General features: G+C 58.1%; 60 protein-coding genes and 1 pseudogene (1 of these 61 only partly in view). 30 read left to right on the top strand and 31 right to left on the bottom strand.

What is annotated here, in order from left to right; all coding sequences use genetic code 11:
* The 8 genes from ACXAD0_RS10060 to ffh all read right to left on the bottom strand — a co-directional run.
* Nucleotides 1–97, bottom strand: partial view of a homoserine dehydrogenase gene (locus ACXAD0_RS10060; RefSeq protein ID WP_475090354.1) — the 5' end (the start) only. 1208 nt of this gene lie to the left of the window's left edge; the window shows 97 of its 1305 coding nt (coding positions 1–97); it begins with the start codon at nt 95–97; its stop codon lies beyond the left edge, outside the window.
* Nucleotides 98–396: 299 nt separating this feature from the next.
* The gene (locus ACXAD0_RS10055) at nt 397–1143 is read right to left on the bottom strand and encodes a DsbC family protein (RefSeq protein ID WP_475088276.1); all 747 of its coding nucleotides are present in this window, start codon (nt 1141–1143) and stop codon (nt 397–399) included.
* A 150-nt stretch (nt 1144–1293) separates the two neighbouring features.
* A complete protein-coding gene (gene xerD, locus ACXAD0_RS10050) occupies nt 1294–2187 on the bottom strand; it encodes a site-specific tyrosine recombinase XerD (RefSeq protein ID WP_475088275.1) in 894 nt (297 codons plus the stop codon).
* A 107-nt stretch (nt 2188–2294) separates the two neighbouring features.
* The gene (gene rplS / locus ACXAD0_RS10045) at nt 2295–2651 is read right to left on the bottom strand and encodes a 50S ribosomal protein L19 (RefSeq protein ID WP_475090352.1); all 357 of its coding nucleotides are present in this window, start codon (nt 2649–2651) and stop codon (nt 2295–2297) included.
* A 115-nt stretch (nt 2652–2766) separates the two neighbouring features.
* Nucleotides 2767–3531: a tRNA (guanosine(37)-N1)-methyltransferase TrmD gene (trmD, locus tag ACXAD0_RS10040; RefSeq protein WP_475088274.1), complete on the bottom strand. Its 765-nt coding sequence runs from the start codon at nt 3529–3531 to the stop codon at nt 2767–2769.
* A gap of 10 nt (nt 3532–3541) precedes the next feature.
* Entirely contained in the window at nt 3542–4075 is a 534-nt protein-coding gene (gene rimM / locus ACXAD0_RS10035; RefSeq protein WP_475088273.1) for a ribosome maturation factor RimM, read from the bottom strand.
* A 29-nt stretch (nt 4076–4104) separates the two neighbouring features.
* Entirely contained in the window at nt 4105–4344 is a 240-nt protein-coding gene (rpsP, locus tag ACXAD0_RS10030) for a 30S ribosomal protein S16 (protein ID WP_475088272.1), read from the bottom strand.
* 168 nt (nt 4345–4512) lie between these two features.
* A complete protein-coding gene (gene ffh / locus ACXAD0_RS10025; protein WP_475088271.1) occupies nt 4513–5940 on the bottom strand; it encodes a signal recognition particle protein in 1428 nt (475 codons plus the stop codon).
* A gap of 224 nt (nt 5941–6164) precedes the next feature.
* Between ffh and ACXAD0_RS10020 the strand changes: the two genes are divergently transcribed.
* Both ACXAD0_RS10020 and ACXAD0_RS10015 read left to right on the top strand, forming a co-directional pair.
* Nucleotides 6165–6977: a cytochrome C assembly family protein gene (locus ACXAD0_RS10020; protein ID WP_475088270.1), complete on the top strand. Its 813-nt coding sequence runs from the start codon at nt 6165–6167 to the stop codon at nt 6975–6977.
* A gap of 109 nt (nt 6978–7086) precedes the next feature.
* The gene (locus ACXAD0_RS10015; protein ID WP_475088269.1) at nt 7087–8355 is read left to right on the top strand and encodes an HlyC/CorC family transporter; all 1269 of its coding nucleotides are present in this window, start codon (nt 7087–7089) and stop codon (nt 8353–8355) included.
* 40 nt (nt 8356–8395) lie between these two features.
* Here the strand turns inward: ACXAD0_RS10015 and rnhB are convergent, their stop codons facing one another.
* The 15 genes from rnhB to rpsB form a co-directional block, all read right to left on the bottom strand.
* Nucleotides 8396–9007, bottom strand: coding sequence for a ribonuclease HII (rnhB, locus tag ACXAD0_RS10010; RefSeq protein WP_475088268.1), 612 nt, complete (start codon nt 9005–9007; stop codon nt 8396–8398).
* Nucleotides 9000–10217, bottom strand: a complete 1218-nt coding sequence (lpxB, locus tag ACXAD0_RS10005) for a lipid-A-disaccharide synthase (RefSeq protein ID WP_475088267.1) — start codon at nt 10215–10217, stop codon at nt 9000–9002. Before lpxB ends, rnhB begins: the two co-directional genes overlap by 8 nt.
* Before the next feature lie 5 nt (nt 10218–10222).
* Nucleotides 10223–11002, bottom strand: a complete 780-nt coding sequence (lpxA, locus tag ACXAD0_RS10000; protein WP_475088266.1) for an acyl-ACP--UDP-N-acetylglucosamine O-acyltransferase — start codon at nt 11000–11002, stop codon at nt 10223–10225.
* A gap of 114 nt (nt 11003–11116) precedes the next feature.
* Nucleotides 11117–11554, bottom strand: coding sequence for a 3-hydroxyacyl-ACP dehydratase FabZ (gene fabZ / locus ACXAD0_RS09995; RefSeq protein WP_475088265.1), 438 nt, complete (start codon nt 11552–11554; stop codon nt 11117–11119).
* Nucleotides 11555–11635: 81 nt separating this feature from the next.
* The gene (gene lpxD / locus ACXAD0_RS09990; protein ID WP_475088264.1) at nt 11636–12715 is read right to left on the bottom strand and encodes a UDP-3-O-(3-hydroxymyristoyl)glucosamine N-acyltransferase; all 1080 of its coding nucleotides are present in this window, start codon (nt 12713–12715) and stop codon (nt 11636–11638) included.
* Between the two features lie 19 nt (nt 12716–12734).
* Complete coding sequence (locus ACXAD0_RS09985) at nt 12735–13250, bottom strand: OmpH/Skp family outer membrane protein (RefSeq protein ID WP_475088263.1); 516 nt, start codon at nt 13248–13250, stop codon at nt 12735–12737.
* 94 nt (nt 13251–13344) lie between these two features.
* A complete protein-coding gene (gene bamA, locus ACXAD0_RS09980; RefSeq protein ID WP_475088262.1) occupies nt 13345–15954 on the bottom strand; it encodes an outer membrane protein assembly factor BamA in 2610 nt (869 codons plus the stop codon).
* A gap of 119 nt (nt 15955–16073) precedes the next feature.
* Nucleotides 16074–17429: an RIP metalloprotease RseP gene (rseP, locus tag ACXAD0_RS09975; protein WP_475088261.1), complete on the bottom strand. Its 1356-nt coding sequence runs from the start codon at nt 17427–17429 to the stop codon at nt 16074–16076.
* Between the two features lie 54 nt (nt 17430–17483).
* Entirely contained in the window at nt 17484–18677 is a 1194-nt protein-coding gene (gene ispC / locus ACXAD0_RS09970) for a 1-deoxy-D-xylulose-5-phosphate reductoisomerase (RefSeq protein WP_475088260.1), read from the bottom strand.
* A 96-nt stretch (nt 18678–18773) separates the two neighbouring features.
* The gene (locus tag ACXAD0_RS09965; RefSeq protein ID WP_475088259.1) at nt 18774–19619 is read right to left on the bottom strand and encodes a phosphatidate cytidylyltransferase; all 846 of its coding nucleotides are present in this window, start codon (nt 19617–19619) and stop codon (nt 18774–18776) included.
* Nucleotides 19620–19657: 38 nt separating this feature from the next.
* On the bottom strand, nt 19658–20416 hold the full coding sequence (uppS, locus tag ACXAD0_RS09960; protein ID WP_475088258.1) for a polyprenyl diphosphate synthase: 759 nt from the start codon (nt 20414–20416) through the stop codon (nt 19658–19660).
* Nucleotides 20416–20973 carry a ribosome recycling factor gene (frr, locus tag ACXAD0_RS09955; RefSeq protein ID WP_475088257.1) on the bottom strand — a complete coding sequence of 186 codons (558 nt, stop codon included), beginning with the start codon at nt 20971–20973 and terminating at the stop codon, nt 20416–20418. Before frr ends, uppS begins: the two co-directional genes overlap by 1 nt.
* On the bottom strand, nt 20973–21707 hold the full coding sequence (gene pyrH, locus ACXAD0_RS09950; protein WP_475088256.1) for a UMP kinase: 735 nt from the start codon (nt 21705–21707) through the stop codon (nt 20973–20975). The genes frr and pyrH overlap by 1 nt, the downstream gene beginning before the upstream one ends.
* 176 nt (nt 21708–21883) lie before the next feature.
* The gene (tsf, locus tag ACXAD0_RS09945; protein ID WP_475088255.1) at nt 21884–22747 is read right to left on the bottom strand and encodes a translation elongation factor Ts; all 864 of its coding nucleotides are present in this window, start codon (nt 22745–22747) and stop codon (nt 21884–21886) included.
* 120 nt (nt 22748–22867) lie between these two features.
* The gene (gene rpsB / locus ACXAD0_RS09940) at nt 22868–23614 is read right to left on the bottom strand and encodes a 30S ribosomal protein S2 (RefSeq protein WP_475088254.1); all 747 of its coding nucleotides are present in this window, start codon (nt 23612–23614) and stop codon (nt 22868–22870) included.
* 328 nt (nt 23615–23942) lie between these two features.
* Here rpsB and map point away from each other — a divergent pair, with 328 nt between their 5' ends.
* The 17 genes from map to ACXAD0_RS09855 all read left to right on the top strand — a co-directional run bounded on the left by map (nt 23943) and on the right by ACXAD0_RS09855 (nt 41214).
* Nucleotides 23943–24713 carry a type I methionyl aminopeptidase gene (gene map / locus ACXAD0_RS09935; protein WP_475088253.1) on the top strand — a complete coding sequence of 257 codons (771 nt, stop codon included), beginning with the start codon at nt 23943–23945 and terminating at the stop codon, nt 24711–24713.
* 93 nt (nt 24714–24806) lie between these two features.
* Nucleotides 24807–27527, top strand: coding sequence for a [protein-PII] uridylyltransferase (locus ACXAD0_RS09930; protein ID WP_475088252.1), 2721 nt, complete (start codon nt 24807–24809; stop codon nt 27525–27527).
* 54 nt (nt 27528–27581) lie between these two features.
* On the top strand, nt 27582–28754 hold the full coding sequence (gene dapC / locus ACXAD0_RS09925; protein WP_475088251.1) for a succinyldiaminopimelate transaminase: 1173 nt from the start codon (nt 27582–27584) through the stop codon (nt 28752–28754).
* Nucleotides 28755–28777: 23 nt separating this feature from the next.
* Nucleotides 28778–29431, top strand: coding sequence for an endonuclease III (nth, locus tag ACXAD0_RS09920; protein ID WP_475090350.1), 654 nt, complete (start codon nt 28778–28780; stop codon nt 29429–29431).
* Complete coding sequence (locus ACXAD0_RS09915) at nt 29428–29772, top strand: ArsC family reductase (RefSeq protein WP_475088250.1); 345 nt, start codon at nt 29428–29430, stop codon at nt 29770–29772. The genes nth and ACXAD0_RS09915 overlap by 4 nt, the downstream gene beginning before the upstream one ends.
* 12 nt (nt 29773–29784) lie before the next feature.
* On the top strand, nt 29785–30816 hold the full coding sequence (gene dapD / locus ACXAD0_RS09910; protein WP_475088248.1) for a 2,3,4,5-tetrahydropyridine-2,6-dicarboxylate N-succinyltransferase: 1032 nt from the start codon (nt 29785–29787) through the stop codon (nt 30814–30816).
* 82 nt (nt 30817–30898) lie between these two features.
* Nucleotides 30899–32029: a succinyl-diaminopimelate desuccinylase gene (gene dapE, locus ACXAD0_RS09905; protein ID WP_475088246.1), complete on the top strand. Its 1131-nt coding sequence runs from the start codon at nt 30899–30901 to the stop codon at nt 32027–32029.
* Between the two features lie 826 nt (nt 32030–32855).
* A complete protein-coding gene (locus tag ACXAD0_RS09900; RefSeq protein WP_475088244.1) occupies nt 32856–33308 on the top strand; it encodes a Rap1a/Tai family immunity protein in 453 nt (150 codons plus the stop codon).
* A gap of 75 nt (nt 33309–33383) precedes the next feature.
* The gene (locus ACXAD0_RS09895; protein ID WP_475088242.1) at nt 33384–33905 is read left to right on the top strand and encodes a Na+/H+ antiporter subunit E; all 522 of its coding nucleotides are present in this window, start codon (nt 33384–33386) and stop codon (nt 33903–33905) included.
* Nucleotides 33905–34189 (top strand): MrpF/PhaF family protein, encoded by a 285-nt coding sequence (locus ACXAD0_RS09890; protein ID WP_475088240.1) that lies wholly within the window; start codon nt 33905–33907, stop codon nt 34187–34189. Before ACXAD0_RS09895 ends, ACXAD0_RS09890 begins: the two co-directional genes overlap by 1 nt.
* Nucleotides 34182–34574, top strand: a complete 393-nt coding sequence (gene mnhG, locus ACXAD0_RS09885; RefSeq protein ID WP_475088239.1) for a monovalent cation/H(+) antiporter subunit G — start codon at nt 34182–34184, stop codon at nt 34572–34574. Before ACXAD0_RS09890 ends, mnhG begins: the two co-directional genes overlap by 8 nt.
* Nucleotides 34575–34702: 128 nt before the next feature.
* Complete coding sequence (locus tag ACXAD0_RS09880) at nt 34703–35794, top strand: DUF4040 domain-containing protein (RefSeq protein ID WP_475088237.1); 1092 nt, start codon at nt 34703–34705, stop codon at nt 35792–35794.
* A gap of 1 nt (nt 35795) precedes the next feature.
* Nucleotides 35796–36206 (top strand): cation:proton antiporter subunit C, encoded by a 411-nt coding sequence (locus ACXAD0_RS09875; RefSeq protein WP_475088235.1) that lies wholly within the window; start codon nt 35796–35798, stop codon nt 36204–36206.
* Nucleotides 36207–36209: 3 nt separating this feature from the next.
* Nucleotides 36210–37697 carry a monovalent cation/H+ antiporter subunit D family protein gene (locus ACXAD0_RS09870; protein ID WP_475088233.1) on the top strand — a complete coding sequence of 496 codons (1488 nt, stop codon included), beginning with the start codon at nt 36210–36212 and terminating at the stop codon, nt 37695–37697.
* On the top strand, nt 37694–39178 hold the full coding sequence (locus ACXAD0_RS09865; RefSeq protein ID WP_475088232.1) for a proton-conducting transporter transmembrane domain-containing protein: 1485 nt from the start codon (nt 37694–37696) through the stop codon (nt 39176–39178). The genes ACXAD0_RS09870 and ACXAD0_RS09865 overlap by 4 nt, the downstream gene beginning before the upstream one ends.
* A gap of 1 nt (nt 39179) precedes the next feature.
* Nucleotides 39180–39518: a hypothetical protein gene (locus tag ACXAD0_RS09860; RefSeq protein WP_475088230.1), complete on the top strand. Its 339-nt coding sequence runs from the start codon at nt 39180–39182 to the stop codon at nt 39516–39518.
* Nucleotides 39511–41214, top strand: a complete 1704-nt coding sequence (locus ACXAD0_RS09855; RefSeq protein ID WP_475088228.1) for a Na(+)/H(+) antiporter subunit D — start codon at nt 39511–39513, stop codon at nt 41212–41214. The genes ACXAD0_RS09860 and ACXAD0_RS09855 overlap by 8 nt, the downstream gene beginning before the upstream one ends.
* A 62-nt stretch (nt 41215–41276) precedes the next feature.
* Here the strand turns inward: ACXAD0_RS09855 and ACXAD0_RS09850 are convergent, their stop codons facing one another.
* The 3 genes from ACXAD0_RS09850 to ACXAD0_RS09840 form a co-directional block, all read right to left on the bottom strand.
* Nucleotides 41277–41663 (bottom strand): hypothetical protein, encoded by a 387-nt coding sequence (locus tag ACXAD0_RS09850; protein WP_475088226.1) that lies wholly within the window; start codon nt 41661–41663, stop codon nt 41277–41279.
* The gene (locus tag ACXAD0_RS09845; protein WP_475088224.1) at nt 41656–42207 is read right to left on the bottom strand and encodes a flavodoxin; all 552 of its coding nucleotides are present in this window, start codon (nt 42205–42207) and stop codon (nt 41656–41658) included. The genes ACXAD0_RS09850 and ACXAD0_RS09845 overlap by 8 nt, the downstream gene beginning before the upstream one ends.
* A gap of 201 nt (nt 42208–42408) precedes the next feature.
* On the bottom strand, nt 42409–42957 hold the full coding sequence (locus tag ACXAD0_RS09840) for a Spy/CpxP family protein refolding chaperone (RefSeq protein WP_475088222.1): 549 nt from the start codon (nt 42955–42957) through the stop codon (nt 42409–42411).
* A 168-nt stretch (nt 42958–43125) separates the two neighbouring features.
* Between ACXAD0_RS09840 and ACXAD0_RS09835 the strand changes: the two genes are divergently transcribed.
* From ACXAD0_RS09835 to ACXAD0_RS09820, 4 genes are all read left to right on the top strand, one after another.
* A complete protein-coding gene (locus tag ACXAD0_RS09835) occupies nt 43126–43830 on the top strand; it encodes a response regulator (RefSeq protein ID WP_475088220.1) in 705 nt (234 codons plus the stop codon).
* Nucleotides 43830–45236, top strand: coding sequence for an ATP-binding protein (locus ACXAD0_RS09830; RefSeq protein WP_475088218.1), 1407 nt, complete (start codon nt 43830–43832; stop codon nt 45234–45236). The genes ACXAD0_RS09835 and ACXAD0_RS09830 overlap by 1 nt, the downstream gene beginning before the upstream one ends.
* Nucleotides 45237–45412: 176 nt before the next feature.
* Nucleotides 45413–45970 (top strand): SRPBCC family protein, encoded by a 558-nt coding sequence (locus ACXAD0_RS09825; protein WP_475088217.1) that lies wholly within the window; start codon nt 45413–45415, stop codon nt 45968–45970.
* 139 nt (nt 45971–46109) lie between these two features.
* Nucleotides 46110–46532, top strand: a complete 423-nt coding sequence (locus tag ACXAD0_RS09820; protein ID WP_475088216.1) for a hypothetical protein — start codon at nt 46110–46112, stop codon at nt 46530–46532.
* Nucleotides 46533–46577: 45 nt separating this feature from the next.
* Here the strand turns inward: ACXAD0_RS09820 and rluB are convergent, their stop codons facing one another.
* The 5 genes and pseudogenes from rluB to ACXAD0_RS09795 all read right to left on the bottom strand — a co-directional run bounded on the left by rluB (nt 46578) and on the right by ACXAD0_RS09795 (nt 51672).
* Nucleotides 46578–47432 carry a 23S rRNA pseudouridine(2605) synthase RluB gene (rluB, locus tag ACXAD0_RS09815; protein ID WP_475088215.1) on the bottom strand — a complete coding sequence of 285 codons (855 nt, stop codon included), beginning with the start codon at nt 47430–47432 and terminating at the stop codon, nt 46578–46580.
* Nucleotides 47429–48730 carry an SMC-Scp complex subunit ScpB gene (gene scpB / locus ACXAD0_RS09810; protein WP_475088214.1) on the bottom strand — a complete coding sequence of 434 codons (1302 nt, stop codon included), beginning with the start codon at nt 48728–48730 and terminating at the stop codon, nt 47429–47431. Before scpB ends, rluB begins: the two co-directional genes overlap by 4 nt.
* A gap of 349 nt (nt 48731–49079) precedes the next feature.
* Nucleotides 49080–49982 (bottom strand): annotated as a pseudogene (locus ACXAD0_RS09805) (segregation and condensation protein A); the annotation flags it as partial.
* Nucleotides 49983–50095: 113 nt separating this feature from the next.
* The gene (locus ACXAD0_RS09800; RefSeq protein WP_475088213.1) at nt 50096–50719 is read right to left on the bottom strand and encodes an L-threonylcarbamoyladenylate synthase; all 624 of its coding nucleotides are present in this window, start codon (nt 50717–50719) and stop codon (nt 50096–50098) included.
* Nucleotides 50720–50766: 47 nt separating this feature from the next.
* Complete coding sequence (locus ACXAD0_RS09795; RefSeq protein ID WP_475088212.1) at nt 50767–51672, bottom strand: PHP domain-containing protein; 906 nt, start codon at nt 51670–51672, stop codon at nt 50767–50769.
* Nucleotides 51673–51877: 205 nt separating this feature from the next.
* On the opposite strand from ACXAD0_RS09795, the gene ACXAD0_RS09790 reads away from it, so the two are divergent.
* The 7 genes from ACXAD0_RS09790 to rlmB all read left to right on the top strand — a co-directional run bounded on the left by ACXAD0_RS09790 (nt 51878) and on the right by rlmB (nt 56891).
* Nucleotides 51878–52612 carry a VC0807 family protein gene (locus ACXAD0_RS09790; RefSeq protein WP_475088211.1) on the top strand — a complete coding sequence of 245 codons (735 nt, stop codon included), beginning with the start codon at nt 51878–51880 and terminating at the stop codon, nt 52610–52612.
* Between the two features lie 38 nt (nt 52613–52650).
* On the top strand, nt 52651–52950 hold the full coding sequence (locus ACXAD0_RS09785) for a YciI family protein (RefSeq protein WP_475088210.1): 300 nt from the start codon (nt 52651–52653) through the stop codon (nt 52948–52950).
* An 84-nt stretch (nt 52951–53034) separates the two neighbouring features.
* Complete coding sequence (locus ACXAD0_RS09780) at nt 53035–53718, top strand: TIGR04211 family SH3 domain-containing protein (RefSeq protein ID WP_475088209.1); 684 nt, start codon at nt 53035–53037, stop codon at nt 53716–53718.
* Between the two features lie 108 nt (nt 53719–53826).
* Nucleotides 53827–54465, top strand: coding sequence for a peptidylprolyl isomerase (locus ACXAD0_RS09775; protein WP_475088208.1), 639 nt, complete (start codon nt 53827–53829; stop codon nt 54463–54465).
* Nucleotides 54462–55220 (top strand): pyridoxine 5'-phosphate synthase, encoded by a 759-nt coding sequence (locus ACXAD0_RS09770; RefSeq protein ID WP_475088207.1) that lies wholly within the window; start codon nt 54462–54464, stop codon nt 55218–55220. The genes ACXAD0_RS09775 and ACXAD0_RS09770 overlap by 4 nt, the downstream gene beginning before the upstream one ends.
* Nucleotides 55220–56098, top strand: a complete 879-nt coding sequence (locus tag ACXAD0_RS09765; RefSeq protein ID WP_475088206.1) for a Rossmann-like and DUF2520 domain-containing protein — start codon at nt 55220–55222, stop codon at nt 56096–56098. Before ACXAD0_RS09770 ends, ACXAD0_RS09765 begins: the two co-directional genes overlap by 1 nt.
* A gap of 25 nt (nt 56099–56123) precedes the next feature.
* A complete protein-coding gene (gene rlmB, locus ACXAD0_RS09760) occupies nt 56124–56891 on the top strand; it encodes a 23S rRNA (guanosine(2251)-2'-O)-methyltransferase RlmB (protein WP_475088205.1) in 768 nt (255 codons plus the stop codon).
* Nucleotides 56892–56944: the final 53 nt, after the last annotated feature.

The raw sequence follows: 56944 nt of genomic DNA, 5'->3' as shown, positions 1-56944 counted from the left end.
AACGGGCAGCTACCTGCTCACAGTTACGCAGCAACACATTGACGGTGCCGCTGCCCACCGTTCCCAGCCCGCAAATGCCTATGCGCGCCGGGCGCAGGTCCTGAGCAGACGTCGACGAGGTTTCGGGTTGGGACGGTACTTCTACGGTTGCGCTCACAAACTCCCTCCGCGCAAACTGCTCTGCCGGCCCAGCGGGAGGACCGCGTCCCGATTGCGCCGAACGGCACAAATCGGGCATGAGCCAGATAACAGCGCAATAAATATAATCAGAAACGAAAAAACGACGACAACTTTACTGATTTTCTAGTGAAAATGTCAATAAAGTTGCGCGCTTTGGAGACGATCCCGGGCGCCCCGGTCATGTGGGGCACCTGGTTCGCAGGGACTCAAGGCAGATTAGATTCCGAGGGCCTTCGCCATGGTCTCGGGCGGCACATAGCCAGGCACCACCGTGCCATCTTCCATGACAATAGTGGGCGTACCGCGCACATCGATCACATCGTTACCCAGCTGGTACTGAGCGGCAACGGGATTGTCACTGCAGACCTTCAGCGGTACGTTCTCGCGATTCTTCAGCGAGGTCAGGGTCTTGTTGGGATCCTTCGCACACCAGGCAGTCGCCAGTTTGCGATACCCGAGCGAGTTCAGGCCGCCACGCGGAAACGACAGGTAACGCACTTCAATACCGCGACGGTTCAACTCCGGCACGTCGTTGTGCAATTTGCGGCAATAACCGCAATCCACATCGGTAAACACGTAAATATGTGCCTTGGGCTTGTCCTTGGGCGAGAACACGATCATTTCCCCAACATCCTGAGCCGCCATGACTCTGGCCCGCTGGCCCGTGCGTCGCTGCTCAGAAACGTTAACGAACCCCTGCGGGCTGATCTGAAACAGGTCACCGTAGATGAAGTGACCGCCGTCCGACGACACAAACAGGGTTTGCGCGCCATCTACTTCGACTTCATACAGTCCCGGGATCGGGCTTTCACGGACATCGCCATAAGTAGACTTCGGATTGCCAGCCTTCAGGCGCTCCTTGATGGTCTTCACGACGGCCGGGTCCACTTCCGCAGCGACAGGGCCGGCAGCCAGGGCCAACAGAGCACCCAGCAGCACCAGCGGTTTTTTGATCGACATCATGATCGGGGATTCCTTGATCTGTTTATGCTTCGACTTCCGCACTAAATCACGGTTCCCGCCAGTATGGCACCAACGGGCGACAAATGTTATCTACGCACGCCAGGAAATGACCAGATGAATCGATTCTGGCCCGCGGGCGAGGAACAGCGACTAGCCCCTGGGATGGTGCTCCTGATGAAGGCTCTTTAAACGCGCGCGCGCCACCTGGGTATAGATCTGGGTGGTAGAGAGGTCCGAATGCCCCAGCAGCAACTGCACGACACGTAAATCTGCGCCGTGGTTCAGCAGGTGGGTGGCGAACGCGTGACGCAGGGTGTGCGGCGAGAGCGGCTTGTCGATGCCCGCTACCGTCGCCCAATGCTTGACGCGATACCAGAAGGTCTGCCGGGTCATCGCCCGGCCGCCACGGCCGGGAAAGCACACATCGCTCTCTCCGGGGGGTACCAGCTCCGGGCGGACGTCGGCCAGGTAGCGCTGCATCCACTGCGCGGCCTCCTCACCCATGGGCACCAGCCGCTCCTTGCTGCCCTTGCCGTACACCCGCACAACGCCCTGGCGCAGGTTAACCTGGGAAACACACAATTCAGTCAACTCGGTTACCCGCAGGCCACACGCGTACAGCAACTCCAGCATCGTGCGATCACGCTGCCCGATCGACGTCTCCAGGTCAGGGGCTGCCAACAACCCTTCAACATCCGCCTCCGACAGGGCCTTCGGCAGCGGCTTGGGCAAGCGGGGATTCTCGACCTGCGCAACGGGATCCACCTCGATCATGCCGTGGCGCAGGCAATGACGGTAGAAACTGCGCAGCGCCGCCAGCGCACGGGCACTGCTGCGCGCCGATTGCCCGGCCGCGTGTTTTCCCTGCAGGAAATCCAGCACATCGGCGCGCTCACATCGCAACAGACTCGGCTGGCTCGCGACCGCGAAGGCGCGCAAGTCGCGCCCATAAGCGGCACGGGTATGCTCACTGGCACCGCGCTCAGCCCAAAGAATATCCAGCCAGCTGTCGATCAGCTGCTGCTCGTCAGTGCTTATATCCATCGCTGCATTAAATCACAGTTTTTCCCGACCCGGCCTTGGCGCCCACATTTCTCGCAGACATAAAAAAACCGGGACAAGTCCCGGTTTTTTTAGCGGATGAGCGCAGCTTAGCTGAGCTTTTCCTTAATACGAGCAGCCTTACCAGTCAGGTTGCGCAGGTAGTACAGCTTGGCCTGACGAACGTCACCACGACGCTTGACGGTGATGCTGTCAACCAGCTTACTGTGGGTCTGGAAGGTACGCTCTACGCCGACACCGTGAGAAATTTTGCGCACGGTGAAGGAGGAGTTCAGGCCGCGGTTACGCTTGCCAATTACAACACCTTCGAACGCCTGCAGACGCTCACGGTTACCTTCTTTTACCTTTACCTGAACAACAACGGTGTCGCCCGGTGCAAAAGCTGGCACTTCGCTTTTCAGCTGTTCTTGTTCCAGCTGCTGGATAATTTTGTTGGTCATTTGGATTCTCCCAAACTGATTTTGTGTAGCTTCTCAGCTAGATGGCCGAACCTCTAACGCCTCCCGGCGAACCCGGCATATTCAACGGCAACCGGCAAAGCCAACCACCCGTATTCTTTCACTAGTCCGAACGACCGTCCGGATGTCGCTGGATCTCCTCCAGCAACGCTTTTTGCTCGGTATCCAACTCAAGTGACTCGAGTAGATCCGGGCGCCGCTCCAAGGTGCGCTGTAGCGACTGCTGCAAGCGCCAGCGGCGAATGCGCTCGTGGTTTCCGGATAGCAATACTTCCGGCACCACCCTGCCCCGATATTCCTCAGGGCGCGTATAGTGAGGGCAATCCAGAAGACCTTGTGCGAAGGAGTCCTCCACCGCCGACTGATCATGACCGAGCGCTCCCGGAATCAGTCGCGTAACGGCATCCACCATCACCATGGCAGCCAACTCGCCACCACTTAAAACATAGTCTCCGATCGACCACTCTTCGTCGATCAGGGTTTCGACGATACGCTCATCGACACCCTCATAACGACCGGCCAGCAGGACCAGATTCCCAGCACCAGCCAGGGTCTCCACACCGGACTGATCCAGTGGCCGCCCCTGCGGCGACAGGTAAATGCTGCGACAAGGCGCCTGTTCGCTCGCCCAGTGACGGGCGGCTTCGAGTGCCTGGTACAGCGGTTCCGCCAGCATGACCATGCCGGGACCACCACCATAAGGGCGATCGTCCACGGTACGGTGCCTATCCTGGGTAAAATCCCGAGGATTCCAGCAACGTACTTCGAGCAAGCCATCTTTCACAGCTCGACCGGTAATACCGTAGTCCGTCAGGGCGGAGAACATCTCCGGAAAGATGCTGACCAGCGCAATCCGCTTCGAGGCCATCAATCCGCCCTTAGAATTCGGGATCCCAGTCGACGGTGATCAAACCGGCTTCCAGGTCGATATCTGTGATGAAGTCGCCGGGCAAGTAGGGAATCAGGCGCTCTCGCCCGCTTTCCTCACGTACCACCATGACATCATTGGCACCGGTTTCCATCATGCGAACCACGGCGCCAAATACGTACTCTCCGCCTTCAAACCGACTGACCACCTCGAGACCCTCGAGCTGGTGCCAGTAAAACTCACCTTCGGCAAGCTTTGGCAGCTGTCCTGCAGATACCGCGATATCCCGCTGACAGAATCTGGCGGCTTCATCCCGATCATCCACACCCTTGATATGGACGATCAGACCTTTGCCATGGCGCTTCCCGCCATCAATCTCGAGGGATTCCCACCCTTTATCACCCTTCAGCTGCCAGGAATGGAGCTGGAGGATGTTTTCCATCGGTTCGGTATAGGAATGGACCTTTACCCAACCGCGGACGCCGTACACTGCAGTGAGACGCCCTACTGTGACCAGTTCACCGGTATTGCCAGTCGATGTCACAGCGGTACTTCCTGCAGTCTCGGGAGTAATTAAGCAGCTTCTTTCAGCAGCTTGCTAACGCGATCAGACAGCTGTGCGCCCTGGCCTACCCAGTACTCAACACGCTCGCGATCAACGCGCAGACGCTCTTCCTGGCCGCGAGCGACCGGGTTGAAGAAACCAACACGCTCGATAAAACGACCGTCACGGGATTTACGGCTGTCAGTCACAGTCAGGTGATAGAACGGGCGCTTCTTTGCACCGCCACGAGCCAAACGAATGGTTACCATGTAGCTTTCCTGTAGTTTCAAACACTGGGTGGTCACGAAATCAGACCCCCATAACAACGAGCCGGCAGCTCACCCGGCTGAAAGGCGGCGTATTCTAATGTACCGCCCCAAATTTGTATAGCGCTTAAATCAGTTTCAAAAAGACCGTGTATCGCGCGCTAAAATCGGTCACTTTTTCTTGAAGCCTGGCGGCAGGCCACCGGGCATTCCGCCCATGCCACCCATACCGCCGCCGGCACCTGGCATGCCGCCCATTCCGGGAAGGCCGCCCATGCCGCGCATCAGTTTGCCCATGCCGCCGCCCTTGAGCTTCTTCATCATCTTGCCCATCTGTTTGTGCTGCTTCAGGAGGCGATTCAGATCCTGCACCTGGGTACCGGAACCCGCTGTAATACGACGCTTGCGCGAGCCATTGAGCAGCTCCGGGTTACGGCGCTCTGCAGGGGTCATTGAGCTGATAATGGCATCCATGCGCTTGAACTCTTTGCCCATATCCGCTTTTTCGGCCATCTGGGCCATATTGCCCATACCCGGCATTTTCTCCAGCAGAGAGCCGAACCCGCCCATATTCTGCATCTGCTGCAGCTGATCGCGCAGGTCCTCCAGGTCAAACCCTTTGCCCTTCTGAACCTTCTTGACCAGCTTTTCAGCCTTGGCCTTGTCGATCTTCTGCTCGGCCTCTTCGATGAGAGACAGGATGTCACCCATGCCCAGGATGCGCGAAGCAATACGATCTGGATGAAAGGTCTCCAGCGCGTCCGTTTTCTCACCTACACCGATGAACTTGATGGGCTTACCGGTCACATGGCGGACAGACAGTGCCGCACCACCGCGGGCATCGCCATCCGCCTTGGTAAGAATGACACCAGTGAGGGGCAATGCGTCATTAAACGCACTGGCCGTGTTGACCGCGTCCTGGCCGATCATCGCGTCGATAACGAACAGCGTTTCGGCCGGGTTCAATTCTTCGTGCAGTTCGCGAATCTCGTCCATCAGCTCCGCATCGACATGCAGACGGCCCGCAGTATCGACCAGCAGCACATCGGCAAATTGCTTGCGCGCCGCATCGACGGCACCGCGCGCAATATCGATCGGCTTCTGGTCACTGCTGGACGGATAGAACAGCGCGCCCACCTCACCAGCCAGGGTTTCGAGCTGCTTGATGGCCGCGGGTCGATAGACATCCGCACTCACCACCATGACCTTCTTTTTCTCGCGTTCCTGCAGGTAACGGGCGAGCTTGGCCACACTGGTGGTCTTACCCGCACCCTGCAGGCCGGCCATAAGAATGATCGCGGGCGGCTGAACCGCCAGATTCAGCGGCTGCGCCGCCTCACCCATGACATTGACCAGCTCATCCTGGACGATTTTGACGAACTGTTGCCCCGGATTCAGGGCCTTGCTGACTTTCTGGCCCACCGCAGCAGCGCGCACCTGCTGGACAAAGGCTTTCACCACCGGCAGCGCGACATCTGCCTCAAGCAACGCCTTGCGCACTTCTCGCAAGGTGTCGCGAATATTGTCGTCCGTCAGGCGCGCCTTACCAGTGACTTTCTTTAAAGCCGCCGACAGGCGATCGCTCAGGTTGTCGAACATAGCTGTACTCGATTTCTCAGGGTTTCTGATAATTCTATCGGGCTCGAGCGGGTTTCGCGCCCGGCCTTGAGGCGCGGCAGTATAGCTCAGTCATCGCCGCAGCCGAAATCCCCTCGAAATACAGGGATTTGACCCCACCCACGTCCCACCGTTCGACGCGACCGGGAGGCTTTCCTCGCACGGCGCCCTGTGCCACACTGCCGCCCTGTTACCGGAAAACAACAATGGACCACCCCATGGCGGCTATCGCCCACTGGACGGCAATCGGACTCTACCTGGCGGCGACCCTTCTGGCCGCACTGATGGTGACGCGCCCCGCGGTGCGCGGCAAAACCCTGTTACTCACCCTGCTCGCGGGTGCACTGGTCGCCCACGGCATGTCGCTGATGCTCACCCTCGTATCACCCGAGGGCTACCGCTTCGACCTGCTGGCCATGTTCTCCCTGGTTGTCTGGGTGACCAACCTCCTCATCCTTATTCTGGCTATCCGGCACCCTTTGACACTGCTGATTCTGATACAGGCGCCCCTTGGCGCACTGGCGGAATTCCTCAGCCAGAGCGCCTGGGGCGCGGCTTCATCGCGGGAGCAACTGTCCGGCGGCATCGCCGTACATGCGATGCTGTCGATTGCCGCCTACGCCATGCTGGCCCTGGCCACGCTGCAGGCTATTTATCTCTACTACCAGAACCGCCAACTCCACAATCACCGCCCGGGCGGGATCAGCCGGTTCCTCCCGCCACTCCAGACCATGGAGTCACTCCTGTTTGGCCTGGTAGCCTTCGGGCAGCTGCTACTGACGGCTTCGCTGGCGACCGGGTTCCTGTTCGTGGACGACCTGTTTGGGCAAAGCCTGGTCCACAAAACCGTGCTATCCATTGGCGCTTGGCTCCTGTACACCCTGCTGCTATGGGGCCACTGGAAATGGGGTTGGCGAGGGAATACCGCCGTGCGCTGGACACTGACCGCCTTCGCTATCCTGATGCTGGCCTACTTCGGCAGCAAGCTGGTACTTGAAGTCATTCTGCAGCGCGCCTGATCAGCGCGCTCCGGCAGCCCCCCGAGAATGCCCCACCGGCCAAGCGAAGGCTTGCGAGGCGGCGAAATCTGTTTCAAACTGCCGACTTATTAATAAATCGAGCCTGATCTTGAACGATATATCCCCCGGCCTGCTGTTTAGCCTTCTTGGCCTGTTGATCGTCATATCCGCTTTTTTCTCCAGCTCTGAAACCAGCATGATGGCGCTCAACCGCTATCGCCTGCGCCATCAGGCCAAGAGCGGACACCGCGGCGCCAAGCGCGCAATGGCACTGTTGAGCAGACCGGACAAACTGATCGGCGTAATCCTGATCGGCAACAACCTCGTCAACATTCTCGCCTCGGTCATTGCCGGTGCGGTATTTACTCGACTGTATGGAGATGCCGGCGTTCTGTATGCCACCGCGGCCCTCACCGTCGTCATCCTGATTTTTGCAGAAGTCACACCCAAAACCGTCGCCGCCCTGCACCCGGAAAAGGTCGCCTTCCCCGCCTCTATTATCCTGAAGCCCCTACAGGTTTTACTGTCGCCATTCGTATGGATGGTGGGTAGCGTTTCCAACGCCCTGGCGCGCCTGGTCGGCGTAGAGGCCGGTAAGGAAAGTGAAGCGGAGCACCTGGCCCCGGAGGAGCTGCGCACCGTGGTTTTTGAGTCTGGCGCGCTGCTGCCCAGCAAACACAAAGGAATGCTCCTGAACGTGCTGGACCTGGACCAGGCCACCGTCGAAGACATCATGATCCCCCGCAACGAAGTGGTGGGCATCGACCTGGATAATGAGGGATCACAGATCCTGCAACAGCTGGCCGAAAGCAGCTACACCCGCCTGCCGGTATTTCAGGGAGACATCAACAAGGTCGTCGGCATCCTGCATCTGCGCCGCGCCGTGCAGCTATTGCGTGGCGGCCCGGACACTTTCGATCCCGCCCAGTTAAAACTCTATACGGACGAGCCCTACTTCGTGCCGGAAGCCACGCCGCTACCGACGCTGCTGATGAACTTCCAGCAGAAAAAGCGTCGCATGGGGCTGGTGGTGGACGAATACGGCGAAGTGATGGGCATTGTCACCCTGGAAGACCTGCTCGAAGAAATTGTCGGAGACTTCACTGCGAGCCAGATCCCCAGCGAAGATGAGGAAATTACCGCGCTCGACGACGACTGGTATTTGATTGAAGGCGGCACATCGATTCGCGATATCAACCGTACCCTGCACTGGGACCTGCCAACGGATGGCCCGAAGACTTTCAATGGCCTGGCCATGGAACATCTGGAAAGCATCCCGGACGGTAACCTCAGCTTCTACATCCTGAACTACCTGGTGGAAATCGAGGAAGTCTCGGAAAAGATGATTACCAAGGCCCGGGTCAAAGCGGTCAAGTAAGGGGACCTGCTACCGCTGCGCGGCGACAACCGCATCGGATTTAGAAACTGAGACCCAGCTGTTTGACCGGCGCGAAACTCTGACGGTGAATGGGTGTTGGCCCCATCGTCTCCAGCGCCTGCATATGCGCCTTGGTCGGGTAACCTTTGTGGCCGGCGAGTCCGTAACCGGGGTATTGGCGATCCAGCTCAACCATCTCCCGATCACGCGTCACTTTGGCAAGAATCGACGCAGCCGCAATTTCCTGAACGCGACCATCCCCCTTTACCACCGTATCGCACGCATAGTGCCAGTCTGGTTTTCGATTACCGTCCACCAGAACAAACTCTGGCTGCGGTTTCAGGGCTTCTACTGCGCGACGCATGGCCAGCAAACTGGCATGCAAAATATTGAGTCGATCAATCTCTTCAACACTCGCACGCGCAATGGCAAACGCCAGCGCGCGCTCCTGAATGACATCAAATAAGAGCTCTCGCTTCTTTTCGCTGAGCTTCTTGGAGTCTGCCAACCCTTCGATAGGGCGCGCAGGATCGAGAATCACCGCTGCGGCCACCACATCACCAGCAAGTGGCCCCCTGCCAACCTCATCGACACCCGCCAGTAATTCCCCTCGGTAAGTGCAGACATAGGGCTCCAGGACCGCTTTACTCATGAGCGCCTGCCTCCGCTCGTTCCGATACCAGCCGGCTTACGGCATCTGCAGCGCGTGCGGACGCATTGCGACGTAATTCCTGATGCATTTCATCGAACTCTCGCTGCAAGCCATCAGTCAGAACGGGATCCTCGAAGTAATTGAGCAGCGCCTTACCGAGATTCTCCGGAGTCGCATCCTCCTGGAGAATTTCCGGTACCAGCTCACGCTGGGCCAGCAGGTTGGGCAATGAGACCCAGTCGGTATGCAGCATTCGCGAAAAGATCGCATAGGACAGGCGCGCCATCTTGTAGGCAACCACCATCGGTTTTTTGAGTAACAGCGTTTCCAGCGTTGCGGTTCCGGAAGCGATCAGGACGACATCCGATGCCGCCACTGCATCGTGAGACTGCCCGTCGAGCAACGTCACCGGAAGGTCCGGATACTCGGCCAGCAACGCCTCGAGTTCCGATAACCGCTGCGCATTGGCCGCAGGAAGGACAAATCGAAACTCGGGGCTGCGCTGCTGGCACCAGCGTGCCGCCTGTAAAAACAGCGGCCCCAGCAAACGCACCTCGCCACCACGACTTCCCGGCAAAAGCGCGATAATTTTTTCTTCAGGTGCCAAGCCGAGTTTTTTTCTCGCCGCGAGCATGTCCACCTGCAGAGGAATTTCATCTGCCAATGGATGCCCCACAAAGGTTACCGGCACCTGGTTTTCGCGATAGAACCCCGCCTCAAACGGTAGCAGGGTCAGCATATGATCCACTGCGCGCGCAATTTTCTTGATTCGGCCACGGCGCCACGCCCAGACCGACGGACTCACGTAATGAACGGTGGGGATACCGGCTTGCTTGAGCGACTCTTCCAGAGACAGATTGAAATCCGGGGAATCGATACCAATAAAGACATCGGGACGCATGTCGAGGAAATGGTTGCGCAACGTACGGCGGATGCGCAGCAATTCGGGCAACCGCTTCAGCGGCTCCACCAGACCCATGACCGACAGACGCTCCATGGGAAACAGCGATTCACCACCCTGCGCCAACATGCGGGGGCCGCAGATACCGACAACCTCCACATGGTCGAATCGTTTTTTCAGTTCCTCGATCAAGCCGGCTCCGAGAATATCTCCCGACGCCTCTCCCGCTACGATACCGACACGCAACTGACCGCCATGCCGATGGACGAGGGGCTCTTCCCCCCCGGACTGCTCACTGGTAATCGCCATGGAATTCAACGCACGATGCCGCGAGCGGAGTTCTTGAGAGAATCGATCCAGGGTTGAATCACAGCCGACTGCTCACGCAACTCAGCCAACGCGTCGAGCGCCTCGTCTGTGGTGAGCCCACGACGGTAGACCACTTTGTAGGCCTTGTTGATGAGAGAGATATCCTCACGAGAGAAGCCACGTCGACGAAGCCCCTCTGCATTAATGGTCTTGGCCTCAGCCGGGTTACCGGCCACCATCACATAGGCGGGTACATCTTTACCGATCGCCGCGCCCATCCCGGTGAAAGCATGCTCGCCAATGGTGCAATGCTGATGGATCAGGCTGAATCCACTGAGAATGGCCCAATCCCGCACAATCACATGCCCGGCAAGCGCCACGTTATTCACAAGGATGGTGTTATTACAGATGACACTGTCGTGACCCACATGGGCGTACGCCATGATCAGGTTGTCGTTGCCGATCGTGGTTTCCCCACGATCCTGCACGGTACCACGGTGAATCGTCACCCCTTCGCGGATCACATTGTTGTCACCGATGACCAGAGTGGTGTCTTCCCCACGATACTTTTTGTCCGGCGTGTCCTGCCCGACAGAGGAAAACTGATAGATGCGGTTATTCTTGCCAATCGTGGTCGGCCCTGAAAGCACCACGTGGGAAGCAATTTCGCAACCGTCACCAATCACAACGCCGGGCCCCACAATCGAGTAGGGACCAATACTCACCCCGGCGCCCAAAACTGCGGACTCGTCGACAATCGCAGTGGGGTGGATATTCGTCTGCATGCTGCGCCCAGCTCCTCAATACCGAAAAATCGGGCTACTGTAACCCCAAAGCAAGAATAATAGAACCAATCCCGTCACGAACAAGCGGGCAAGTCGCGCCGCGGACGCAAGGTCTCAGATCTGCTTGACCGCGCACAGTACCTCGGCTGACGCTGCCAGCTCGCCATCAACACTCGCTTTACAGGCAAATTTCCAGATACCGCGACGCTCCGACACCACCTCGGACTCCAGCTGCAGCTGGTCTCCAGGGACCACCTGGCGCTTGAATCGGACTTTGTCGATGCCAGCGAACAAATACAGGTAACCGTCCTCAGGCTTCTGTCCCAGCGTTTTGAAGCCGAGAATGCCCGAGACCTGCGCCATTGCCTCGACGATCATCACTCCGGGGAAGATCGGCGCCTCGGGGAAGTGGCCATTGAAGACCTCTTCATTCACAGAGATATTCTTGTAGCCCTTGATGTATTTGCCCTCTTCCAGCTCTACAACGCGGTCCACCAACAGAAAGGGGTACCGGTGCGGCAGGTATTGGCGTATTTCTCTAACATCCATCATTTCATTACTCCCCAGAAAACAGTTCGGGGCGTGAAAACGCCCCGAATTTCAATAACCGATGGTAAAACCTGCGCGTCTTGCTCAAGTCGGCGTATCCGCCACCCCGTCATCACCGGACCGATCCGAACCCCGCTGTTGACCTTTTTCCAGTTCGCGCACCCGGCGAGATAGCTGATCCAGCTGGGCGAAGCGCACCGCATTGCGGCGCCAACTACGACTGTCGGAAAAGGGGGTACCGCTGGAATAGGAACCGCGCTCCTCGATCGACTTGGTCACCAGCGTCATCGCCGTGACATGGGTGTGGTCTGCGACTGTGACATGACCCACAATCCCCGCACCGCCTGCAATCGTGCAGTGTTTACCAATCTTGGCGCTGCCCGCGACTGCCGAACACGCAGCAATGGCTGACCAGTCACCAATTTGCACATTGTGCGCGATCTGGACCTGATTGTCGATCTTGACACCCTGACCAATGACCGTATTACCCAGTGCACCGCGATCTACACAGGTACAGGAGCCGATCTCCACGCCGTCACCGATTTCCACACCGCCAAGCTGGTGGATTTTCACCCAGCGACGCTCATGCGGTGCAAACCCGAATCCATCGGCCCCGATCACGGTATTGCTGTGAATAATGCAGTCACTGCCGATACTGCAGCCGTGGTATACGCTGACCCCCGCATGCAGCCGAGATCCAGCGCCGATCTCACTCCCCTCACCGACAAAGCAATTGGCACCGATCACCGCATTTTCGCCAATGCGCACATTGGCCGAAATCACCGCGCCAGCGGCAATGGAAGCCGAGCCCGACACTTCTGCAGTGGCATCCACAGAAGCGTTCGGGTGGACACCCGGCACCCCTGCCGGCGTGTTATCGAACAGTGCCGTGGCCAATGCGAAAGCATGGTAGGGATTGTCGACGACCAGGGCAGACGAGAGACACTCTCCGGCCTGCTCTGCTGTGACCAGCACCGCCATCGCCCGGGTGGACGCGAGAAAGCGCCGGTAATTGGCGCTGGCGAGAAAACTGACTTCTGAGGGGCCTGCGTCCTGGAGCGTATTGAGCCCGGCCGGCACGGCATCTGCACTGGCCCCGGAAACGAGGCGCAGCTCTGCGCCCAGCGCTTCGGCGAGCTGGGCTAGTGAATATGAATGTGACATCAGAACCCTGAACTCGGGATTAGCCGTCCGTGTTCATGCGCTTGACCACCTCTGCGGTCAAGTCGGTGTTGGGGCTCACGTACACAGCGGCATTGGCATTCAGCACCAGGTCCAGCTTCCGCTCTTTCACAATCGCTTCCAGCGCCGCACGCGCTTTCGGTGCCATGGCGCGCTGAATTTCCTGCAGCACCTGAGCTTCCATCGCCTGGATTTTCTGTGCGGTGGTCTCGAAATCGGAACGCTTGAAATTGATCTTGCGCTGGTGCTCGGCTTTCTGCTCGTTGGACCAGGTCACGCCGTTCTTCTGCCCCTCTTCCGCCAGCGACTGCAGCTCGGCACGAATGGACTCTGCACTGCTCTGCAACTTGGAATACTCAGCGCTGGTTTTCAGGGCGTTCACCTTGGTCTTGGCCGCCTCAGTGCTCATGATGGCTGCCTGAGCGTTGAATACGGCAACTTTGCCCTGGGCCAGAGCCGCACCAGAGAACAGGCTCGCAATCGCCAGGACAGCGAGAATTTTTACAGATTTAAGCACGTCGGTCTCTCCATATTGCTTATTCATACTTCAGGGCGACTACCACTTTATAGTCAATTTTTGCAGTCGCCTTTTTCTTCCGAACTGAAGACTATCAGAAACTGTTACCCAGCGAGAACTGGAAAACCTCAATCTCATCTTCGTCATTTTTCTCCAGCGCCTTGGCGACACTGAATTGCAGCGGGCCAAAACCGGTAATCCAGGTCAGGCCGACACCAGCCGAGACGTTCAGTTGCTTGGCATCCAGATCAAAACAGTTGATCTGGGTTTCGCCACAACTACTGTCGAAAACATTACCCACATCGATAAAGAACGCCGACTGCATGGAACGCTGATCTTTCACGAAGGGAATCGGGAAAATCACCTCTGCACTGCCTTCGACCAGAATATTGCCACCAAACGGCTGCGGCTCACTGCCAAAATTCTGCACCAGAAGCTGGCCGTCTGCTGTCGACTCCAAATAACAGAACTTCGTGGCAACACCATTCGCATTCACCGCACAGGGGACACCGGCGACATTACCTGCTGCATCAAACGTCACCACCGATGAAGTAGTTGAATATGGTGTCGGAGGGGTAGAGCGTGGCCCCAGGGTGTTACGCTCGAAACCACGTACCGATCCAAAACCACCCGCGTAGAAGTGCTCAAAGAATGGCAACTCACTGGTGTCACCATAGCTGTCCGCATACCCGAGACGGGTGCGCAAACGCAGCGTCAGGTCTTTGGTAATCGGCCGGAAATACTGGGCGGTATAAATCGCCTTGTAGTATTCCAGATCACCACCGGGCAGCGCGACTTCAATCGAGGCACGCTGCGACGCACCACGAGTCGCAAGAATACCGCGGTTCAAGGTCGAGCGCGCATAGGACGTGGTCACACTGAATGAGTCAAACTCATCACCATTGAGGTCAACGAAACCATTCAGGTCTGTATTCAACTGACCATCTTCCAGCGGCATGCTGAGATCCAGGGCTTCACCGGCTTCAACGGCCGCGGCGATCGCGTCACGATTTGCCTGCGAATTCAAGAAAACTTCATTAACTCCCTCGATCGGCCGGGGTGTCTCACGGATTTCTTTCACCGAATTGGTCTGAGTGCCCAACTCAAGATGGGAGAAGCCGAGATTCAGGCCCACGCGCGAAATCTCCGACACGGGATAGCCGAAATTAATACCGGCGCCATAGGTGCTAGTGTTGTAGCTCGCAAGATTAATCTCAGAGTAATCCCGCTCCTGGTAGAACACGTTGAAACCGCGGCTCACACCATCCGGAGTGAAATAGGGATCCGTATAGGAGAAATTCGCAACGGACTGATAGGTAGACGTGTTAATCGCCACACCCACGGTCTTGCCGGTACCCAGCCAGTTGTTTTCCTGAATATTGGCACCCAATACAAGGCCGCTATTCTGCGCATAGCCAACGGTGCCACCGAGCGTACCGGACGGCTGCTCTTCCACCGTATACTCGACATCAATCTGGTCCGAAGTACCCGGCACTTCTGTCGTTTCTACCTGGACCTCTTTAAAGTAACCGAGGCGCTCAAGGCGCACCTTGGATTGTTCAATACGGGCTGATGATGCGGAGGCTGCCTCCATCTGGCGCATCTCGCGGCGCAGTACCTCGTCAGACGTACGGGTATTGCCACGGAAGTTAATCCGGCGTACGTAAGCACGCTTGCCCGGATCAATAAAGAAGGTGACTTTTACCGTCTTATCTTCTTCATTAGGCTCCGGAATACCATTGACCTCAGCAAACGTATAACCCTCGTTACCGAGTCGCTTGGTGATGTAATCCGAGGTGGTGGTCATCAGAACCTGAGAGAAGTTCTGGCCCTCGCGCACCAGTAGCAAGCGGCGGATTTCCGCTTCCGGCACGACGGGATCACCCGCCAACTCAACATCACTGACCTTATAGATATCCCCTTCGGTGATGTTGACGGTAATGAATACACTGCGCTTGTCAGGGCTCAGTGAAACCTGGGTAGAATCAATACTGAAATCCAGGTAGCCGCGGTCTAGATAGTAAGATTCCAGACGCTCCAGGTCACCGGTCAGCTTTTCGCGTGAGTACTTGTCATCGCTACGCAGCCAGGACAGCCAGCCCGTGGTCCGCAGCTCAAAGATGTCTGCCAATTCCTCATCAGTGAAAACCGAGTTGCCGACTACATTGATATGTTTGATCGCTGCAACAGATCCTTCGTCAACGATGACCTTCAATTCAACCTGATTGCGCGGAAGCTCTTTGACCTCGGTCGTCACACTCGCGCCATAGCGGCCCTGGGCAACGTACTGACGCTCCAGCTCCTGAGCCAATCCTTCCAGCGTTGCACGCTTGAAGATCTGCCCTTCCGCCAGACCGTTGTCGCTCATACCTTTCATGAGGTCTTCAGTCTTGATGGCCTTGTTGCCGGTAATTTCGATCTTGGAAATGGCGGGGCGCTCCCGCACGGTGATCACCAGGACACCGTTTTCCCGACCAATCTGGATATCCTGAAAGTAGCCGGTACGGAACAGGGCGCGGGTCGCGCTCTGGACCTCAACACCCTCAATCTGGTCTCCAACGCGCACCGGGAGCGCCGCGAATACGGTTCCCGCGGACACCCGTTGCAAGCCTTCGACGCGAATATCGTTCACCACGAACGATTGCGCCAGCGCGCTGACGGGCAGAGCAAGACCGAGGGAGGCGGCTTTCAGGAAGTTTTTCATCTACTAATTCCGAGTTCTTTTTCCCAGTTTCCAACGGGAAGTATCCCGTCACGACCGCCTCTCAGACGGCAACTTGTTGTTTTGGTTCCGCTCACAGAGCGACTGACGACACGGATGTCCTACAACCGCAAGATATCGTTGTATAGCGCAAGCGCCATAATGCCGAGCACCATCGCCATCCCTACCTGCAGGCCAATGACTTGCACCCGTTCCGACACCGGCGACCCCTTGATCGCCTCGATGCCGTAGTACAATAAATGACCACCATCGAGCACAGGTATCGGCAACAGGTTGAGTACACCAAGACTGATGCTCAACAGGGCCAGCAAGGAAAGGAAGGACTGCCAGCCCGCGTCTGCAGAGGTGCCGGCCACTTTAGCAATGGTAATTGGACCACTCAAGTTCTTGGTGGAAAGCGCGCCTGTCACCAGTTTCTTCAAGCTGTTGAGGGTAAACAGGGTCTTTTCCCAGGTTTCCTGCAAGCCCTTCTGGAAGGCCCCCACCAAACCGTAGGAGTAGCGTTTTACCCTGTCCTCGGGCCAGGCTGAGCCAAGCGGGGAAATCCCAACCTGCCCATACGCCTGCCCCTCGTCATCCTTCAAAGTACGCGGGGTAACACTCAGATCTACACGCTCTCCGTCTCGGTCTACTTCAACAGTGAGCAATTGGCCGGGATGGGCGCGCACATATGCGCTCCAATCCTCAAAGGAATCGTACGCTTTGCCATCGGTCGCCACCACGCGATCGCCGACCACGAACCCGGCAGCGGCGGCGGGGCTATCCGGGGTCACCAGGCCAATGATCATCGAGACAGGCGGCCTCCACATCGTCAAACCGGCTTCGCGCACGGGATCAGGCACTTCTCGCCCGGCCAGCCAGCGATCGATATCGGCTTCCGAGTGATACTCCAGGGCAGAATCCGGATACCGGACGGTGAATTCGATCGTACCGGAATCGCCAATGCGGTTGGCCAGGCGCCAGTTCAGTGCCTGCCAGGTCGGTGTCGACTCGCCATCGACGGCAACGATCTCCTGACCCGCCTCCAGTCCCGCAGCGGCCGCAATCGAATCGGGCGCCACCTGGCTGACAATAGGAATGGGGCCCGCTGTGCCACCGAGGAATACAGCCCAATACAGGAATATGGCCAACAGGAAGTTGGCGACAGGCCCGGCAGCCGCAATGGCGATACGGGCCCAGACACTTTTGCGGTTAAACGCCTGGTTTAGCTCCGCGGCGGGGACATTGCCCTCGCGCTCGTCCAGCATTTTGACATAGCCGCCGAGCGGGATCGCCGAGAGGGTGAATTCAGTACCGTGCCGATCGTAGCGAGAGAACAACCGCTTGCCAAAACCCACAGAGAATCTGAGGACTTTCACACCACAAAGACGCGCCACGAGGAAATGTCCGAACTCGTGAAAGGCGACAAGGATTCCAAGAGCGACCAGCGCCCACATCAGGGTTTGTACAAAATCCATACTATTTTCAGCTCTTTGCCACAGCGCCAGCCAGCATTTGCGTCATTATATGCGCTACGGGCACTCAGAATCGATCAGGCGCACGGCGAGCTCACGCGCACTGCGATCCGCAATTTCGACTGCATCCAGTCCGCTCAGTTCAATCGACGGGATCGATTCCACCACCTGCTCAATGACAGCGGGAATGCGGGTAAACGACAGTCGACCGTTCAAAAATGCATCAACGGCAATTTCATTTGCCGCGTTGACCAGGGTCGGCACACTACCACCAGCCATCATTGCTTCGCGCGCCAACCGCAGACAGGGGAAACGCTGCTCATCGGGCGCTTCAAAATCGAGCCTGCCCTGACTGATCAGATCCAGCGCCGCTACGCCGCTATCGATACGGGCAGGAAAGGCCAATGCATGCGCAATCGGCGTGCGCATGTCCGGATTTCCCATTTGCGCCAGAAGCGAGCCATCACAGTATTGCACCATCGAATGGACGATGCTCTGCGGATGCACCACAACATCAATGTCCGAAGGGGCCGCGTGAAACAGAAAGCACGCTTCGATAAATTCCAGTCCCTTGTTCATCATGGTGGCGGAATCCACCGAGATCTTGCGCCCCATGGACCAGTTGGGATGTGCACAAGCCTCTTCGGGGGTAACCCCATGCAGGGAATCCAGCTCGCGCGTGCGGAAGGGGCCACCTGACCCGGTCAGCAGAATCTTCTCGACACCCGCCTCACGGAGGCTGCGGCACGGATACGGCAGACACTGGAAAATCGCATTGTGCTCACTGTCGATCGGCAGCAGCTGCGCCCCACCCTGCTCAAGGGCACGCATAAACACGGGCCCCGCCATCACCAGGGATTCCTTGTTGGCCAGCAGCACTTTCTTGCCGGCCTGCACGGCAGCCAAGGTGGGCCGCAACCCGGCGGCGCCCACGATCGCGGCCATGACCACATCGACTTCCGCGGCAGACGCCACTTCACACAACCCTTCAACGCCCCAGAGAACCCGGGTGTCCGGACACGCGACCGCCAGCATGTCACGCAGGCGCGCACTGCCCTCCTCCGAGGGAACGACGGCATAAACAGGATTGAAACGCCGGCACTGTTGCGCCAGCTCTTCCAGGCGGGTATTTGCGGTCAGCGCAAACACCTTGTATTGACCCGGATGCCGGGCCAGAACGTCCAAGGTACTGACTCCAATGGAGCCGGTTGAGCCAAGCACGCAAACAGACTGCGGTTGCGGGGATTGCATCTTCTCGCTTGTACCTCTGAATCTCACCTGGCTCCGGCAATACCGTCCGGAGTTCTCAGACTAAGAAAGTGTCAGGGCCACCCGTGGCAGACCCTGTCACAGATATTTCGGCAATTCTGCTGCCAGCGCGGCCATGGTAAATACCGGCAGCGCGGCCGACAGGCTATCGAGCCGGTCCAGAATACCGCCATGCCCCGGCAAGATGTGGCTACTGTCTTTGATACCCCGATGGCGCTTGAACATACTTTCCACCAGGTCGCCAACCACAGAGGCCACGGCCGTCACCAGCACGCCAAAGGAAAATAACAGGGTATTTTTGGCCGGAAGCTCGAGATAGTAGGAAATAATCAGGGCCAGAATCAGGCAGGCCCCCAGGCCTCCAAAAAAGCCTTCCCAGGTTTTGCCAGGGCTCACTTCACGTGCCAGCTTGTGCTTGCCAAACCGACGCCCTACGAAATACGCACCCACATCGGCGGCCACCACGATACCCACCAGGAAAAGCACCAGCCAGGCACCCTGATCCAGGCCGCGCAGAATGACGATAGACAACCAGGCAGGTGCAAGCACCACCAGCCCGATCAGACCGCGAATCCAACGGTTGCCCCACAGCATCGCGCTGGCCGGGTAACTCTGGACCCACAGGAAGGCGAGTGCCCACCAACCGCAAGCGATGGCCAGGATATGTCGCACCCTGTCCGTATCCGGACTGGAAAAGTCCATACGGAACACGTACTGAGCCACCCCGATCAGGGTCACACCCAGTGCCGCGAGAAAGACAAAACGCAGGGAACGATTCAGGTTAGAGAGATTGGCCCACTCCCAGCCGCCCAACAAGATCACGAGGACCGTGAGTATGGTGAACCACTCCATCGGCAATAAAAACAGCGCTGCCAGAAACAGTACGACCAAAATCAGCGCGGTAATTATTCTTTGTTTTAGCACTGCAAAACCCTTTGATATTTTCTAATTAGTTGCTTGATTCAGGCCCGCGCGGCCAATTCACCATCTGACCGACCGCCAAACCGGCGATCGCGCCGGCCGTAGGCTGCAATTGCGGCATCGAGCTCTCGCTCGCCGAAATCTGGCCAGAGGGTGTCAGTAAAATAAAGCTCGCTGTAGGCACACTGCCACAGGATGAAATTGCTAATTCGCTGCTCGCCGCTCGAGCGCACGAGCAAATCCACAGGTGGTAGATCTGCCAACTGGACCCGTTCGGAAAGTGATTCTTCAGTGATACTTTCCGCGGTCCGCTGCCCGCTCGCCACTTCTTCTGCCAGCGTTCGGGCGGCCTGCGCGATATCCCAACGGCCACCATAATCAGCCGCGATAACCAGAGTGCCGCTCTTCCCACCGGAAGTCAGTGCTTCCGCTTCTTCAATGGCTCTCTGCAATCGGGCTGAAAAACGATCCCGCCTGCCGATGACTCGCAGCTCCACCCCTTCCTCGCACATCCGGCGCGCTTCTCGGCGTAAATAGGAGTGAAACAGTGTCATCAGCATCTCCACCTCTTTGGGTGGACGCTGCCAGTTTTCACTGGAAAACGCGAACAACGTCAGGGCTTCCACCCCGCGTTCCCGGCAGGCAGACAGTAAATCCCGGATCCGCTCTACACCGGCCTTGTGCCCGGCCGACGGCGGCAGACCGCGACTGGCGGCCCAGCGCCCGTTGCCATCCATAATGATGGCGACATGGCGTGGCCCCATTGTCGACGGTGGTGTTTCCGCGGGAACAACCGTCATCAGATTTCCATCAAATCCTTTTCTTTGACTGCCAGCGCCTTGTCTACATCGGCCACAAACTGATCAGTAATTTTCTGGATCTCGTCATTTGCGCGACGCTCGTCGTCCTCGGAGATTTCCTTCTCCTTGAGCAGCGCCTTCACCTCGCCGAGCGAATCACGGCGGATGTTACGGATAGATACCCGAGCAGTTTCCGCCTCGCCCTTGGCCTGGCGAATAAAGTTCTTGCGGGTTTCTTCTGTCAGCATGGGCATCGGGATGCGAATCACGGCTCCGGCGGTGCTCGGGTTCAGACCGAGATCGGACTTCATGATCGCCTTCTCAATGTCCGGGACCAGGTTCTTTTCCCACGGGGTCACGGACAGGGTGCGAGCATCCTCGACCGTAATATTGGCGACCTGGGAAAGGGGGGTATCCGAACCGTAATACGATACGTGGATGCCATCTAGGATGCTGGGATGCGCACGTCCGGTACGGATTTTATTGAAGTTGGAACCCAGAGCGTCCAGCGCCTTACTCATACGCTGACGGGCTTCCTGCTTGATTTCGTCAATCATTATTTCACTTCCTCTTCAATTAGCGTGCCTTCTTCGCCGCCAACCACGATATTCAGTAGAGCCCCGGTTTTATCCATGCGGAAAACCCGTACGGGCATATTATGCTCGCGACACAGACAGATTGCCGTCAGGTCCATAACCCCCAGCTTCTTGTCCAGAACCTCGTCATAGGTCAGCTGGTCGTACTTGGTCGCAGTCGGATCCAGTTTGGGATCCGCGGAGTAGACGCCATCCACTTTGGTCGCTTTCAGGACCATCTCCGCCTCGATCTCAATGCCACGCAAACAGGCGGCAGAGTCGGTGGTAAAGAATGGGTTGCCGGTTCCAGCCGCAAAAATCAGGACTTCTCCGCGCTCCAGATAACGGATTGCAGCGCGGCGATCGTAATGGTCAACGATACCGCTCATTTGGATCGCAGACATCACCCGGGAAGAAATATTCGAGCGCTCCAGCGCGTCTCGCAATGCCAGCGCGTTCATAACGGTCGCCAGCATTCCCATATGGTCGCCGGTCACCCGATCAAGACCAGCCTCACTGAGGGCGGCACCGCGGAATAGATTGCCACCACCGACTACCAGACCGACCTGCACCCCAATACCGACCAACTGGCCAATCTCGAGGGCCATCTTATCGAGGACTTTGGGGCTGATCCCAAAGCCCTGATCGCCCATGAGCTCTTCGCCACTGAGCTTCAACAGGATTCGCTTGTACTTACGGTCTTTGATACCGGGCATCGATCTTCCTCTGTCCTGATGGCGAGTGTTGCCGCCGAACATTACAACAATTTCGGTCATTTACACAGAGGGGCGCCACAATGGATCCTGGAACCCATCGATGGCACCCCTCTGCAGGCGACCCTTTCAGGGCCGCTGACGGCGCATCTGACCCCTGGCCCGATGCGCCGCGGGAATCAGGAAGTAGACTTGACCTGAGCCGCCACTTCCGCAGCGAAGTCAACTTCTTCCTTCTCGATACCCTCACCAACCTCAAAGCGGATGAAAGAGGCTACTTCAGCACCCTGATCCTTGACCAGCTTGCCGATAGTCACGTCCGGGTTCTTGACGAACGGCTGCTCGACCAGGCTGTTTTCCTTCAGGAACTTCTTGATTCGACCGCCCATCATCTTCTCGACGATCTCTGCAGGCTTGCCTTCCATATCCGGCTGAGCCTTGATGATTTCCTTTTCCTTCTCCAGCACGTCAGCCGGCATATCTTCCGGCTTGGCGACCTGCGGGTTAACCGCAGTCACGTGCATGGCGACGTCGCGTGCAGTCTCAGCTTCACCACCGGACAGCGCGACCAGAGCAGCGATACGGTTATTGGAGTGCACGTAGGCACCGACAACCGGCGCTTCAACCAGCTGGATACGGCGCACGCCGATGTTCTCACCAATTTTCTGAACCAGCGCTTCGCGCGCATTTTCCAGCTCACCTTCCATCAGTGCAGCAACGTCGTTCTGGCGCTCGGCGAATGCCTTGTCCACAACCTTGCCAACGAAAGCCTGGAAATTGTCGTCTCGAGCAACGAAGTCGGTCTCGGAGTTCACCTCAACCAGCACACCAAAGCTGCCATCTTCGGCAACTTTTGCGGCAACAACGCCGTCCGCAGCAGTACGACCAGCCTTCTTGGCTGCCTTCAGGCCAGATGCCTTACGCAGGTCTTCAATCGCTTTTTCGATATCGCCGTCAGCCGCTGCCAGTGCTTTTTTGCACTCCATCATCGGCAAACCAGTGCGCTCGCGCAGTTCTTTTACCATTGACGCGGTAATCGCCATGACTCAATCCTCGGGTGTCTAACACTAAATAATTAGGATTTGAAAAAAAGGGGCCGATTGTCGGGCCCCTTTTCGCTTTCCAGTGTAACGTGTCTCTGTTACACCGTTGTGCCCTGCTGATTATTCTGCAGCGGCTTCGTCGTCACTTGCTTCGACGTACTCATCCTTGGCTGCAGCGGTACCCGCTTCAGCAGCGCCAGCCAGAACGGCATCAGCTACTGCAGTGGTGTACAGCTTGATCGCGCGAATCGCGTCGTCGTTGCCAGGGATCACGTAGTCAACGCCAGCCGGATCACTGTTGGTATCAACGATACCGATAACGGGGATACCCAGCTTGTTGGCTTCCTGAATCGCAATACGCTCGTGCTCAACGTCGATCACGAACAGTGCGTCCGGCAGGCCGCCCATGTCCTTGATACCACCGATGGAGCGCTCAAGCTTCTCCATGGTGCGGGTACGCATCAGCGCTTCTTTCTTGGTCAGCTTCTCGAAGGTACCGTCTTCAGACTGGATCTGGAGGTCACGGAAGCGCTTGATGGAAGCACGGATGGTCTTGTAGTTGGTGAGCATACCACCGAGCCAGCGGTTGCTGACGTACGGCTGGCCTGCGCGCTCAGCCTGCTCCTGAACGGACTTCTGTGCGGCACGCTTGGTACCAACGAACAGGATTTTCTTCTTCTGAGCGGCCATGCCCTTGATCACTTGCAGGGCCTCGTTGAAAGCCGGAACAGTGTGCTCAAGGTTAATGATGTGGATCTTGTTGCGGGCGCCAAAGATGTATTCACCCATCTTCGGGTTCCAGTAGCGAGTCTGGTGACCAAAGTGGACACCAGCCTGCAGCATATCGCGCATGCTGACTTGCGGCATAATAAACCTCAATTTCTCAACGAAAGCCCGTCGACACTTCGGACTGGACTTTCCGGGTTATATCCTCCACACACCCCATGAACCAATCCCGCAGGATTCCCTGCAGGACACCCAGGCACATGTGCCGGTGTGTGTGTGACGTTTAGGTATTCACCCCGGGTGAACCACCCGAAGCGGCGCGCTTTATACCATATTCTCTCGCGGGCTGGAAGCGTACCCTGAAGGAGAATTGGACCAGCGGGTGCCGGCTGTCGCCGATTCCGCTACAATAGCGCGCCCCGCGGGAGAGGCCCGCATGCACCCCAGAAGGTAGGTACCCGGACAAATCATGACGACAGCCATCAAAACCCCCGAACAGATTGCCAAAATGCGCACCGCCGGCCGCCTTGCCGCCGAGGTTTTGGAGATGATCGGCGAATATGTAGTACCCGGGGTCACTACCGAGGAACTCGACCGCCGCTGTCATGACTATATCGTCAATGTTCAGGACGCGATTCCCGCCTGCCTGGGCTACCGCGGCTTTCCCAAGTCGATCTGCACGTCCGTCAATGAGGTCGTCTGCCATGGCATCCCGTCGGAAGCCAAGGTACTGAAAAAAGGCGACATTATTAATATTGACGTCACCGTGATCAAAGATGGCTGGTATGGCGACACCAGCAAGATGTACTTCGTGGGCAAGCCGGCCACCCATTCCGAGCGTCTGGTGCGCGTGACCCAGGAATGCCTGTATAAAGCCATCGAAATCGTCCGCCCAGGCACCACCCTCGGCGATATCGGCCACGTGATCCAGCAGCACGCAGAGAAGAACTACTACTCGGTGGTCCGTGACTTCTGCGGCCACGGCATTGGGAACGTGTTTCACGAAGACCCGCAAATCCTGCACTACGGCAAGCCGGGCACCGGCCAGGCGCTGGAGGAAGGCATGACCTTCACCATCGAGCCCATGATCAATGCCGGCAAACCCGGAACCCGTGTGTTGCGCGACGGCTGGACGGCAGTCACCTCTGACCGCCGCTTGTCCGCCCAGTGGGAACACACGATGGTTGTGACCAGTAATGGGGTCGAGGTACTCACGGCCCGCAGCGAAGAGAGTTTCTGATCGGCGGAACACCCACCAGGCTCCAATCGGTGCTTTCAGGATGAAGGCGGCGGCCTACAGCCGCCTTCCCGCCCAGGCTCAAGGAATTGATCGATGCAGTTGGCCAATACACCCTACTTTACCCGCCCCCTGTTCTTTTTTGACCAGGCGCGCTTCCGCAAGGCGCTGGCCGATGATGCCAAGCCGACCCTGGAAACCTTCAAAGATGCCATTGGCGCTGCAGACACCCAGATGCGCCAGCGCTTTGAAGAGGGGGAAGACGTCCGCACGCTCGTGTACGAGCGCGCCCTCTTCGTCGACTGCATCCTTCACTACGCCTGGCACCAGTTCCAGTGGCCGGAGGGCATCAGCCTGCTGGCGGTGGGCGGTTACGGACGCGGCGAACTGCACCCCCATTCCGATATCGACCTCCTGATCTTAACCAGCGATGGCGACGCGGAAGCCGTCAAAGACAATATTGAGCGACTGGTAGCGTTTCTCTGGGACCTTGGTCTCGACATCGGCCACTCAGTGCGCTCCATACAGCACTGCCTGGAAATGGCCGCTCAGGATATTACGGTCGCCACCAACTTGATGGAGTGTCGCACGGTCGTCGGTGACGACAACCTGCGAGCGAGACTCAACGAGGGCATGTCACCAGACGCCCTGTGGCCGGCCAAAGAATTTTTCAGCGCGAAATTTACCGAGCAGCAGGAACGCCACAACCGCCTGCAATCGGCAGAATACAACCTCGAACCAAACATCAAGAACGCTCCGGGTGGGCTCCGCGACATCCAGACCATCGGCTGGGTGGCCAAGCGCTATTTCCGTGTCCGCACATTGAAGCAATTGCAGGGTAAAGGCTTCTTTACCGAAGAGGAGTACGGAATCCTGCAATCCGGCGAAGACTTTCTATGGCGCGTTCGTTACGGCCTCCACCTGCTCGCCGGGCGCGCCGAAGAACGCCTGCTATTTGACTACCAGCGGGAGCTGGCCAAGCAGTTTGGCTACGTCGACAATGACACCCAGCTCGCCGTTGAGCAGTTTATGCACAACTACTACCGCATCGTCATGGCATTGCGGGAGCTCAATGATGTATTGCTGCAGTTCTTGAATGAAGCCATCCTGCAACGGGGCAAGAGCCAGAGCGTCACCCCCATCAACGAACGCTTCCAGCTGCGCGACGACACCATCGAGGCCACGCTGACGAAAGTCTTTGAAGAAAACCCCTCTGCCCTGCTGGAAATATTCGTCCTGATGGCAGAGAACCCGGCGATCGCCGATGTGCGCGCCTCGACCATTCGCCTGATTCGCGAAAACCGCTACCTGATCGACGAGCGCTTTCGCGCGGACCCCAGGAACGCCGAGCTGTTTATGCAATTGCTACGCTCCAGGCGCGGGCTGTCCAGCCAGCTGTCGCGCATGACCCGCTACGGCATTCTCGGCCGCTACCTGCCGGAATTCGGTCGCGTCACCGGACAGATGCAGCACGACCTGTTCCATATTTACACGGTCGATGCACACACCCTGCAAGTTGTGCGCAATATGCGTAGTTTCCGCAGCCCGGAAGCGCGCGAGAAGTTCCCAATCGCCGCAGAGGTCCTGACCCGGTTGCGCAAGCCGGAACTGCTGTACATTGCCGGGCTGTACCACGATATCGCCAAGGGACGGGGTGGAGACCATTCAAAGCTCGGCGTCGCGGATGCCGACGCATTTTGCCGTCGCCACGGGCTGCCAGGGCGTGACCGTCGACTGGTGTGCTGGCTGGTAGAAAAGCACCTGTTGATGAGCGCAGTTTCCCAGAAGCAGGACATCAGCGACCCCGACGTCGTCCACGCCTTCGCCGCAGAGGTCGGTGATCGAGAGCACCTGGACTACCTCTACGCCCTGACCGTAGCCGACATCAATGCCACTAATCCCGAACTCTGGAACAGCTGGCGCGCGAGTCTGTTGCGACAGCTGTACCAGTCGACGCGGGATGCGCTTCGCCGCGGACTGGAGAACCCCATCGATCGCGAGGAGATCATCGAAGAGACGCGCTGCCAGGCCATGGGCTTGCTCCGTGCCATGGGATTACCCCAGGCCGCGATCGAGGAGATCTGGGCGCAGATGGGCGAGGATTACTTTGTCCGCGAAACAGCAGACAGTATTACCTGGCACACGGCTGCCATTCACCAGCTCAGAACCGACGCCGGCGGCGAGGCCGCAAACACCTCGCTCGTGCTGGTCAGAAACTCCGGGCCGGGAGAACACGACGGCGCTACCGAAGTATTTATTTATACGCCGGACCGTCCCAACGTGTTCGCAGCGGTAGTGACGGGTCTCGATATGCTTAACCTGAGCATCCACGATGCACGCCTCTACAATGCTGCCTCCGGCCACACCCTCGACACGTTCTATATTCTTGACGATGCGGGCCAGCCATTGGTGGACGACCCCGAACGACTGGTTCGTATCAGAGAAACCCTGCAGGGCGAACTGGCACTGGTTGAGGAATACTCCAAACTGATTCGTCGCCGCACCTCGCGGCGCCTAAAGATGTTTGAGTTGGCCACCAGCGCCAGCCTGTGGACAGAACCCGGTGACAGCTACAGCACACTGGAAATCAGCAGTGCCGACCGACCGGGCCTTCTTGCGCGCATCGCCCGCATCTTTGTCGACCACGACCTGCGCATTCAAAATGCCAAAATTGCCACGCTGGGAGAGCGCGTCGAAGATATTTTCCATATCACCGATGCCGACGGGAATCCGCTTAAAGACGCGGCCTTCAATCGCGAGCTGGAACAAACCATCTGCCGGGAACTGGATGCACACCAGGCCCCCTCACCCCAGTAAAACAGAGAATCGGACATAAGGCAGCGCCTGCTGCGCGACAACAACAGAATCAACATGAATCCCAATCTGGAAAAACTGCAGCCCTATCCTTTTGCCAAGCTGGCTTCACTCAAGAGCGGACTGACGCCCGCAGACAAGCCCCATATCGCGCTTTCTATCGGCGAGCCCAAGCACAGTGGCCCGGACTTTGTCACCGACACGCTGGTGGCGAATCTCGATAAGCTCGGCGCCTACCCTCTGACAAAAGGCTCAGACGCACTGCGCACGGCGATTGCCAACTGGCTGCAACAACGGTTTCATCTGACCCAGATTGATGCGGAGAGCCAGGTACTGCCCGTCAATGGCACCCGGGAGGCCCTGTTCGCCTTCGCCCAGACCGTGGTGCGACCGGGCAGCCAGGTACTGATGCCGAATCCCTTTTACCAAATTTACGAAGGTGCGGCGCTGCTGGCAGGGGCAACGCCCTATTTTCTCAATTGCACCGCCAGCAACCAGTTCAAACCAGACTTTGATGCCGTGCCAGAATCCGTCTGGAAGGCGTGCGATCTGCTCTATATCTGCACGCCGGGTAATCCCACTGGCGCCCTGCTGGGTATCGATGAGCTGCAGCAGCTGATTCGCCTTGCCGACACACATGACTTCGTCATTGCCTCGGATGAGTGCTATTCAGAATTGTATTTTGACGAGCAATGCCCGCCCGCGGGTATTTTGCAGGCCTGTACCGAGATGGGCAGGAACGATTACCAGCGCTGCGTTGCCTTCCACAGCCTCTCCAAGCGCTCCAACCTGCCTGGACTGCGATCCGGCTTCGTCGCCGGCGATGCACAGATCCTTGAGCGCTTCCTGCTCTATCGCACTTACCATGGATGTGCCATGTCCATGCCGACCCAATGCGCCTCTGCCGCCGCCTGGGAAGACGAGACCCATGTCGTGGCCAACCGGGATCTGTACCGCAGGAAGTTTGATGCTGTCCTGGACGTACTCGGCGACCAGCTGGATGTACAGCAACCCGAAGCCAGCTTCTATCTCTGGCCTCGCGTGGGGGACGGCGAAGCCTTCGCCCGCGACCTATTCGTGGAACAAAATATTACCGTGTTGCCAGGCGCGTTTCTTGCGCGCGAAAGCAATGGCGTGAACCCGGGAGAAGAGCACGTGCGACTCGCGCTGGTCGCCACACTGGAAGAATGTATTGAGGCCGCGGAGCGCATTCGGGAGTTTTGCCGATGAGCACGACTGCCGCGCCACGCAACCTGCTGAAAGCGGAACGCGTCGAGTATATTTTGCAGCGCCTCGAAGCACTGTATCCGGAAACGCCGGTTCCGCTCGACCACAAGGATTCCTACACCCTGCTGGTCGCGGTTCTGCTCTCGGCCCAGTGCACCGATGAACGGGTCAACCAGGTAACGCCCGCACTTTGGGAACTGGCCGACAATGCGCAGGACATGGCACAGGTGCCTGTCGAAGAAATTCAGGCGGTGATCCGTCCCTGCGGCCTGTCGCCGCAAAAAGCCAAAGCAATCCGCAAGCTCTCCGAGATTCTCGTCAACGAATACCACGGTGAAGTGCCGGAGAATATGGCCGCACTGGAGACCCTTCCTGGTGTCGGCCACAAGACGGCCAGTGTTGTGATGGCGCAGGCTTTTGGCCATCCGGCGTTCCCGGTGGATACGCATATCCACCGGCTCGCGCAACGCTGGGGGCTCACATCAGGAAAAAACGTCGCGCAAACCGAAAAAGACCTTAAACGGGTGTTTCCGCGCGACAAGTGGAACAAGTTGCACCTGCAGATCATTTTCTACGGGCGTGAGTACTGCTCAGCAAGAGGCTGTGACGGTACCGTGTGCGAAATCTGCACAACCTGCTATCCGGCTCGCAAAAACCCCAAGAAGACGAAAAAAGCATGATTACGATTTACGGCATCAAGAACTGTGACACCGTCAAGAAAGCGCGCAAATGGCTCGATCAAAACGGCGCGGATTATCAGTTCCATGATTTTCGCGAGGACGGCATGGCCGACGTTCCGCTGCAGTCCTGGTTGACGGAGTTTGGCTGGGAGCAGGTATTGAATCGCCGCTCGACCAGCTGGCGCGCGCTTTCCGATGAACAAAAAACCGGGATGAATAACGATCTGGCGCTGGACCTCGCCAGCGAAACCCCCACCCTGATCAAGCGCCCCGTTGCGGTCGCGGGGGCGAATACCCTGTTTGGATTCAAAGACTCTGCATATGCGGAACTGGTTAAATAAGGAAACACTCTGATGAGCGATTTGTACAGCATCGGTTTTGGTGTCGGCACCTGCAACGGCAAGGGAGAATGGCTGGAAGTCTTCTTCCCCCAGCCCCTGCTTGCGCCGAGCAAGGAAGTCTCCGCAGCCGTCAATGACGTACTGGGCACCGGCGCCAGCAACAGCACCGTCGCGCTGGATCCGGCCCAACTGGCGCCGCTGGCAGAAAAGCTCGCCGCCGCCGGTGCCGCAGATCAGGCAGAGATCCTCGCGCAGTTTGGCAACACCCAGCGCCCGCTGGTTGCCGTCGTGCTGACAAAAGACAGCGCGCCGCAAACGGTGCCGGAAGCCTACCTGAAGCTACACCTACTCTCGCACCGCCTGGTCAAGCCCCACGGCACCAATCTGGACGGAATCTTCGGCAAGCTCGCCAACGTTGCCTGGACCAATCAGGGCGCCATCGACCTGGACGAACTGCCCCAGCGCCAGCTGGAAGCGCGCCTCAAGGGCGAGCTGCTGGAAGTATCCTGCGTGGACAAGTTCCCCAAGATGACCAACTACGTGGTACCCGCGGGCGTTCGCATTGCCCATACTGCGCGAGTTCGCCTGGGTGCCTACCTGGGCGAAGGCACCACCATCATGCATGAAGGCTTCGTCAACTTTAACGCCGGCACCGAAGGTCCCGGTATGATTGAGGGCCGCATTTCCGCGGGCGTTTTCGTCGGCGCGGGCTCCGATTTGGGCGGCGGCTGCTCCACCATGGGCACACTTTCCGGCGGAGGCAATATCATCATTGCGGTCGGCGATAACTGTCTGATCGGCGCGAACGCCGGCATCGGCATTCCGCTGGGTGACCGCTGTACGGTTGAATCCGGTCTTTACCTGACCGCCGGCACCAAAGTGGCCTTACTGGATGACAACGGTAAGCTGGTGGAGTCTGTCAAAGCCCGGGACCTGGCCAGCAAACCCGACCTGCTCTTCCGTCGCAACTCCACCAATGGTGCAGTCGAATGCCTGACGAACAAGAGCGCTGTCGAGCTGAACGCTGCTTTGCACAGCAACTGATCGACAGTCCTGGCCCGGCCATCGCATTGGCCGGGCCCGCCCCATAGCCAAATGAATTCGCAGTCCAAGGAAGTGCCCCCAAATGACCCCCACGGTTCAACTCGCCGCCGATCTGATTAGTCTCCGTTCTGTCACCCCTGAAGATGCGGGCTGTATGCCCCTGATGATGGAGCGACTCGAAAAAATTGGCTTTAAAGCCACTTACCTGCGCCGCGGAGACACCGACAATCTTTGGGCAATCCGCGGAGAGGGCGGCCCGCTGTTCGCATTCGCCGGGCACACTGATGTCGTGCCAACCGGCCCGGAAGCAAACTGGCAGAACCCACCTTTCGCCCCAATTGTGCAAAATGGATACCTGCTGGGCCGCGGCGCCGCCGACATGAAAGGCTCACTCGCGGCCATGGTGGTCGCCTGTGAAGAGTTCGTCGCCGCACATCCCGACCACACGGGTCGCATCGCTTTTTTGATTACCAGTGATGAGGAAGGCCCGGCAGACAACGGCACCGTGAAAGTCGTCGAGTGGCTTGAAGAACAGGACGAGAAAATCGATTGGTGCCTGGTCGGCGAGCCGTCCAGTACCGATCAGGTTGGGGACGTCATCAAGAATGGTCGCCGAGGCTCCCTCGGTCTCTGGCTTAAGATCATTGGGATTCAGGGTCATGTGGCCTACCCGCACCTGGCCGACAACCCGGTTCATGGGCTGGCACCCGCCCTGGCGGAGCTGGCGGCGGAACAGTGGGACGACGGCAACGACTTTTTCCCAGCCACCAGCTTCCAGGTTTCCAATATCAATGGGGGTACCGGTGCAACCAATGTCATTCCCGGCGAAGTGAACCTGATCTGCAACTGGCGTTTTTCTACCGAAACCACGGCGGAGGAGCTCGAGCAACGCGCCCGCGATATTCTCGATAAGCACCAGTTGAAGTACGAAGCTGATTTCAGGCTCTCGGGCCAACCGTTCCTCACCGCAGAGGGCCCACTGGTCGAAGCCGCCCAGCAAGCCATCTTTGCGGTGACCGGCAAGGAAACGGTCCTATCTACCGCGGGTGGCACCTCCGATGGCCGCTTTATCGCGCCCACCGGCGCTCAAGTGGTGGAGCTGGGGCCGGTAAACGCCACCATTCATAAAGTGGACGAGTGCGTGAAAGCGGCGGACCTCGATATTCTGAAGGATACCTACCGCGAAATACTCAGCAACCTTCTCGCGCGCTGAGCCCAATCAGTGACATCAGCAGTCGGCGGAATGCGTTCCGCGGACTGCTGTCTTCAGGCCACCACGCTATTGGCGCTACGCCAACCCGACGAACCCCCTCAATATCCGTCTATCCTGGGCTGTTCCCGGCCAAACCATCACGCGTTCGTAGCGAGCGTCCACCACCGCCGTGCGCACTTCTGTTGATTCTCAGGGGGTTACCGCGACAATCCTCCCAGTTGAACGCGCTACCGGCAGGGCTACGGGATCCGCACGTCGACGCAAGCTCCCCAGCGGGTAATCGACCGATCTCTGGCATTCATGCCACTCAAACGAATGACGCACGGAAAGACAGATGCCTGATCGGCACTGCCACCGCTGAGCAATGGGTCCCGTTCTCGGTTTTACCAACGGGATTGGCCTGACCAAAAAGCAAAAGGCGCCACTCCTGCCCTGGGCACCCAGGGTGACCGGAACAGCCCGCCAATTCACGGTTCTCGCCACTCTTTACTGCTTTGGCTATGACCGAAGCTATCTCCAGCGCCACCTCGTGAACCACCAGTCAAAGCTATACATCTGCCCATCGAAACTTTTGAAATATTGCAAGCCAATCGCCACTGAAGCTTTAAATGAATAATTGAAACAAAGTTTGTATACATTCCTATCAATAATATGGATTTTTATGGCAGCTGTACGCATTTGACGAGCGTCGAAAACTCTGCAAGATTTAGCACTGGCTGCATGCGACTTACAGCGCGCTGCGCCGAAATCGGCACAGTGATGCAATGCGGATAGGGCCTCGCCAATGCCGCGGTAAGCACATGAATAAAAATAACAGGTGACGAGTATGAAGCGAACGCTGCACGCAGTGATTGCCCCGATGGCCGTCGTCGTATTGACAGTTGGCCTGACAACCCGTGTACTAGCCGAACCCCTAACGGCAACGAAGCTGGTGGAGGGTTGCAAGACCTATCACGCTGGCGAGCAAAATGCGCTCGCAACCAGCTGCCAGGCCTTTATTCATGGCTACCTGTCTGCAAGCAAGGATATTGTTGCTGTCGATGAGCGTCCTTCCGAATTTGTCGCCCGCGCCATTAAAACCCGGGCCAGCCGACTTTCAGATGAAGCGGAACAAAGACTGAGTAGCCGTTACTGCCTCCCAACGACCACAACCCACGACATCCTGATCGCCAAGGTGGCAGAACTTTCGCAGCCGTTCGAAGCGGATGCAACGGCAGAATCCGCGATACTGACGGTGTTGGAAAAGCATTACCGCTGTAAAGACGTACTTAACCCCTAAACCGGTGCCGCCGCGGCGTTTATTCGCGGGCGGCTTCCGTAAAGGTATCTAATAAGATCTTGTAGTAAATCACTCATGCGTTACACCTTTTGCCTTTTCGCCGTTCTCGCGTTTATCTGGTTGACCAACTCCGGACTCTACACGCCACTGATCCTCTCGTTCGGACTGATCTCCGTTGTTTTCGTCATCCTGATTGCCCGGCGCATGAAAGTGGTGGACGGGGAATCGCTGCCACTTGAGCTGTGGGCCACCCTGCCCCGCTATTACTTCTGGCTGTTTCGCAAGATTATTGCCAGCAACCTGGAAGTCGCCGCCTGCGTGTGGAAAGGTCTTTTTTCCCGCAACGCGGCCATCTCGCCCTGCAGCGAGCGCATTCCCACCAAACTGGGTACCGACCTTGGCAAGGTGCTCTATGCCAACTCAATCACCCTCACACCCGGCACCGTAGCCATCGATGTCGATGACCGTTCAATTCTGGTTCATGCGCTGACCCGCAATGGGCTGGATGAGCTGAAGCAGGGAGACATGGAAAACCAGGTTCTCGCGTTGACAGAAAAGTGTCAAAGTCCGGGCGCTGCCGCTGGGGAGCAAAAGTAATGCTGAACGCAACGCTGATCGCCCTGCTTGTCGTGATGGCTCTCGCGCTCGTGCGCGCAGTCAAGGGCCCGACCATCCACGACCGCATTCTCGCAGTAAACATGTTCGGGACGAAGACGGTGCTACTGATCGCCGTCATCTGTTTTACATTCGGCAAACCTGAATTTCTGGATATCGCGCTCGTCTATGCACTGATCAATTTTGTCAGTGTGATTGGCGTACTGCGTTATTTCGAGTTTCGCCAGAGAAATACCAGTGAAGCAACGGAGACAGCAAGTGATTGATTGGTTACTCACCTATGCCAGTGGCGCTCTGCTTCTCCTGGGCTGCTTTTTTATGCTGACTGGCGCTGTTGGCTTGCTGCGTTTTCCGGATTTTTATTCCCGTATGCATGCGGCAGGTATTACCGACACCCTGGCTACTTTCCTGATCATCAGTGGCCTCATGCTCGCAGCAGGGTGGAGTCTGGCACTGTTCAAGCTGGCATTGATTATGCTGTTTATCTTCTTTACCAGCCCCACGGCCAGCCACGCGCTGGCACGCTCAGCCCAATTATGCGCTCTGCGCCTGACCCATCCTGCGAAGACGCCAGATCTCGCAGACGGTTCTGGTACGCCATCACGGGAAAGTGCGTCGACCTCGAGAATCGAAGCCGCGGAGAGCTCTTGAGACAGAATCATCTAAAAGCTGTCCAGTTCGCTGTGCCTGAAGAACACAGCCCAATGCAATAAATACAGACCGATCAAACAAGTATTGATGATGAAAACGATAAAAGAATCAGCCCGGGGAAGATCTTGATGGACCTGTTGCTGGATATCGCACTGCTGGCACTGTTACTGGTGACGGCCATTTCCATTGCCTGGATCAAGGATCTGTTTGCAGCCGCCATGCTCGCGGGCATATACGGACTGCTTTCTGCAGGATTTTTCATGGCGATGGGGGCGGTGGATGTCGCCTTTACCGAAGCCGCCGTTGGTGCCGGCATCTCACCGCTACTGATTATGATGACCCTTGCCCTTTGCGGACGATACCAGCGTGCGGATCGCGATCGCGCTCGCCTGGCAATCGCCCTTGTGGTCACCGTGGGTGCACTGTTGATCACTGCCACCGTCGACATGCCTTCTTTCGGAGACGCCAACGCGCCGGCACAGGCACACGTGGCGCCGCACTACATTCAGGACTCCGCGGAAGAAATCGGTATCCCCAACATCGTGACCTCAGTACTGGCCAGCTACCGCGGCTTCGATACCTTTGGTGAAGTGGTGGTTATCTTCACAGCCGGTCTCGGGGTTCTTGCGTTGCTAATGACCAACACACCCCAGCCACAACCGCTTTTCGAAAGATCCTCTGTTCAACGGCAGTCACGGGATATTGTGCTGCGCGTGGTGGCCAAAGTACTGATTGCGCCCATTATGCTGTACGCGCTCTACGTACAGTTTCATGGCGAGTACGGCCCGGGAGGGGGCTTCCAGGCCGGAGTGATTTTTGCCGTCGCTTTTATTCTTTACAGTCTGGTATTCGGGCTGGATGCAGTGCGCAAGGTTGCCAGCCACGGGCTAGTGCAATTGCTTTCGGCAGTCGGGGTTCTGGTATTTGGCTGCACGGGCCTGTTGAGCCTCGCCAATGGCAAGAATTTCCTGGATTACAGTGCGCTGGCTGACAACCCGATTACCGGGCAGCACATCGGCATTATCGCGATTGAGCTGGGAGTCGGCATTACCGTCGCCGCGGTCATGATCATGATTGCCTATCTGTTCTCGGCGCAGTTGAGCGACCGCGAAGTAGAACGCTCCGACAAGGGGGCTCAGCCGGAAACCGGTAGTACTTCTGGCGGTATTGCCGACAGTGCGGCATCGCCTATGCAAACTTTAGAACAGGGGGCCGGATAAGGTGTTACTGGCATCGCATTACAATTACTGGATCGTTATCGCGCTGATGATGATCGGCCTGTATATGGTCATCGCCCAAGGCAACCTGGTAAAAAAAATCATTGGTCTGAATATTTTCCAGACGTCGGTTTTTATTTTTTACATCAGTGTTGGCAAGGTCGATGGTGCCGGTGCGCCGATCCTGAGCGAGGGCGAAACGCTCTACTCCAACCCGCTCCCCCATGTACTGATTCTCACCGCCATTGTTGTGGGGATCGCCACTACGGCGCTGGCGCTCGCGCTGACGATTCGCATCAAGCGCGCCTATGGCTCCATCGAGGAACGGGATATCCAGGCCGCGGAAGCACTGCAGGAGCAGGCCTCCTCTCAGTCCCAGCCTCATCATCAGGCTCCAGCCGGTAAGGAGAAGTAAACCATGCTGGCACATCTTCCTATTTTGCAGGTGATCCTGCCGCTGATGGCGGCACCTTCCTGCCTGTTGATTCGCAGGGCCACATTGGTGTGGCTGTTTACCGTGGTTGTCAGCATTGCTGCACTTGTGGTGAGCGTATTGCTGCTGCAACAGGTGTACGCAACCGGCCCGATCACCTATGAGCTGGGTGGCTGGAAAGCCCCCTGGGGTATCGAGTACCGCATTGACCTGTTAAATGCCTGGGTCCTGTTCATCGTCACCGCGCTCAGCAGTGTGGTGCTGACTGCAGCGCGTACCAGCGTGCAAAAGGAATTGGAACCCGGCCGGCAAACCGTCTTTTATGCCCTGTACCTGCTGTGCTTTGCCGGATTGCTGGGCATTGTGGCTACCGGCGACGCCTTCAACGTATTCGTTTTCCTGGAGATTTCATCCCTGTCCACCTATGCGTTGATCGCTCTCGGTAAAGACCGGCGCGCACTGTGGGCAGCCTTCCAGTATCTGATCATGGGAACGATCGGCGCGACCTTTATTCTGATTGGTATCGGCTTCCTGTACATGATGACTGGCACTCTGAATATGGCGGACCTGGCTTCGCGTATTCCGCCGCTCGGTGAATCCACCACAGTCCTTGCGGCCTTCGCCTTTATTTTTGTCGGCATCTGCCTGAAGCTGGCACTGTTCCCGCTGCACTTGTGGCTGCCCAACGCATACAGCTGCGCTCCTTCCATCGTGACCGCCTTTCTTGCGGCTACTGCCACCAAGGTCGCGCTCTATTTGCTACTGCGCTTTACCTTCACTGTGTTCGGCGTGGACTTTTCCCTGTCGCACCTGCCGCTGGATACTTTGCTGATTGGCTTAGGTTTAGTCGGTGTATTTGCAGCATCCATCGTCGCGATCTACCAGGCCAACATCAAACGCATGTTGGCATTTTCCAGTGTGGCGCAAATTGGCTACATGGTGGTGGGGATCGGAATCGGTACCGCCACCGCACTCCAGGCCACACTCCTGCACCTGTTCAACCATGCGCTGATGAAAGGGGGTTTGTTCCTGGCATTGGCAGGCCTGGTCTATCAAATGGGCGGCTGCCGCATTGAACACTTCCGTGGCCTTGGACGCACCATGCCGTGGACCATGGCCGCTATCGTCGTGGGTGGCATCAGCCTGATCGGCATGCCGTTGACGGTGGGTTTTGTCAGTAAGTGGTACCTGATTGCTGCCGCCATCGAGCAGCAATTCTGGGTGGTCGCCATACTGGTAATACTCGGCTCGCTGCTGGCGGTCGCGTATGTCTGGAAACTGGTGGAGGCGGCCTATTTTCAAGCCCCGAGTAATGAAACGAAGTCGATTATTCGCAGGGAGGCCCCTGTGGGCATCCTGCTACCCGTGTGGCTGCTGATCGCCGCCAATATTTATTTCGGTATCGACACCCGCCTGCCGATTGAGGTGACTGCCGCTGCCTCCCAATTCCTGCTGGGGGGCGTTGCGCAATGAATACCTCCACTCTGCTGCAATTAACCTTACTGATCCCCATACTGGCACTGGTAGGCATTCAGCTCACTGCACGCTGGGAAAATAGACGGGAAGCGGTTTCGCTGATCGCCGCAAGCAGCTTGTTTTTCACCGTCACCCAGCTTTACCAGCCCATGCTGGCGGGAGAAGTCATTGCCGCTTACTGGCTGGATATTCTGCCGGGACTTGCTCTGTCCTTCCGGGTAGAGCCCCTGGGACTCATGTTCGCGCTGGTGGCGAGCTTCCTGTGGATCATCACCACCCTCTACGCAATTGGATACATGCGCAGCCATGGGGAGAAAAACCAGGCGCGGTTTTTCAGCCTGTTTGCCCTTTCCATTGGCGCAGTCATGGGTATCGCCTTTGCGGAAAACCTGTTTACCCTGTTTATATTCTACGAGGTACTGACCCTCTGCACCTATCCGCTGGTCACGCATGCGGGCACCGACAAGGCGCGCGCAGGTGGACGTACTTACCTCGGTATTTTGCTGGGCACCTCGGTCGGCTTTTTCCTGCTGGCGATCATCGCCACCTGGCTTCTGGCCGGCACGCTGTCCTTCAAGGAAGGCGGTGTTTTCGCACCCGGCACGTCACTCGCGCTCCTGTCTGTGCTGCTGGGACTGTTCGTGTTCGGTGTGGGCAAGGCGGCAATCATGCCCTTCCACCGCTGGCTACCGGCTGCCATGGTCGCACCGACGCCGGTAAGTGCGCTATTGCACGCTGTCGCTGTGGTAAAAGCCGGCGTGTTTGTGCTGTTGAAAATCTGCCTGCTGATTTTCGGTCTCGACACCCTGCAGGCGATCCCCGCAACCGAATGGCTGCTGTATCTCGCCGGTGTCTCCATCCTCCTCGCGTCGATCATTGCCCTGCGCCAGCAGAACCTGAAAAAACGCCTGGCGTATTCCACCGTGAGCCAGCTGGGGTACATTACCCTGGGCGCGCTGCTCGCCACCAGCGCCGGCATGACCGGCAGCGCACTGCATATCGTGATGCATGCCTTCGGGAAGATCACCCTGTTCTTTTGCGCCGGTGCCATTCTGGTGGCCGCACACAAAACCGAAGTCGACCAGCTGCGTGGACTGGGAAGACAGATGCCGGTGACCATGACCGCCTTCCTGGTGGCAAGCCTGTGCATTATCGGTATCCCGCCTACTGGCGGCACCTGGAGCAAGTGGTATCTGATGCTGGGCACTTTTGAGGCAGATCAGTGGATTCTGATGGGACTGCTCATGATCAGCTCACTCCTGAGTATCGCTTACCTGCTGCCCATTCCGCTGCGCGCATTCTTTTCAAGTGGCGACCAGGACAGAGATACCTCTGGCGACGCTGGCACAAGCGGAACTGCCGTTATCCGGGAAGCACCCCTGCCCTCCCTGATCGCCCTCGGTATTACCGCAGCAGGCTGTATTTATCTTTTGCTATTCCCCGATGCGTTTTATCAGCTAATCAAGGCCGGAATCTGATATGAGCGGTAAAAAACAGGATTTCTTCGACAATCCAAACAACATCCGCAACATGCTGCGAGTGTTCTACGTTATCTGCGCGTTATTGTTTGCCGCAGACTTTGTGGTGCATCGCCATACGGAATTCCGCTGGGAGGGCCTGCCCGGCTTCTATCCCGTCTACGGTTTTGTAGGCTGTGTCATCCTGGTGTTTGCCGCCAAGTGGATGCGCACCTTCCTGATGCGCCCGGAGGACTACTACGACAAGCGGGAGCTGGTCGATCTCGACACCGCGGAAGGTGGCGCATCATCCGAGCAGGAAGTCGCTGGCTACCCGAACGGAGGGCACGACCGTGTTTGAAGTTGCGCCATTTATTCCGTTCTTTATCGCTGCCACGCTGGGCCTGTTTTTACGCGGCTGGATGCGGGCGCTGCTGTTTATTGCCGTCCCGGTCATTGGACTCGCCAATTTATGGCTACTCGGCGCCAGTGGCACAGGTATTTCCTTTGGCCACTACGCCATTCTCGATTTCAACCTGCTGCTGTTCAACGCGGACAGATTAAGCCTGCTGTTCGGTTACCTGTTTCATATTGCGGCACTGATTTCGGTGATTTACGCCCTGCACGTGCGTGACACCCTGCAACAGGTGGCCAGCATGCTCTACGCGGGCAGCGCACTGGGTGCGGTGTTTGCCGGTGATCTGTTGACCCTGTTTATCTTCTGGGAACTGCTGGCACTCACCTCGGTATTCCTGGTGTGGGCGCGTCGCAGTGGCCGGGCCTATGTGGCCGGGCTGCGCTACTTCACCCTGCATATCCTTTCCGGGCTACTGCTCCTCGGCGGAATCATCTTCTACGGCCAGGCCCACGGCACCCTGGAATTTGGTCAGATCGGACTCGACGGCAACGCCTATAGCTGGATGATTTTCCTCGCTTTCGGGATCAAGTGCGCCTTCCCGTTCTTCCATAACTGGCTTACGGATGCCTACCCGGAGTCCACCCCCACTGGCACGGTATTTTTGAGCGCCTTCACTACCAAGGTAGCGGTTTATGCGCTGGCGCGGGCCTACCCAGGTACCGAGCTGCTGGTCTATATCGGCGCTACCATGGCCTGCTTCCCGATTTTCTATGCCGTCATTGAGAACGACCTGCGCCGGGTACTGGCCTATAGCCTGATCAACCAGCTGGGCTTTATGGTCGTGGGTATTGGCATCGGCACGTCGCTCGCCATCAACGGTGCCGTGGCGCACGCCTTTAACGACGTGATCTTCAAGGGGCTGTTGTTTATGTCGATGGGCGCGGTGCTGCACGTGACGGGCAAGATCAATGGCTCGGAGCTTGGTGGTCTCTACAAGAAGATGCCCAAGACCACAGTGCTGTGCATCATCGGTGCGGCCTCCATTTCCGCATTCCCCCTGTTCAGCGGGTTTGTCAGCAAGTCCATGGTGATGAGTGCGGCGATCAAAAACGGCTACGACTGGGTATGGCTGATCCTGCTGTTCGCTTCTGCAGGGGTCTTCCACCACGCGGGCATCAAGATCCCCTACTTCGCCTTCTTCGCCCACGACGCCAAGCTACCGGCGCGGGAGCCGCCGGTGAATATGCTGATTGCGATGAGTATTGCTGCGGCGCTGTGCCTGGCCATTGGTATCTATCCTCAGGCGCTGTATAGCCTGCTGCCGCACGAGATGTCCTACACCGCCTACGACGTCACCCACGTGCTCACCCAGCTGCAGCTGCTGTTCTTCTCGGCACTCGCGTTCGTGTGGCTGAACCTGCGGCACCTGTACCCGCCGGAACTACCGTCAGTGAACCTGGATGTGGAATGGATTTACCGCAGACTGATCCCTGATGCCATGCGGGCCACGTTCAATCGCCTGTTTGCGCTGGACAAGCGCCTGCGCCGGGCTGCGGTTGGTGGTGTGGAGCGGCTGGTCGAAGGCGTAGCGAGCCATCACCGCGCCGACGGCATCATGGCCCGCAACTGGCTCACCGGCAGTATGGTGGCCGGGGTGGTGCTTTTACTGGGTATCTACCTGATACTGGGGTGGCTGTAGGAAACAGCTGCTCGGGGTCGCATCGACCGGAGAGTGGAAATACAAACAGCGCAAGCGGAAATCTAGTGAAGCCGCTCGCGCTGTCCCTCTTCGGCAGCCTGCTCATCTATACCGTGTGTCATGACGAAAAAATAGGCGAGCTGCGGTTGCCCCTGCACTTCCACGAACAAGTCAAAAATATGTTCGTTCTTCTCTCCGCGAGTGACTTGTACTGAAGCTACCGCCGCGGGCTCAATAAACAATTCAGATACAGGACGCTTGCCACGCATGACCTGTACCACCAGCGTTCTGGAATCTTCCTCGCCAAACCGCCAGTAGTAATCGTCGTCGTCGTAGAAAGTCGTATCGGCGGTCCCCGCCCGCAGAATGCAGTTCGGGTGCTGGGTCAACCAGGGCCAGAATTCCTGGAAGCTCATGGATGCCTGGGGCTGCGTACTGGCTTCAATCATCCAACTGTGCGATGCCTTCGGCACCGCCCTCCAGGCCAAATTCTTCGGCAATCTGGCGGCACCATTGATTCAACCGCGCCGCCGTCAATTCTTCCTGCTGATCTTCATCGATGGCCAGACCGACAAACTTTGCCGCCCCAGGTACTTCGGCCTTGGATGCCTCGTACTCATAGCCCTCGGTGGACCAGTGGCCGACTATCTGCGCACCTTTCTCGATGATCACATCGTGCAGCATACCCATGGCATCGAGGAAATAGTCCCCGTAGCCAAATTGATCACCCAGGCCAAACAGAGCCACTTGCTTGCCGGCAAAATCGACTTCCTGAATGTCCTCCCAGAATTCCTCCCAGTCGGACTGGATCTGACCGAAGTCCCAGGTAGGAATACCGAGAATGACTTGCTGGTAATCAACAAATTCTAGCTGGGTCACATCGGCGATATCGTGCACATCGACACGACTCTCTCCCAGGCGCACCCGAATTCGCTCGGCGACGGCCTCGGTATTGCCCTCGTCACTGCCAAAAAACAAGCCGATCTTACTCACAATCACTCCTACTCACTGCCGGTGACCTTTGGCCTCCTCGTCTCTCCCGCCGCACGCCATCGACTTGCCGGTCAGGCGCGCCTGCAAAGCGGGCGCGGTATTCTCCCAACTCTGCGCCTGCTCGGCAAGCCAGAGGGGGTCGCAGCCACAAAAAAGCCCCCGCAGGGCGGGGGCTTCAGGCGTTACAAGAAAGTGACTGATCTACTGGGCACTGTCACCCTCTGCTTTCTTGTCATGGTGATGCTTGCCGCGGTGCTCCTTCCAGCGCTGCTTGCGCTCCTTGTGACGCTCCTTGCGCTCCGCTTTCATCTGCTCAAATTTGGCTTTCTGGTCATCGGTCAGAATGGCCTCGAACTCCTGGTGCATCTTGTGGCGCTGCTGCATGCTCTGCACCGTGATCTGGCCCAGTTCCGCACCGAGCGCGTCGAGCTGGGACTGATCCGCACCGGACTTCACCGCCTCACGCAACTGCTCTTTCACTGCATGCTTGCGTTCCCGAAGCCCTTGCCGGGTTGCCTTGGCAGCCTCGTGATTCGCCTTGATCTGGGCTTTCTGCCCCTCCGTCAGGTCCAGCTTTTCCGCCATCCGCTCCAGCATTTTTTCGGCATCGTGGTGCATACCATACTGCTTGAAGTGATGGGCTTTCCTGAATCCCTCGTCTGGCTGAGCCGTCGCCCCGGTGCCTACTACCAGCAGGGAGGCCGCTACCATTGCACTACCGACTGCCATTCGCCAGTTGCTCTTCATCATTTCCTATGTCCTCATGTGTTCAACAGGTGTGTATAAAGAATAGGGCGCGCCAAGGTAAATAGGGGATAACCGCGGTAAACAACTGTTAAGAACAGTAAAAGCGCCGGCGGGACGGGCAGCAGCCTGAGAGAAACTTCCTATAATGGCGCAAATTCTTCAGGAATCAGCATGAACCGGATACTACTGGTCGATGACGACCGCGAACTCACCGACCTGTTGCGAGAGTTCCTCTGCGGAGAGGGCTTCGAAGTCACCGTTGCCAATGACGGTGGGCGGGGTCTAGAGCTCGCACGCCAGGGGAACTACGACGCACTGGTACTGGATGTCATGCTCCCAATCCACAACGGGTTTGATGTGTTGCGACACCTGCGCGCAGACAGTGGGCGCGGGGCGTCTGTGCCCGTGCTGATGCTGACCGCCAAAGGTGACACCGTTGATCGTATCGTCGGACTCGAAATGGGTGCTGACGACTATATGCCCAAGCCGTGCGATCCACGGGAGCTGGCCGCCCGACTGCGCGCGGTACTCCGTCGTGGCACTCCCACACAGGAACCGGATACCGGTCCCCTCTCCAGCGGCAACATCAGTTTGCATCCGGAAAAACATCAGGCGCTGTGGATTGACCAAACGCTGCCGCTAACCGGTGCCGAGTTTTCCGTGTTGAAATGCCTGGTACAAAATGCAGGCGAGGTGGTCAGTAAGGAATCTCTGACCGAGAATGCTTTGGGGCGCAAGTTAATGGCTTACGATCGCTCAATCGACGTACACGTCAGTAATCTCCGCAAGAAACTCGCGGAGGCTGGTGCCAGCCGAGACCAGATTATCAATATTCGCGGTGCGGGTTACATGCTGACCAGGGAAGTTGGCGGCTGATGGGCAACCTCTTCTGGAAAATGTTTGTCGGCGCCTGGCTGACCGCAATGATCATGGTGATCTCCACCATCTACGTCACGCATATGCGCGAGTTCGGAGACCCCAGGCAGGAAGACCGTTGGGAAGGCACGGAGCTTGTCCGCGAGTTAACGCACAACCTCCGTCGCACCCGTCGGCACGGTGTCGACCATCTGCGGCACTGGCTCGAGCGGCAGCCTGCCGATGTCCAGGCGAGAATCTTTGCAGTAGACAGCAATGGCGACGAGATGCTGGGGCGCGCGCTGCCCGATGGTATCTCTCCGTTACTGGAAAACCTGCAATGGCGTGATCGCGAAAAATATGCCCTGATCAATGGCAAACCAACTCTCGGGTTCTTTATCCCGACGCGAGATCGCAATGTGTTGCGCGTTGCTTTCGTTGCAGGCCGCAGCAAGCAAGAACTGCTGCTGCGCTTCCTGTGGCGAAACTTCTGGCCAATTCTGCTCGTTTCGATGCTCGCCTCCGGGGCGGTCTGCTACTGGCTCGCGCGTTACCTCAGTAATCCCCTGCAGGAATTGCGTGCGGCCACCCGCCGCGTCGCAGCGGGCGAATTTGATTATCGTGTTTCCCCCATGATCAGCCGCCGCAGTGATGAACTCGCGGAGCTCGCCACAGATTTTGACTCGATGACCGGGCAATTGCAGGCCTCGATGGAGGAGCAACGCCGCCTCATCAAGGATGTGTCACACGAGCTGCGCTCACCACTTGCGCGGCTGCAGGTGGCGCTGGGCATTGCGCGGCAAAAGAATGTCGCCAGCCTGGATCCAGAGCTGGAAAAGATTGGCAAGGCCGCAGACTATCTCGAAGACATCATCTCGGACATCCTGTCGCTGCCTGTCGCGGGCGGTGATACGAGACCACTGGATGACGTGGTCGAGCTGAACAGTCTCGTCGATGCGGCGCGGACCGAGTTGTCCGCGGAAGCCGCAGAGCGCGACGTCAACATTCACGTTACGCACAGTGGCTCAGAAGAACTGGTGGCAACACGGGGCAGCTCACTGACCGCAGTGATGGAGAACGTGCTGCGCAATGCCATAAAGTACAGTCCCGCAAACAGCGCAGTTCGCGTCGAACTCACGCATCTGGGCCAGGACGGCAAACAAGTCGGAAACCGCTGTCGCGTCCGCGTATCAGACTCCGGTAACGGGGTTAGTGAGACGGAGCTGCAGGCAATTTTCCGGCCTTTTTACCGCACGGACGATGCTCGAACACGGGAGAGTGGCGGAATTGGCCTGGGCCTTGCCATCGCGCAGCGGACCATTATGCAGCATGGCGGCAACATTACTGCCCGCAACCTCAAACAGGGCGGCCTGTGCGTCGAAATTACCCTGCCCTGTATTGATGGACTGGGAGAAGATGACACCTGAGAAGAGAACCCGCGTGTCGCGGACAGGAGTGCGCCAAATGGCATGAAGACGGCCACGTGACATGGCAAGGTATGAAGCCGCGCAGTAAACCGCTAAACTCACGCTCATACAGGGCGGGCCCTGTCAGCAACACCACGGCCTACCCCCTTCGCTCCAATAACAACAAAGGGACTGTCATGCGCTGGTTTGTCGTCATCATCACGTTTCTGATTGCACTGGTCGTAGCGGGCTACTTTTTCCCGCGCGAAGTCAGCCTCGAGCGCACGGTCACTATCGACGCGCCGCCGGAAAAAATCTTCAATTACCTGAATAACATGCGGAACTTCAATACCTGGTCCCCCTGGTATTCCATCGACCCTTCTACCAAGTATGAGTACAGTGGCGCTCAAGAAGGTTTGGGTGCGCGCATGTCCTGGACCAGCGAGGACCCCAATGTGGGCATGGGCAAGCAAACGATCATTGCCAGCGAGCCCGATTCATTGATTCGCACGCATCTGGACTTTGGCACGCAGGGTATGGCCATGGCCGAATGGCGCCTGGAGCCGGTTGGCGATGTCACCGAAGTAACCTGGGCATTCAGTACCGATGTCGGCGAGGGCCCGCTGGCGCGCTGGACCGGCCTTTTCGTCAAGAAAATGGTGGGGGACTCCTATCAGCAGGGCTTGGACAAGCTGAAAAAACTGATTGAATCCGACCCCGCCAACAAACAGCCAGTTGAACCGCAGCCAGAATAAGCGGCTGACAGTCACCTTCCGAATGGTATCGAACACCCAGTGAACGCTGGGGTTCGATACGCACCCTCCCTCGCGGACCTCTCCGCTCCGCTTGCCACTTTCCCGCGTTGCTATACTCGGTGTTTTGGCAGACGCCACCATGATGACCGAAGCGCATTACCGTCAGTATATTCGTGATTTCAATGCTGCCTGCGCCGGTGACGGCAGTGGATTCGAGCGTTTTTTTGACCAGTATTACGAACCGGACGCCACCTTCGAATATATTCCCAAGGCCCTCAAAAACCGGGGCAAGCAAGTCACCGTCAGGTTCTGGGAGTCGGTGCACCAGATCATGGAAGAGAAAATCCAACCCCATACGAGTTTTGTGCACACGGGCCACAAACTGGCAGTCGAAGCACCGATCGATTTTCTATGTAAGAAGGATCTGGAATGGGTAGGCGTGGCGCATGAGGCCGGCAGTCGATTTCGACTGCAAATGGCTGCGTTTTACGAGGTAAGTGAGCACAACAAATTCAGCTATGTGCGGGTGTATTCAATTTATCAACCCGCCTATCAGGTCTAGCGCACGGCCAACTCCCCTCTGGGAAGTCGGCCCGTATCAGCGACCTTAACGCCCCCGACGACCGGCAGGTGCGGCAGACTTGCGCAAGCGACGGCGCTGGCGCTGCAGGTTCTGGCGCTCAGCCTGGGTCAGCGGTCGCTGGCCCAGCTTCGGCATGCCCGCTGTCACACAGAGGTCATCGATTTCCGCCGGCTCCATTTCGATCCACTGGCCGACGCGAACATGGGAGGGAATAAACACGCTGCCATATCGCACACGCTTCAGGCGGCTCACACGCACGCCCTGAGATTCCCACAGGCGACGCACCTCGCGGTTGCGACCTTCCATCACAACGCAGTAGAACCAGCGATTATTGCCCTCGCCACCGCTCTCGACGATATCCGTAAAGCGCGCGGCACCATCTTCGAGCAGCACTCCCGCCAGCAAGCGTTTCTTCATCTCGTCATCCACTTCGCCCTGGATACGTACCAGGTACTCCCGGTCGATGACAGACGATGGATGCATCAGTCGATGGGCCAGCTCGCCGCTATTGGTAAACAGCAACAAGCCGCTGGTATTGAAATCGAGACGACCAACCGAAATCCAGCGGCCGCTGCTCAACCGCGGCAAGCGATCATAGACCGTCGGGCGACCTTCGGGGTCATGACGCGAACAGATCTCGCCAACCGGCTTGTTATAGAGAATGACCCGGCAACGCTCGGGCTCGGAAGCCGCTACGCGGCGCCCATCCAGCTCGATGACATCTTCTTCGCCAACGCGCTCACCGAGCTCGGCCACTTCACCGTTCACACGAACGCGGCCAGCTTCAATCGCGCGCTCCATTTCCCGGCGAGAACCGAGACCAGCGCGCGCCAGGACTTTTTGCAATTTCTCGCCAGACGGCGGGATACCTTCACTCATGTGTCGGATTTTTCCGTATTCAATGTCTCAGACGAGGAATCTAACGCCTCGTCGTCGCTTCCAGCGACCTCTTCACTCTCTGTGTCGCCAGAGGGTGCACCAAACAGACTGCTCGCGGGCAAGGAAGCGGAAATAGAGCCCTTAGCGATATGAGAGCCCTTAGCGATATGAGAGCCCTCAGCAATATCAGAGCCCTCAGAGCCTTCCACTTCATCAGCCTCATCAGCCTCATCAGCAACTTCGACTTCGACTTCGGCTTCGGCTTCAGCTTCGGCTTCGGCTTCGGCTTCGGCTTCGGCTTCGGCTTCGGCTTCGGCTTCGGCTTCGGCTTCGGCTTCGGCTTCGGCTTCGATAACAGCATCCTCGCTTGCGGCCTCTGCCACAACCTCATTGTCGGACACCAGAGTCTCCTCCGCCGGAGTATCGCGCCCTTCTACGGCAACCGCCGCCACAGGCACAGCCACCTCGCCAGATTCCACGTGCTCCGCAGACGTGTCTGCCTCTACCAACGCATCGTCGCCTGCCACTTCCCCGGAGTCGACCGACGGGAGTGTCTCACCGTCCGAATGCGCTTCTCGCGGCTCGTCGCCTTCGTCTGCATCACCAGCCGCCTCGTTCACGGAATCGGCGGCCTGCGATTCCACAGCGCCCTCCGCGCCCGCAGCCTCAGCAGACTCCGATGCTGCCTCGGCGTTGTTGGCTTCATTGGCCGCGGCTTCACCGCCCGCTGCGGCACCACCCAGATCCAGACTCTGGTTCAGGCTTTCGATATCGCGAATTTCTGCCAGAGTCGGCAAATCATCCAGGGTGCGCAGATTAAAGTAGTCCAGAAACTCTTTGGTGGTGGCGTACAGTGACGGCTTACCCGGCACGTCACGCTGACCGACGACTTTGATCCAGCCGCGCTCCGACAGCGTCTTCACAATATGTGAGCTCACCGCGACACCGCGAATTTCTTCGATATCACCGCGGGTAATCGGTTGTCGATAGGCAATGATCGCCAGAGTCTCCAGCGTCGCACGGGAGTACTTCTGGGGCTTTTCCTCCCACAGACGGTTGACCCAGGGAGCCAGCTCCGCAGGCACCTGAAAGCGCCAGCCGCTGGCCACCTGCTGCAGCTCAAAGCCGCGCTCCGCACAGCTTTCGGCGATCTCCTGCAGGACTTCCTGCAGATCCTTCTTCTCCGGGCGTTCGCCCTCATCGATCAGCGAAAGCAGTCGATCTTCTGTCAGAGGCTGACCAGCCGCCAGCAGCGCGCCTTCGACAATTCGGCGCAGTAATTCAGGAGCGATTGTCATTTCTGTCACTCTCAACCAATTTCGCCCGCACTGTTTCAATCAGCACGAGTCTTACTATCCTCGCGATCCGGGTCCCGCTTCAGCTCGGGCTCAGTTCTCCGGAAGGCGCTTCTTCACTATCCACTTCATCAGCAGCTTCGCTGCGCGCGGACACATCATTCACCCTGTCCATAGGCGCTGGCTCATCCTCGTCAGAAGAAGCGCCAGGATCCACCCGGTCATCAATCGCATCGACATGATCGTCTGCGTGTACCGGTTCCTCTTCGTCAATGTCCTCTGCATACGGCTCACCGGAAAACTCGTCCGCGTGTCCCATATCCAAATCGTCCACCAACTCTGCGTCCGGGTCCTGTCCGGCGGCACGCACGTGGATGGGACCAAAGGCCTCGTTCTGGACCAGCTCCACCAGGGATTCCTTGACCAGCTCCATTACGGCCAGGAAGGTCACCACAACGCCCAGGCGTCCCTCCTCCACCTTGAACAAGCTCACGAATGGCACGAACTGGCGATGGCGAATGCGATCCAGCACCTGGGTCATACGTTCACGAGTAGAGAGTTTCTCCCGCTCGACCTGATGGCTTTCGAACATATCGGCACGTCGCAGGACATCGGCCAGGGCAACCAGCACTTCCTGCAGGCAAACGTCCGGGTCTGGGCGGGTAATATTGCGATCCGGTGCCTGGGCCGAGGCCTGGTGAATATCCCGGCCAACGCGGGGAATCTCGTCGATATCCTCGGCAGCGGTTTTGAAACGCTCGTACTCCTGCAGGCGACGGATCAGCGCTGCACGTGGATCCTCACCTTCTTCCTCTTCGGATTCCGGCGGACGCGGCAGCAACATACGGGATTTGATCTCGGCGAGCATTGCCGCCATGACCAGGTATTCCGCTGCCAACTCGAAGCGGATGGAGGTCATCATCTCCACGTAAGTCATGTACTGGCGCGTGATATCGGCAACATTGATCTCGAGAATGTCGAGATTCTGCCGACGAATCAGGTACAGCAACAGGTCGAGGGGCCCCTCAAAGGCCTCGAGGATCACTTCCAGCGCATCGGGTGGGATATACAGATCTGCGGGGAGATCCGTAACGGCTTCGCCCTGTACCACGGCAAAAGGCATTTCGCCCTGACGGGGACCGGCGGCACCCTCGGAGTCACCGGTCGCTTCGGTAGTGGCAACCTGTTCAGGGGCGGTGTCGGCGTTATCGGCCGATGCTTCAGTACCAGCCTGCTCTTCGCCACCAGCCTCCACGGCCGCGGCTACATCGGCGAGTACCTGCGCCTCCGCTTCGGCGAGTAATTCTTCACTGGACACTGGAATACCTACACAACGCAAACGGCCGATTATACACGTGGCCGCAGCCGTCAGCTGATAATTTCGTCAATTGCCCCGCACCCCTGACGCACCAGCTCCGGCTCGTCTCCGGTCAGATCGACAACAGTCGTGGGCTCCAACCCACAAAAGCCGCCATCAATGACCAGCTCAACCTGGTGCTCGAGGGTGTCACGGATGTCATAGGGGTCAGTCAGCGGCGCGGTTTCACCCGGCATAATCAGGCTACAGCTCATGAGTGGCTCACCCAGCTGATCCATCAGCGCGAGCGCAATCGCATTGTCCGGCACCCGCAATCCAATGGTCTTGCGCTTGGCATGCATCAGACGCCGCGGCACTTCAGCGGTTGCGGGCATAATAAAGGTGTATGGACCGGGGGTATGTGCCTTGAGCAGGCGAAACATCTGGTTGTCCACCTTGGCGTAGCTCGCCAGTTCAGACAGGTCGCGGCACATCAGGGTGAAATTATGCTGCTTGTCGAGCTGTCGCAACGCGCGAATGCGCTCCACCGCCAGCTTGTCGCCCAGTCGGCAACCGAGCGCGTAGGCAGAATCCGTGGGAAATACGATCACGCCACCACCGGCCACAATATCTGCAGCCTGGACGATCAGGCGCCCCTGGGGATTTTCCGGATGAATCTGAAAAAACTGCGCCATTGCTCTTCCCCCTGAATCCACTACCTTGCTGCAGCAACCGAACGTGACTAATGATCCATAGCCGGTGCTGCGTTGTCCCCTGCGGGGCGGGTAGTTTGCCACAGATTCCAAATCGGCTCGACGTCCACAGGCAGGTGAACACTGCCAAGTTCGCGCCACGGCTGCCCGGGTTGGTGGAAATCACTGCCGAGGGACCAGATCAGCTGAGGGGCGACCTGATCGCGCAGACGGCGCAACTCCTGTATCTGCTGGGGATTCTGGCGCCCGCAGAGGAGTTCCAGCGCATGTCCCCCGGCCACGGCAAACGACACCAGTAAACGCGACAACTGCGTGCGGGTGAGTCCGTACTTGAGCGGATGGGCCAGCACTGCGGCGCCACCGGCGGCCTGAATCGTTGCAACCGTAGCCTCGATATCCGGCCACTCGGTGCGCACATCCCCGGCCTTACCGGCGCCGAGGTAGCGACGAAACGCGATTTCCATGGACTCGACATGGCCGGCATCCACCATCCAGCGGGCAAAATGCGGACGCCCCAGCACCGGACCACTGCAGTAGGCTTTCGCCCCTTCAAGTGCCCCGGTGAAGCCACGTTTTTCCAGGCGATCGGCGATGGCGCTGGCGCGCGCGACGCGCAAATGCTGCCGTTCATCGATCGCTGCTCGCAGAGGCGCCGAGTCGGGATCGACATTCAAGCCGACAATATGCACCTGGCGCCGGCCCCACAGTGAGGAAAACTCAATGCCCGGCAACACGTGCACCCCGCACTCCTGCCCCGCCGACCGGGCCTCGGCAAAACCCGCGATCACATCGTGGTCGGTCAACGCCAGCAGCGAAACCCCCTGGGATTTCGCCCTCGACACCAGCTCTCGAGGACTTAAAATACCGTCCGACGCCGTGCTGTGGCAGTGCAGGTCGATTTTGTCGGCAAGCGCACTGTGAGGAAGCTGTTGCAAAAATGACTCTCCGGTTTCGCCAGCGGCGATAGAACTTGGCAGATACCCTCGGTCACGGAACAAGCGGTGCCCGCGGGTGTCCTATTTTAACTGGATTGATGCTTTCTGGCAGAACCCAGTGCGCATTGAAACACGGCTCCAGGGGAAATACCCCTGACCGCCCGGACTGGCGAGCGGCCGCGATGAGTTAACCCCGGAACCGAGCATGACTGATACCAATCCGACAGACACGCAGACCACCGCAGGCGCGCAGGCACAGCCGCGCAAAGAAAGCCTGCTGGGTAATCTGCTGATCAACATCGTCATCCCGACCCTGATCCTGACCAAGATGTCCGGTGATGCGTGGCTTGGCACCAAATGGGCCATTGTTGTCGCACTGGCCTTCCCCCTGGCCTACGGTGCCAGGGACCTGATGCAATCCGGCAAAATCAATTTTTTCTCTGCACTGGGCACCATCAGTATCCTGCTCACGGGCGGCATCAGCCTGCTGGAACTGGACGCCGAGTACATTGCCATCAAGGAAGCGGCCATCCCCGGAATACTGGGCCTGGCGACCGTGGCGTCACTGTATACCCCATGGCCGCTGGTGCGCACGCTGCTCTACAATGACCGCATTCTGAATACTGCCAAGGTCGCTACCGCGCTGCAGGAAAACGGCAATGCCAGCGCGTTTGAGCGCACGCTCCAGCAAGCCTCGTGGATGATCGCGGGCTCCTTCTTCCTGTCCTCGACACTCAACTACATCCTGGCGAAAGTGCTGCTGCAGAGTCCTCCAGGGACCGAAGCCTTCAATGAAGAGCTCGGAAAAATGACAGCTTTGAGCTTTCCTGTGATCGCCCTCCCGGCAACGATCATCCTGATGCTGGTACTGTTCTTCCTGTTCCGGCGCATTGGCAAGCTCACGGGCCTGAAAATCGAAGACGTGCTGGTACAACAATAACGAACTCTAACCAATTATCCGGAGACGAAGACTCGACCATGTGGTATGCCATCATCAGTGAAGATGTGAAAGACAGCCTGCCCCTGCGCAAAGGCGCCCGCCCACAACACCTGGAGCGCCTGCAGCGACTGAAGGACGAGGGGCGCCTGCTGGCCGCAGGTCCTCACCCGGCCATCGACAGTGACGACCCGGGCGAAGCTGGCTTCAGTGGCAGCCTCGTTATTGCCGAGTTTCCCTCTCTGGAAGACGCACAGGCCTGGGCCGATGTCGATCCCTATGTGGATGCCGGTGTCTACGCCTCGGTAACTGTGAAACCCTACAAACTGGTGCTGCCCTGATCCGGGCAGTTTGCGGGGAAGGGAGAGCCCCGTATTTGAGCACTACTGACTAAAGACCGATTACGCGAATACAGCTGTACCAAAATGAAAAAGATGATTTCCGGCCTGGTTGCCGCAACCCTGATCAGCCTCGGCAACACGGCGTTTGCCCAGGACGACACCCGCTACATTACTGACCGACTGCATGTCCCCATGCGCTCTGGCAAAGGCAATGAATTCCGTATCCTGCATCGCGGGCTGCCCAGCGGTACCAAACTGGCCCTGCTGGAGGATGACCCCTCCGACGGATGGGCGCGGGTGCGCACCCCCGGTGGCGAAGAGGGCTGGATACGTCGCCAGTACCTGGTGGCTGATCCGGTCGCTTCCATTCGCCTGGAACGTGCGGAAGCCAACCTGGCTCGCTTCGAACAAATGGAAGGCAATCTCGGTGGCGAAGTCCGCCGCCTGGAGACCGAGAATCTCGAGCTGCGCGAAAACCTCTCCACCCAGCAGCAGCGCGCAGACCAGCTCACCAAAGAGCTGCGCGACCTCAAAACTCTTTCACAGGATGCGGTGAGCCTGAATGAGCGCCATCAGAAGCTGCTGCACCAGCACGAGCTGCTCAAGCAGAAACACAGCATGGCCGCCGCTGAAATCGAGCTGCTGACCAACAATGATGCGCACAAATGGTGGCTGTATGGGGCGCTGTCTGTTGGCCTCGGTGCTATCCTCACCCTGATTATCCCGGTATTGCGTCCCCGCCGCCGTCGCTCTGAGTGGGCGAACTGACATCCGGCATCAGTCCAGGCGTCGCCCCCCCGGCGACGCCCTGGGGGCCAGGGAAAGGCACGAATTCAATAGCGGCCCCGCACGGGTCGGATAACAAGGAGAGATGCCATGAGAAACCTGTTGCGCGGCATAGTCGCCGCCTGCCTGCTCACCGCCACCAGCCTTGCGGCGGCGGCCAATCCGCAGGTCGAACTGAAAACCGACCTGGGTACCGTTCTGATCGAGCTGTACCCGAAACAAGCGCCTGCGACGGTCGGTAATTTTCTCTCTTACGTCGACAGTGGCTTTTACGATGGGGTGATCTTCCACCGCGTCATACCCGACTTTATGGCCCAGACCGGTGGCCATACGTTCGACTTTCAACTCAAGGACACCGCTGATCCCGTCGCGAATGAATCCACCAATGGGCTCAGGAATGAGCGCGGTACCCTCGCGATGGCCCGCAAGGCAGACCCGGATAGCGCCACGTCCCAGTTTTTTATTAACTACAAGCACAACACCCATCTGGACGCGGCAGAAGACAGCCCCGGCTATACCGTGTTTGGCAAGGTCGTTGAAGGCATGGAAGTGCTCGACAAGCTCGCGGAAGAACCCCGCGGCATCTACCGCACCTTTCCCGATGCGCCCAATACGCCCGTTCGCATCCTGAAAGCGCGCCGGCTCGACAGTAATGCAGCGAGTGGCACAGCCAAAAGCAGCGCAACTGGCGGCGCCAAGTCCAAAACCATCCAGGAGAACAAACGTTGATCGACCTCAGCGTCAACCTCAACAAAATCGCACTGATTCGCAACTCCCGCGAGGGCAACTTCCCGAACGTGGTCACCCACGGTCGCATTTGCCTCGATGCCGGTGCACAGGGCATTACTGTGCATCCGCGCCCCGATCAACGCCACATTCGCCCGGGGGACGTGCGTGAACTGGCGGCACTCTGCAAGCCCATCAGCGGCGTCGAGTTCAATGTGGAGGGCAATCCATTTGCCGAGCCGATGGCCGACTATCCGGGCCTGCTGCCCCTGGTGCTGGAAACCCAACCGGACCAGTGCACCCTGGTGCCGGACAGCAACGACCAGCTCACCTCCGACCACGGATTTGATCTGCGTAAGGATGGCGATCGCCTGATACCGATGATCGAGCGAATCAAGGCCGCCAACATTCGGGTGAGCCTGTTTATGGACCCCGATCTGGAACAGATCTCCCTGGCCAAAGAAGTCGGGGCGGACCGCATCGAGCTGTATACCGGCCCCTATGCAGAGGCGGTCGCAACGCAGAGCGCTGACATCGATCGTATTTTCAATACCCACTGCGCGGCCGCAGAGCACGCGCGGCAACTGGGGCTTGGGGTAAACGCCGGTCACGACCTCAACCTGATCAACCTGCCGCGCTACCGCACCTTGCCGGGACTGCAGGAAGTTTCCATTGGCCACGCACTGACCGTGGACGCGATCGCCATGGGACTCTCTGATGCCGTGGCCGCTTACCTGCGCTGCCTGGCCGGCAACTGATGCGCACCCTGAATGTCGTCGGTGGCGGCCGACTCGGCCGCACACTGGCGAGATTGTGGCAGGATCACGGGGTTTTCAGAGTTCTTGCCGTCTGTAACCGCTCCGAGCCCAGCGCCGCCGAAGCCGCGCGTTTTATCGCGGAAAATTCCCCGCCTCAGTCCACCAACGATCTGGCCGCGATGCCGGCAGCGGACTGCTGGCTGATCGCCACCGCCGACGAAGAAATCGGCAATACCGCGCATCGACTGGCGCAGTGCCAGCAACTGGTTTCCTCAACGGTGGTATTCCACTGCAGCGGATCCCTCAATGCCGCGGTGCTCGAACCCTGCCGACCGGCGCAGATCGCCAGTGCCCATCCGATACACAGTTTCGCCGATCCGTCCCGTTCCCTGGAGACGTTCACCACCACCAGCGTGGCCATCGAAGGCGATCGCGCAGCCTGCGGGTTACTGCGCGATGTGTTTGAAGCGATCGGCGCAAAGCCCATTGGCATCAATGGCGAAGAAAAGCCGCTGTACCATGCGGCCTCGGTATTTGCCTGCAACTACCTGACGGTGTTGCTCGACCTCAGCCTGCAATGCTATCAGCGAGCGGGCATCGAAAAGGGCGATGCCCTGCAAATCCTCGCCCCGATCCTGCAGCAGACGCTGGACAACAATCTTGCACTGGGGCCGGAAAACGCGCTGACAGGCCCGGTTGCCCGCGGGGACCTGGCTACGGTGCGCGCTCACCTGGACGCCCTGCAAGCCATGCCGCAACCGATGGCAAATGCCTATCGCCAACTGGCGCTCGCGGGCGTAGACTTGGCCCGCCGCTCCGACCTGCCCGCGACATTGGCGGAGCCCCTGCTTCAGTTGCTCAACGAAACTGAGCATTGAGTAAATTACAGCCCCGAGCACAGCCTTGAACGACTCCCCCGAATACCTGCAAAAGCGCGCTTTCTTTGATCGACTGCTGACCATTTACGGCCGCAAGCCCGTGCTGGAAGCACTGGAAGATAGCCGCCTGCCAGCGCACAAGCTGCACCTGGCGGACAGCAATCGCCGCGACCAAGTCATCAATCGCATTGAGGCGCTGGCGCAACAGCGTGGGATCGAAATTGCGTTCCACGATCGGAAATCACTCTCGCGCATTTCAAAAAATGCGCGCCAGGATCAGGGCGTGGCGCTCGATCTGGCACCGCCGCTCTACAACACCACAGAGCAATTTCTGCAGGAAGCGCCGGGCCATTATGAGCTTCTCGCACTGGACGGAATCACCAACCCCCAAAATTTGGGCATGATCATTCGCTCTGCCTGTGCAAGCGGGATTGATGGCATCATTCTGCCGCGCAAGGGCTGTGCGCAGATCGATCCGCTGGTGATCAAAGCCAGCACCGGCACACTCTTCCGCACGCCTATTTTGCGCTGCGAAACTCTGCCAACTGCCTTGAAGCGGTTTCGCGATGCCGGTGTCCGGGTCTGTGGCCTGTCATCACATGCCGACGACACGCTGTCTTCCATTCAGGGGGACACACCCACCATCTTCGTTCTGGGCAATGAAACCAGTGGCGTCAGTGACGCGAGCGCGGCGCAGTGCAACCACCGCGTGCGCATCCCCATGCAGAATGCAGTAGAGAGCCTGAACGTCGCCGTGACCGCCGCACTGATTTGCTTTCGACGACAGCTGTAGTTCGGCCAACCAGCCAATCCTGAGCCTTTCTCACCAGACCGCCTGCCAGAACC

Source organism: Microbulbifer sp. ABF4_148 (genome assembly GCF_056158985.1).
The sequence above is the reverse complement of the archived record's forward strand: the minus strand, read 5'-3'. Positions and strand labels throughout refer to the sequence as shown.

Coding starts and splice junctions, on each gene's coding strand:
- ACXAD0_RS09860 (WP_475088230.1), top strand. CDS start 39,180: ATGAGCGGTAAAAAACAGGATTTCTTCGACAATCCAAACAACATCCGC.
- ACXAD0_RS09790 (WP_475088211.1), top strand. CDS start 51,878: ATGACTGATACCAATCCGACAGACACGCAGACCACCGCAGGCGCGCAG.
- ACXAD0_RS09785 (WP_475088210.1), top strand. CDS start 52,651: ATGTGGTATGCCATCATCAGTGAAGATGTGAAAGACAGCCTGCCCCTG.
- lpxD (WP_475088264.1), bottom strand. CDS start 12,715: ATGTCACATTCATATTCACTAGCCCAGCTCGCCGAAGCGCTGGGCGCA.
- rpsB (WP_475088254.1), bottom strand. CDS start 23,614: ATGCCGCAAGTCAGCATGCGCGATATGCTGCAGGCTGGTGTCCACTTT.
- dapD (WP_475088248.1), top strand. CDS start 29,785: ATGAGCGATTTGTACAGCATCGGTTTTGGTGTCGGCACCTGCAACGGC.
- ACXAD0_RS09765 (WP_475088206.1), top strand. CDS start 55,220: ATGCGCACCCTGAATGTCGTCGGTGGCGGCCGACTCGGCCGCACACTG.
- ffh (WP_475088271.1), bottom strand. CDS start 5,940: ATGTTCGACAACCTGAGCGATCGCCTGTCGGCGGCTTTAAAGAAAGTC.
- dapE (WP_475088246.1), top strand. CDS start 30,899: ATGACCCCCACGGTTCAACTCGCCGCCGATCTGATTAGTCTCCGTTCT.
- dapC (WP_475088251.1), top strand. CDS start 27,582: ATGAATCCCAATCTGGAAAAACTGCAGCCCTATCCTTTTGCCAAGCTG.
- ACXAD0_RS09915 (WP_475088250.1), top strand. CDS start 29,428: ATGATTACGATTTACGGCATCAAGAACTGTGACACCGTCAAGAAAGCG.
- bamA (WP_475088262.1), bottom strand. CDS start 15,954: ATGAAAAACTTCCTGAAAGCCGCCTCCCTCGGTCTTGCTCTGCCCGTC.
- ACXAD0_RS09780 (WP_475088209.1), top strand. CDS start 53,035: ATGAAAAAGATGATTTCCGGCCTGGTTGCCGCAACCCTGATCAGCCTC.
- lpxB (WP_475088267.1), bottom strand. CDS start 10,217: ATGGCGATTACCAGTGAGCAGTCCGGGGGGGAAGAGCCCCTCGTCCAT.
- rnhB (WP_475088268.1), bottom strand. CDS start 9,007: ATGAGTAAAGCGGTCCTGGAGCCCTATGTCTGCACTTACCGAGGGGAA.
- ACXAD0_RS09825 (WP_475088217.1), top strand. CDS start 45,413: ATGCGCTGGTTTGTCGTCATCATCACGTTTCTGATTGCACTGGTCGTA.
- ACXAD0_RS09800 (WP_475088213.1), bottom strand. CDS start 50,719: ATGGCGCAGTTTTTTCAGATTCATCCGGAAAATCCCCAGGGGCGCCTG.
- ACXAD0_RS09930 (WP_475088252.1), top strand. CDS start 24,807: ATGCAGTTGGCCAATACACCCTACTTTACCCGCCCCCTGTTCTTTTTT.
- rseP (WP_475088261.1), bottom strand. CDS start 17,429: ATGGATTTTGTACAAACCCTGATGTGGGCGCTGGTCGCTCTTGGAATC.
- xerD (WP_475088275.1), bottom strand. CDS start 2,187: ATGGATATAAGCACTGACGAGCAGCAGCTGATCGACAGCTGGCTGGAT.
- map (WP_475088253.1), top strand. CDS start 23,943: ATGACGACAGCCATCAAAACCCCCGAACAGATTGCCAAAATGCGCACC.
- fabZ (WP_475088265.1), bottom strand. CDS start 11,554: ATGATGGATGTTAGAGAAATACGCCAATACCTGCCGCACCGGTACCCC.
- trmD (WP_475088274.1), bottom strand. CDS start 3,531: ATGGCCTCGAAGCGGATTGCGCTGGTCAGCATCTTTCCGGAGATGTTC.
- ACXAD0_RS10020 (WP_475088270.1), top strand. CDS start 6,165: ATGGACCACCCCATGGCGGCTATCGCCCACTGGACGGCAATCGGACTC.
- scpB (WP_475088214.1), bottom strand. CDS start 48,730: ATGACAATCGCTCCTGAATTACTGCGCCGAATTGTCGAAGGCGCGCTG.
- rpsP (WP_475088272.1), bottom strand. CDS start 4,344: ATGGTAACCATTCGTTTGGCTCGTGGCGGTGCAAAGAAGCGCCCGTTC.
- ACXAD0_RS09870 (WP_475088233.1), top strand. CDS start 36,210: ATGCTGGCACATCTTCCTATTTTGCAGGTGATCCTGCCGCTGATGGCG.
- ACXAD0_RS09900 (WP_475088244.1), top strand. CDS start 32,856: ATGAAGCGAACGCTGCACGCAGTGATTGCCCCGATGGCCGTCGTCGTA.
- ACXAD0_RS09835 (WP_475088220.1), top strand. CDS start 43,126: ATGAACCGGATACTACTGGTCGATGACGACCGCGAACTCACCGACCTG.
- lpxA (WP_475088266.1), bottom strand. CDS start 11,002: ATGCAGACGAATATCCACCCCACTGCGATTGTCGACGAGTCCGCAGTT.
- frr (WP_475088257.1), bottom strand. CDS start 20,973: ATGATTGACGAAATCAAGCAGGAAGCCCGTCAGCGTATGAGTAAGGCG.
- ACXAD0_RS09895 (WP_475088242.1), top strand. CDS start 33,384: ATGCGTTACACCTTTTGCCTTTTCGCCGTTCTCGCGTTTATCTGGTTG.
- ispC (WP_475088260.1), bottom strand. CDS start 18,677: ATGCAATCCCCGCAACCGCAGTCTGTTTGCGTGCTTGGCTCAACCGGC.
- ACXAD0_RS09840 (WP_475088222.1), bottom strand. CDS start 42,957: ATGATGAAGAGCAACTGGCGAATGGCAGTCGGTAGTGCAATGGTAGCG.
- uppS (WP_475088258.1), bottom strand. CDS start 20,416: ATGACGGTTGTTCCCGCGGAAACACCACCGTCGACAATGGGGCCACGC.
- ACXAD0_RS09890 (WP_475088240.1), top strand. CDS start 33,905: ATGCTGAACGCAACGCTGATCGCCCTGCTTGTCGTGATGGCTCTCGCG.
- ACXAD0_RS09775 (WP_475088208.1), top strand. CDS start 53,827: ATGAGAAACCTGTTGCGCGGCATAGTCGCCGCCTGCCTGCTCACCGCC.
- ACXAD0_RS09820 (WP_475088216.1), top strand. CDS start 46,110: ATGATGACCGAAGCGCATTACCGTCAGTATATTCGTGATTTCAATGCT.
- ACXAD0_RS09865 (WP_475088232.1), top strand. CDS start 37,694: ATGAATACCTCCACTCTGCTGCAATTAACCTTACTGATCCCCATACTG.
- ACXAD0_RS10055 (WP_475088276.1), bottom strand. CDS start 1,143: ATGATGTCGATCAAAAAACCGCTGGTGCTGCTGGGTGCTCTGTTGGCC.
- ACXAD0_RS09880 (WP_475088237.1), top strand. CDS start 34,703: ATGGACCTGTTGCTGGATATCGCACTGCTGGCACTGTTACTGGTGACG.
- pyrH (WP_475088256.1), bottom strand. CDS start 21,707: ATGCCCGGTATCAAAGACCGTAAGTACAAGCGAATCCTGTTGAAGCTC.
- ACXAD0_RS09830 (WP_475088218.1), top strand. CDS start 43,830: ATGGGCAACCTCTTCTGGAAAATGTTTGTCGGCGCCTGGCTGACCGCA.
- tsf (WP_475088255.1), bottom strand. CDS start 22,747: ATGGCGATTACCGCGTCAATGGTAAAAGAACTGCGCGAGCGCACTGGT.
- ACXAD0_RS09850 (WP_475088226.1), bottom strand. CDS start 41,663: ATGATTGAAGCCAGTACGCAGCCCCAGGCATCCATGAGCTTCCAGGAA.
- rluB (WP_475088215.1), bottom strand. CDS start 47,432: ATGAGTGAAGGTATCCCGCCGTCTGGCGAGAAATTGCAAAAAGTCCTG.